General features: G+C 70.7%; 51 protein-coding genes, 7 pseudogenes and 1 riboswitch. Of the genes and pseudogenes, 27 read left to right on the top strand and 31 right to left on the bottom strand.

The window, feature by feature from the left end; all coding sequences use genetic code 11:
* Positions 1–110: 110 nt before the first annotated feature.
* On the bottom strand, positions 111–1,334 hold the full coding sequence (locus ABZV31_RS15645) for an NADP-dependent malic enzyme (protein WP_355893391.1): 1,224 nt from the start codon (positions 1,332–1,334) through the stop codon (positions 111–113).
* Between the two features lie 554 nt (positions 1,335–1,888).
* Between ABZV31_RS15645 and ABZV31_RS15640 the strand changes: the two genes are divergently transcribed.
* Genes ABZV31_RS15640 through ABZV31_RS15630 form a run of 3 tightly spaced genes read left to right on the top strand, consistent with a single transcriptional unit; the run spans position 1,889 to position 4,620 of the window.
* Positions 1,889–2,848 (top strand): ABC transporter substrate-binding protein, encoded by a 960-nt coding sequence (locus ABZV31_RS15640; protein ID WP_355893388.1) that lies wholly within the window; start codon positions 1,889–1,891, stop codon positions 2,846–2,848.
* A gap of 33 nt (positions 2,849–2,881) precedes the next feature.
* Entirely contained in the window at positions 2,882–3,817 is a 936-nt protein-coding gene (locus ABZV31_RS15635; protein ID WP_355893385.1) for an amino acid ABC transporter permease, read from the top strand.
* Positions 3,814–4,620, top strand: coding sequence for an amino acid ABC transporter ATP-binding protein (locus ABZV31_RS15630; RefSeq protein ID WP_355893382.1), 807 nt, complete (start codon positions 3,814–3,816; stop codon positions 4,618–4,620). Before ABZV31_RS15635 ends, ABZV31_RS15630 begins: the two co-directional genes overlap by 4 nt.
* 92 nt (positions 4,621–4,712) lie before the next feature.
* On the opposite strand, the gene ABZV31_RS15625 is transcribed toward ABZV31_RS15630, so the two are convergent.
* Positions 4,713–5,495 carry a class I SAM-dependent methyltransferase gene (locus ABZV31_RS15625; RefSeq protein ID WP_355893380.1) on the bottom strand — a complete coding sequence of 261 codons (783 nt, stop codon included), beginning with the start codon at positions 5,493–5,495 and terminating at the stop codon, positions 4,713–4,715.
* 100 nt (positions 5,496–5,595) lie between these two features.
* On the opposite strand from ABZV31_RS15625, the gene ABZV31_RS15620 reads away from it, so the two are divergent.
* Complete coding sequence (locus tag ABZV31_RS15620; protein ID WP_355893377.1) at positions 5,596–6,246, top strand: CGNR zinc finger domain-containing protein; 651 nt, start codon at positions 5,596–5,598, stop codon at positions 6,244–6,246.
* On the opposite strand, the gene sodX is transcribed toward ABZV31_RS15620, so the two are convergent.
* A complete protein-coding gene (sodX, locus tag ABZV31_RS15615) occupies positions 6,129–6,563 on the bottom strand; it encodes a nickel-type superoxide dismutase maturation protease (RefSeq protein ID WP_355893374.1) in 435 nt (144 codons plus the stop codon). The genes ABZV31_RS15620 and sodX overlap by 118 nt on opposite strands.
* A 145-nt stretch (positions 6,564–6,708) precedes the next feature.
* Between sodX and sodN the strand changes: the two genes are divergently transcribed.
* On the top strand, positions 6,709–7,104 hold the full coding sequence (gene sodN, locus ABZV31_RS15610; RefSeq protein WP_355893372.1) for a superoxide dismutase, Ni: 396 nt from the start codon (positions 6,709–6,711) through the stop codon (positions 7,102–7,104).
* Between the two features lie 7 nt (positions 7,105–7,111).
* On the opposite strand, the pseudogene ABZV31_RS15605 reads toward sodN, so the two are convergent.
* Positions 7,112–7,398 (bottom strand): annotated as a pseudogene (locus tag ABZV31_RS15605) (tyrosine-type recombinase/integrase); the annotation flags it as partial.
* Positions 7,392–7,526: a hypothetical protein gene (locus ABZV31_RS15600; RefSeq protein ID WP_355893369.1), complete on the bottom strand. Its 135-nt coding sequence runs from the start codon at positions 7,524–7,526 to the stop codon at positions 7,392–7,394. The pseudogene ABZV31_RS15605 and the gene ABZV31_RS15600, both read right to left, overlap by 7 nt.
* Before the next feature lie 676 nt (positions 7,527–8,202).
* On the opposite strand from ABZV31_RS15600, the gene ABZV31_RS15595 reads away from it, so the two are divergent.
* From ABZV31_RS15595 to ABZV31_RS15585, 3 genes and pseudogenes are all read left to right on the top strand, one after another.
* On the top strand, positions 8,203–8,613 hold the full coding sequence (locus ABZV31_RS15595) for a helix-turn-helix transcriptional regulator (protein ID WP_355893366.1): 411 nt from the start codon (positions 8,203–8,205) through the stop codon (positions 8,611–8,613).
* 9 nt (positions 8,614–8,622) lie between these two features.
* Entirely contained in the window at positions 8,623–9,039 is a 417-nt protein-coding gene (locus ABZV31_RS15590; protein WP_355893364.1) for a VOC family protein, read from the top strand.
* A 43-nt stretch (positions 9,040–9,082) separates the two neighbouring features.
* A pseudogene (locus ABZV31_RS15585) lies at positions 9,083–9,837 on the top strand (VOC family protein).
* A gap of 323 nt (positions 9,838–10,160) precedes the next feature.
* Here the strand turns inward: ABZV31_RS15585 and ABZV31_RS15580 are convergent.
* From ABZV31_RS15580 to ABZV31_RS15565, 4 genes and pseudogenes are all read right to left on the bottom strand, one after another.
* Positions 10,161–11,393, bottom strand: a pseudogene (locus ABZV31_RS15580) (DUF6596 domain-containing protein).
* Positions 11,390–11,803 (bottom strand): YciI family protein, encoded by a 414-nt coding sequence (locus tag ABZV31_RS15575; RefSeq protein WP_355893361.1) that lies wholly within the window; start codon positions 11,801–11,803, stop codon positions 11,390–11,392. The pseudogene ABZV31_RS15580 and the gene ABZV31_RS15575 overlap by 4 nt, the downstream one beginning before the upstream one ends.
* Positions 11,804–11,887: 84 nt before the next feature.
* Positions 11,888–12,082 (bottom strand): hypothetical protein, encoded by a 195-nt coding sequence (locus ABZV31_RS15570; RefSeq protein ID WP_355893358.1) that lies wholly within the window; start codon positions 12,080–12,082, stop codon positions 11,888–11,890.
* Between the two features lie 26 nt (positions 12,083–12,108).
* Positions 12,109–12,201: pseudogene (locus tag ABZV31_RS15565) on the bottom strand (dihydrofolate reductase); the annotation flags it as partial.
* On the opposite strand from ABZV31_RS15565, the pseudogene ABZV31_RS15560 reads away from it, so the two are divergent.
* Positions 12,202–12,450 (top strand): annotated as a pseudogene (locus ABZV31_RS15560) (TetR/AcrR family transcriptional regulator); the annotation flags it as partial.
* A gap of 10 nt (positions 12,451–12,460) precedes the next feature.
* Here ABZV31_RS15560 and ABZV31_RS15555 read toward each other — a convergent pair.
* The 3 genes and pseudogenes from ABZV31_RS15555 to ABZV31_RS15545 form a co-directional block, all read right to left on the bottom strand.
* Positions 12,461–12,688: pseudogene (locus ABZV31_RS15555) on the bottom strand (GNAT family N-acetyltransferase); the annotation flags it as partial.
* Positions 12,689–12,971: 283 nt separating this feature from the next.
* Entirely contained in the window at positions 12,972–14,138 is a 1,167-nt protein-coding gene (locus ABZV31_RS15550; RefSeq protein WP_355893355.1) for a family 2 encapsulin nanocompartment cargo protein polyprenyl transferase, read from the bottom strand.
* Positions 14,139–14,253: 115 nt separating this feature from the next.
* Positions 14,254–15,660 carry a family 2B encapsulin nanocompartment shell protein gene (locus tag ABZV31_RS15545; RefSeq protein WP_355893352.1) on the bottom strand — a complete coding sequence of 469 codons (1,407 nt, stop codon included), beginning with the start codon at positions 15,658–15,660 and terminating at the stop codon, positions 14,254–14,256.
* Between the two features lie 300 nt (positions 15,661–15,960).
* On the opposite strand from ABZV31_RS15545, the gene ABZV31_RS15540 reads away from it, so the two are divergent.
* Positions 15,961–16,878 carry a pyridoxal-phosphate dependent enzyme gene (locus tag ABZV31_RS15540; protein ID WP_355893349.1) on the top strand — a complete coding sequence of 306 codons (918 nt, stop codon included), beginning with the start codon at positions 15,961–15,963 and terminating at the stop codon, positions 16,876–16,878.
* A gap of 350 nt (positions 16,879–17,228) precedes the next feature.
* Here ABZV31_RS15540 and ABZV31_RS15535 read toward each other — a convergent pair whose 3' ends face one another.
* Positions 17,229–18,824 carry a Na+/H+ antiporter gene (locus tag ABZV31_RS15535; protein ID WP_355893346.1) on the bottom strand — a complete coding sequence of 532 codons (1,596 nt, stop codon included), beginning with the start codon at positions 18,822–18,824 and terminating at the stop codon, positions 17,229–17,231.
* Between the two features lie 77 nt (positions 18,825–18,901).
* Between ABZV31_RS15535 and ABZV31_RS15530 the strand changes: the two genes are divergently transcribed.
* From ABZV31_RS15530 to ABZV31_RS15520, 3 genes are all read left to right on the top strand, one after another.
* Positions 18,902–19,162: a UBP-type zinc finger domain-containing protein gene (locus ABZV31_RS15530; protein ID WP_355893343.1), complete on the top strand. Its 261-nt coding sequence runs from the start codon at positions 18,902–18,904 to the stop codon at positions 19,160–19,162.
* 247 nt (positions 19,163–19,409) lie between these two features.
* On the top strand, positions 19,410–19,823 hold the full coding sequence (locus tag ABZV31_RS15525) for an anti-sigma regulatory factor (protein WP_355893341.1): 414 nt from the start codon (positions 19,410–19,412) through the stop codon (positions 19,821–19,823).
* Positions 19,820–20,974 (top strand): RNA polymerase sigma factor SigF, encoded by a 1,155-nt coding sequence (locus ABZV31_RS15520; RefSeq protein ID WP_355893338.1) that lies wholly within the window; start codon positions 19,820–19,822, stop codon positions 20,972–20,974. Before ABZV31_RS15525 ends, ABZV31_RS15520 begins: the two co-directional genes overlap by 4 nt.
* A gap of 118 nt (positions 20,975–21,092) precedes the next feature.
* Here the strand turns inward: ABZV31_RS15520 and ABZV31_RS15515 are convergent, their stop codons facing one another.
* Complete coding sequence (locus ABZV31_RS15515) at positions 21,093–21,551, bottom strand: hypothetical protein (RefSeq protein WP_355893335.1); 459 nt, start codon at positions 21,549–21,551, stop codon at positions 21,093–21,095.
* Positions 21,552–21,667: 116 nt separating this feature from the next.
* On the opposite strand from ABZV31_RS15515, the gene ABZV31_RS15510 reads away from it, so the two are divergent.
* Both ABZV31_RS15510 and ABZV31_RS15505 read left to right on the top strand, forming a co-directional pair.
* On the top strand, positions 21,668–22,636 hold the full coding sequence (locus tag ABZV31_RS15510) for a diacylglycerol kinase family protein (protein ID WP_355893333.1): 969 nt from the start codon (positions 21,668–21,670) through the stop codon (positions 22,634–22,636).
* 321 nt (positions 22,637–22,957) lie between these two features.
* A complete protein-coding gene (locus ABZV31_RS15505) occupies positions 22,958–23,215 on the top strand; it encodes a WhiB family transcriptional regulator (protein ID WP_003992873.1) in 258 nt (85 codons plus the stop codon).
* Between the two features lie 171 nt (positions 23,216–23,386).
* Here ABZV31_RS15505 and ABZV31_RS15500 read toward each other — a convergent pair whose 3' ends face one another.
* From ABZV31_RS15500 to ABZV31_RS15490, 3 genes are all read right to left on the bottom strand, one after another.
* Positions 23,387–23,848 carry a hypothetical protein gene (locus ABZV31_RS15500; protein WP_355893330.1) on the bottom strand — a complete coding sequence of 154 codons (462 nt, stop codon included), beginning with the start codon at positions 23,846–23,848 and terminating at the stop codon, positions 23,387–23,389.
* Between the two features lie 22 nt (positions 23,849–23,870).
* Complete coding sequence (locus ABZV31_RS15495; protein WP_355893629.1) at positions 23,871–25,337, bottom strand: PAS domain-containing sensor histidine kinase; 1,467 nt, start codon at positions 25,335–25,337, stop codon at positions 23,871–23,873.
* Positions 25,338–25,767: 430 nt separating this feature from the next.
* Positions 25,768–26,418, bottom strand: coding sequence for a TetR/AcrR family transcriptional regulator (locus tag ABZV31_RS15490; protein WP_355893327.1), 651 nt, complete (start codon positions 26,416–26,418; stop codon positions 25,768–25,770).
* Between the two features lie 97 nt (positions 26,419–26,515).
* Here ABZV31_RS15490 and ABZV31_RS15485 point away from each other — a divergent pair.
* A pseudogene (locus ABZV31_RS15485) lies at positions 26,516–26,779 on the top strand (SDR family NAD(P)-dependent oxidoreductase); the annotation flags it as partial.
* Between the two features lie 231 nt (positions 26,780–27,010).
* Positions 27,011–27,796 carry a glucosamine-6-phosphate deaminase gene (gene nagB, locus ABZV31_RS15480; RefSeq protein WP_355893626.1) on the top strand — a complete coding sequence of 262 codons (786 nt, stop codon included), beginning with the start codon at positions 27,011–27,013 and terminating at the stop codon, positions 27,794–27,796.
* A 274-nt stretch (positions 27,797–28,070) separates the two neighbouring features.
* On the opposite strand, the gene ABZV31_RS15475 is transcribed toward nagB, so the two are convergent.
* The 4 genes from ABZV31_RS15475 to ABZV31_RS15460 form a co-directional block, all read right to left on the bottom strand.
* Positions 28,071–29,552 (bottom strand): glycoside hydrolase family 3 protein, encoded by a 1,482-nt coding sequence (locus ABZV31_RS15475; RefSeq protein ID WP_355893324.1) that lies wholly within the window; start codon positions 29,550–29,552, stop codon positions 28,071–28,073.
* A 9-nt stretch (positions 29,553–29,561) separates the two neighbouring features.
* Complete coding sequence (locus ABZV31_RS15470) at positions 29,562–30,407, bottom strand: carbohydrate ABC transporter permease (protein WP_355893321.1); 846 nt, start codon at positions 30,405–30,407, stop codon at positions 29,562–29,564.
* Entirely contained in the window at positions 30,404–31,387 is a 984-nt protein-coding gene (locus ABZV31_RS15465; protein WP_355893319.1) for a sugar ABC transporter permease, read from the bottom strand. The genes ABZV31_RS15470 and ABZV31_RS15465 overlap by 4 nt, the downstream gene beginning before the upstream one ends.
* A 73-nt stretch (positions 31,388–31,460) precedes the next feature.
* Positions 31,461–32,741: an extracellular solute-binding protein gene (locus ABZV31_RS15460; RefSeq protein WP_355893316.1), complete on the bottom strand. Its 1,281-nt coding sequence runs from the start codon at positions 32,739–32,741 to the stop codon at positions 31,461–31,463.
* A gap of 439 nt (positions 32,742–33,180) precedes the next feature.
* On the opposite strand from ABZV31_RS15460, the gene ABZV31_RS15455 reads away from it, so the two are divergent.
* The 7 genes from ABZV31_RS15455 to ABZV31_RS15425 all read left to right on the top strand — a co-directional run bounded on the left by ABZV31_RS15455 (position 33,181) and on the right by ABZV31_RS15425 (position 41,625).
* Positions 33,181–33,945 carry a GntR family transcriptional regulator gene (locus tag ABZV31_RS15455; protein ID WP_355893313.1) on the top strand — a complete coding sequence of 255 codons (765 nt, stop codon included), beginning with the start codon at positions 33,181–33,183 and terminating at the stop codon, positions 33,943–33,945.
* A 192-nt stretch (positions 33,946–34,137) separates the two neighbouring features.
* Positions 34,138–34,407, top strand: a complete 270-nt coding sequence (locus ABZV31_RS15450; protein ID WP_355893310.1) for a DUF3311 domain-containing protein — start codon at positions 34,138–34,140, stop codon at positions 34,405–34,407.
* On the top strand, positions 34,404–36,032 hold the full coding sequence (gene mctP, locus ABZV31_RS15445) for a monocarboxylate uptake permease MctP (RefSeq protein WP_355893307.1): 1,629 nt from the start codon (positions 34,404–34,406) through the stop codon (positions 36,030–36,032). The genes ABZV31_RS15450 and mctP overlap by 4 nt, the downstream gene beginning before the upstream one ends.
* Before the next feature lie 92 nt (positions 36,033–36,124).
* Positions 36,125–36,622, top strand: a complete 498-nt coding sequence (locus ABZV31_RS15440) for a GNAT family N-acetyltransferase (RefSeq protein ID WP_355893304.1) — start codon at positions 36,125–36,127, stop codon at positions 36,620–36,622.
* Between the two features lie 87 nt (positions 36,623–36,709).
* A riboswitch (cobalamin riboswitch) is annotated at positions 36,710–36,824 on the top strand.
* 144 nt (positions 36,825–36,968) lie between these two features.
* Positions 36,969–39,347, top strand: a complete 2,379-nt coding sequence (locus tag ABZV31_RS15435; protein WP_355893301.1) for a ribonucleoside-diphosphate reductase subunit alpha — start codon at positions 36,969–36,971, stop codon at positions 39,345–39,347.
* A gap of 56 nt (positions 39,348–39,403) precedes the next feature.
* Positions 39,404–40,414: a ribonucleotide-diphosphate reductase subunit beta gene (locus ABZV31_RS15430; protein WP_355893298.1), complete on the top strand. Its 1,011-nt coding sequence runs from the start codon at positions 39,404–39,406 to the stop codon at positions 40,412–40,414.
* 248 nt (positions 40,415–40,662) lie between these two features.
* Positions 40,663–41,625 carry a helix-turn-helix domain-containing protein gene (locus ABZV31_RS15425; protein WP_355893295.1) on the top strand — a complete coding sequence of 321 codons (963 nt, stop codon included), beginning with the start codon at positions 40,663–40,665 and terminating at the stop codon, positions 41,623–41,625.
* A gap of 41 nt (positions 41,626–41,666) precedes the next feature.
* Here ABZV31_RS15425 and ABZV31_RS15420 read toward each other — a convergent pair whose 3' ends face one another.
* The 10 genes from ABZV31_RS15420 to ABZV31_RS15375 all read right to left on the bottom strand — a co-directional run bounded on the left by ABZV31_RS15420 (position 41,667) and on the right by ABZV31_RS15375 (position 51,784).
* Positions 41,667–43,043 carry a cytochrome P450 gene (locus ABZV31_RS15420; RefSeq protein ID WP_355893292.1) on the bottom strand — a complete coding sequence of 459 codons (1,377 nt, stop codon included), beginning with the start codon at positions 43,041–43,043 and terminating at the stop codon, positions 41,667–41,669.
* Complete coding sequence (cyc1, locus tag ABZV31_RS15415) at positions 43,040–44,137, bottom strand: epi-isozizaene synthase (protein WP_355893289.1); 1,098 nt, start codon at positions 44,135–44,137, stop codon at positions 43,040–43,042. Before cyc1 ends, ABZV31_RS15420 begins: the two co-directional genes overlap by 4 nt.
* Positions 44,138–44,431: 294 nt before the next feature.
* Complete coding sequence (gene def, locus ABZV31_RS15410) at positions 44,432–45,082, bottom strand: peptide deformylase (protein WP_355893287.1); 651 nt, start codon at positions 45,080–45,082, stop codon at positions 44,432–44,434.
* 92 nt (positions 45,083–45,174) lie between these two features.
* Positions 45,175–46,155: a hypothetical protein gene (locus ABZV31_RS15405; protein ID WP_355893284.1), complete on the bottom strand. Its 981-nt coding sequence runs from the start codon at positions 46,153–46,155 to the stop codon at positions 45,175–45,177.
* Between the two features lie 105 nt (positions 46,156–46,260).
* Positions 46,261–47,499 (bottom strand): HD domain-containing protein, encoded by a 1,239-nt coding sequence (locus ABZV31_RS15400; RefSeq protein ID WP_355893282.1) that lies wholly within the window; start codon positions 47,497–47,499, stop codon positions 46,261–46,263.
* Positions 47,496–48,836, bottom strand: a complete 1,341-nt coding sequence (locus tag ABZV31_RS15395; RefSeq protein WP_355893279.1) for an HD-GYP domain-containing protein — start codon at positions 48,834–48,836, stop codon at positions 47,496–47,498. The genes ABZV31_RS15400 and ABZV31_RS15395 overlap by 4 nt, the downstream gene beginning before the upstream one ends.
* Before the next feature lie 128 nt (positions 48,837–48,964).
* Positions 48,965–49,276, bottom strand: coding sequence for a mycothiol system anti-sigma-R factor (gene rsrA / locus ABZV31_RS15390; RefSeq protein WP_355893276.1), 312 nt, complete (start codon positions 49,274–49,276; stop codon positions 48,965–48,967).
* Entirely contained in the window at positions 49,273–49,956 is a 684-nt protein-coding gene (gene sigR, locus ABZV31_RS15385) for an RNA polymerase sigma factor SigR (protein ID WP_355893624.1), read from the bottom strand. The genes rsrA and sigR overlap by 4 nt, the downstream gene beginning before the upstream one ends.
* Before the next feature lie 255 nt (positions 49,957–50,211).
* On the bottom strand, positions 50,212–50,943 hold the full coding sequence (locus ABZV31_RS15380) for an alpha/beta family hydrolase (RefSeq protein ID WP_355893273.1): 732 nt from the start codon (positions 50,941–50,943) through the stop codon (positions 50,212–50,214).
* A 1-nt stretch (position 50,944) separates the two neighbouring features.
* Entirely contained in the window at positions 50,945–51,784 is an 840-nt protein-coding gene (locus ABZV31_RS15375; protein WP_355893270.1) for an SOS response-associated peptidase, read from the bottom strand.
* Positions 51,785–51,889: 105 nt separating this feature from the next.
* Between ABZV31_RS15375 and ABZV31_RS15370 the strand changes: the two genes are divergently transcribed.
* From ABZV31_RS15370 to rsgA, 3 genes are all read left to right on the top strand, one after another.
* The gene (locus ABZV31_RS15370) at positions 51,890–52,612 is read left to right on the top strand and encodes a M50 family metallopeptidase (protein ID WP_355893268.1); all 723 of its coding nucleotides are present in this window, start codon (positions 51,890–51,892) and stop codon (positions 52,610–52,612) included.
* A 123-nt stretch (positions 52,613–52,735) separates the two neighbouring features.
* On the top strand, positions 52,736–54,052 hold the full coding sequence (gene aroA / locus ABZV31_RS15365; RefSeq protein WP_355893265.1) for a 3-phosphoshikimate 1-carboxyvinyltransferase: 1,317 nt from the start codon (positions 52,736–52,738) through the stop codon (positions 54,050–54,052).
* Between the two features lie 12 nt (positions 54,053–54,064).
* Complete coding sequence (gene rsgA, locus ABZV31_RS15360; protein ID WP_355893262.1) at positions 54,065–55,075, top strand: ribosome small subunit-dependent GTPase A; 1,011 nt, start codon at positions 54,065–54,067, stop codon at positions 55,073–55,075.
* Positions 55,076–55,149: the final 74 nt, after the last annotated feature.

Here is a 55,149-nt window from a genome sequence, read left to right as displayed (position 1 = left end):
GCCGCGACCGGGGGTGGGCTGCGCAGCCCGCGGCGGCCCGAAACCGCCCGAAACGGGTGATGGGTAAAGAAAATGGCCCCACCCGAACGGGCGGGGCCATTCGCGTCACGTCAGCGACGGGCAACCCCTTCAGCCCGCGCCGCCGCAGCCACCGCCGCCGTAACCGCCGGGGCGACCCGCTCGTCGAACGGCGAGGGGATGACGTAGTCGGGAGCCAGGTCGTCCCCGACGACTCCCGCCAGCGCCTCCGCCGCCGCGATCTTCATTCCCTCGGTGATCCGGGAGGCCCGCACCTGCAGCGCCCCGGCGAAGATCCCGGGGAACGCCAGCACGTTGTTGATCTGGTTCGGGAAGTCCGACCGCCCGGTCGCCACGACCGCCGCGTACTTGTGCGCGACCTCGGGGTGCACCTCGGGATTCGGGTTGGCCATCGCGAAGACGAAGGCCCCCTCGGCCATCGACGCCACCGCCGGCTCCGGCACCGTACCGCCGGAGACGCCGATGAAGACGTCGGCGCCGGCCAGCCCGTCCTCCAGCGACCCCACGAGGCCCGCCTTGTTGGTGAACCCGGCCAGCTCCCGCTTGACCAGCGTCAGGTCGTCCCGGTCGGCCGACACGATGCCCTTTCGGTCCGCGACGGCGACGTCGCCGATCCCGGCCTCCACCAGCATCTTCGCGATGGCGACACCCGCCGCGCCCGCACCGGAGATGACCGCACGCAGATCGCCGAGTGCCTTCCCGCTCAGCCGCGCAGCGTTCCGCAGCGCCGCCAGCGTGACGACCGCCGTACCGTGCTGGTCGTCGTGGAAGACCGGGATGTCCAGCCGCTCCTGCAGCTTGCGCTCGATCTCGAAGCACCGCGGCGCCGAGATGTCCTCCAGGTTCACCCCGCCGAAGGACGGGGCCAGCCGGACGACGGTCTCCACGATCTCGTCGACGTCGGTGCAGTCGAGCGCGATCGGCACCGCGTCGACGCCGCCGAACTGCTTGAAGAGGATTGCCTTCCCCTCCATCACCGGAAGGGAGGCCTGGGGGCCGATGTCCCCGAGCCCCAGCACGGCCGTACCGTCGGTCACGACCGCGACCACGGACGACTTCCACGTGTACTCGTGGACCAGCTCCGGCTGCTCCGCGATCGCGGTGCACACGCGCGCGACGCCGGGCGTGTACGCCAGGGACAGGTCGTCCTTGTCACGGACGGGCACGGTGGCCTGCACGGCCATCTTGCCGCCGCGGTGCAGCGCGAAGGCCGGATCGAAGGAATCGAGGGGCTCGGCCCCGCCGTCCTGGTCCGTACTGTCGTCGCTGCGAGGATTGACGATCTCCGCTGCCACTTGGTTTTACCCCTTAAGTGTTCATGGGTTGAGGGTTGGCCACTCCTGGTGAGGGGTGGGCGGGCACCGCGTACGGCCCTGGTCGGTTGATCGTGACGGGTACATACGCGACGGGCGCGCCGCACACGCGCCCTGAGCCCCGGATGAGGGGTGTAAAGAACCTTCTTACCGGACGGACGGCGCCGACGACGAGTCCATAACGCCAAGGTCACATGACGACGACCCGACACTTGACCCAATATGGGGACAAGTCCTCGGCACACGCTCGACAAGGCCTCAAGCACCCACATACGCCCTGTCATGACTGATCGCATCCTGGGATGCGCCGAAGATCTTCCGGCTGGAAGAAGACATTCCCGCAGATGGTCCGGCCTTGATGGACCGGCTTCGGGCGGTTCGGGGATCACCCGTTATCCGATTTTGACATGGCGAGTCCCCTGAATGGCGCAACCCGAATGGCAAGATGCGGTCAATCACACGAGGTCGCGACACCTGAGGGTGTGTGTTCTCGTCGACCCATCGGCAACTCCACCCATCCGCCGGAGGAACCCACCATGACCGCACGCTCCACCCGTCGTCCGACCGCCGCGCACTCCCGGCTAGCTGCGGTCGGTGCGATCGCGGTCGCAGGCGCCCTGATACTCACCGGCTGCGGTGACCAGACCAAGGACAAGAACAAGTCCTCCGGCAGCGCGTCCACCAGCTCCGCCCCGCTGGCCGACAAGCTCCCGGCGTCGATCCGCGACAAGGGCGTCATCCGGGTCGGCTCGGACATCGCGTACGCGCCCGTCGAGTTCAAGGACGCCTCCGGCAAGGTCGCCGGCCTGGACCCGGACCTCGCGGACGCGATGGGCAAGCAGCTCGGCGTGAAGTTCGACTTCCAGAACGGCACCTTCGACGCCCTGCTCACCGGCATCCGCTCCAACCGCTACGACATCGCCATGTCGGCGATGACGGACAACAAGAGCCGCCAGCAGGGCATCGACCCCACCACGGGCAAGAAGGTCGGCGAGGGCGTCGACTTCGTCGACTACCTGACCGCCGGTGTCTCGATCTACGCGCGCAAGGGCGACACCAAGGGCATCACCTCCTGGTCCGACCTGTGCGGCAAGAAGATCGCCCTGGAGCGCGGGACCGTCTCGGAGGACCTCGCCAAGAGCGAGGCCAAGAAGTGCCCGAGCGGCAAGAAGCTCACCATCGAGGCCTTCGACGACGACCAGCAGGCCCAGACCCGCCTGCGCTCGGGCGGCGCCGACGCGGCCTCCTCCGACTTCCCGGTCGCCGCGTACGCGGTGAAGACCTCCGGCGGCGGCAAGGACTTCCAGCTCGTCGGCGACCAGGTCGAGGCGGCCCCGTACGGCATCGCCGTCGCCAAGAGCAACACGCAGCTGCGCGACGCTCTGCAGGCCGCGATGAACGCGATCATCAAGAGCGGCGAGTACGAGAAGATCCTGGAGAAGTGGGGCGCCCAGGACGGCGCCGTGAAGGAATCCGTCATCAACGGCGGCAAGTGACCGCGCCCGAGCGGCCACTGAGAGGCAAGACCCGTGACTGCTGACATCGACAAGACGGCGGGGCCGAAGGGCACGCCCCCGACCGGCCCGGAGGCCATCAAGGCCATTCCGGTCCGGCACTACGGGAGGTACGTCTCCGCCGTCATCGCGATCGCGATCCTCGTCGCGATCATCTACGCGTTCGGCCAGGGCAAGATCAACTGGCACGCGGTTCCGGACTACTTCTTCGACGACCGGATCCTGACCGGCGTCGGCAAGACCCTGCTGCTGACGGTCCTGTCGATGCTGATCGGCATCGTGGGCGGCATCGTCCTCGCGGTGATGCGCCTGTCGAAGAACCCGGTGACCTCGTCCATCGCCTGGTTCTACATCTGGTTCTTCCGCGGCACCCCGGTCCTGGTCCAGCTGTTCCTGTGGTTCAACCTGGGCCTGGTCTTCGAGTACATCGACCTGGGTCCGATCTACAAGAACTACTGGTCGGACTTTATGACGCCGCTGCTGACGGCGCTGCTCGGCCTCGGCCTGAACGAGGCCGCGTACATGGCGGAGATCTGCCGCGCCGGCCTGCTCGCCGTCGACGAGGGCCAGACCGAGGCCGCCCACGCCCTGGGCATGAGCCATGGCAGGACGCTGCGCCGGATCATCATCCCGCAGGCCATGCGGGTGATCGTGCCGCCGACCGGCAACGAGGTCATCAACATGCTGAAGACGACCTCGCTCGTGGCGGCCGTCCAGTATCCGGAGCTGTTCCGCTACGCCCAGGACATCGGCCAGGTCTCCGGCGCACCGGTGGAGATGTACTTCCTCGCCGCCGCCTGGTACCTGATCATGACCTCGGTCCTGAGCGTGGGCCAGTACTACATCGAGCGGTACTACGCCCGCGGCTCCAGCCGCAGCCTGCCGCCGACGCCGTGGCAGAAGGTCAGGGCGCACCTGACGTCCTTCTCGAGCAGGAAGGTCACGGCATGACCGACAAGCTCACCAAGATCGACGCCGCCCCCAAGGACACGTCCGTCCCCATGGTCAAGGCCGAGGGCGTCCACAAGTCCTTCGGTCAGGTCGAGGTCCTCAAGGGCATCGACCTGGAGGTGAAGCCGGGCGAGGTGTTCTGCCTCATCGGCCCGTCCGGCTCCGGCAAGTCGACGTTCCTCAGGTGCATCAACCACCTGGAGAAGATCAACGCCGGCCGTCTGTACGTCGACGGCGAGCTGGTCGGCTACCGGCAGCACGGCGACAAGCTCTACGAGCTGCGCGACCGCGAGGTCGCCATGAAGCGCCGGGACATCGGCATGGTCTTCCAGCGCTTCAACCTGTTCCCGCACATGACCGCGCTGGAGAACGTCATCGAGGCGCCGGTGCAGGTCAAGGGCCTGAACAAGGGCCAGGCCAAGGAGCGGGCGATGCAGCTGCTGGAGCGCGTGGGCCTGGCCGACCGGGCCGGGCACTACCCCTCGCAGCTCTCCGGCGGCCAGCAGCAGCGGGTGGCGATCGCCCGGGCGCTGGCGATGGACCCGAAGCTGATGCTGTTCGACGAGCCGACCTCGGCCCTCGACCCGGAGCTGGTCGGCGACGTCCTCGACGTCATGCGCGACCTCGCCGAATCCGGCATGACGATGGTCGTCGTCACCCACGAGATGGGCTTCGCCCGCGAGGTCGGCGACAGCCTGGTCTTCATGGACGACGGCGTGGTGGTCGAGTCCGGCCATCCGCGCGACGTCCTGACGGACCCTCAGCACGAACGCACCAAGTCGTTCCTGTCGAAGGTGCTCTGACGGTGCGTAGCGTGCGCTGACGGTACCCACGAAGGGGCGGTAGGGAGATTTCGTACCGCCCCTTTCCGTTGGCCTGCTTCAGCTCCGTCGGCCTACTTCAGCGCCAGCAGCAGCGTGTCCGACGGTGAGCACCACACCGCCCGCGCCTCCGCGAACCCCTTCTCGCGCAGCACGCGCGCGTGCCACGCGGGGGACGGCATGTCGCCGTCGGCATGTTCGCCGTAGATCTCGAAGCGGCGGGCCGTGGGCTCGGCGAGGACCGGGTCCTTGGCGGCCAGCTGCCACCACTCGGTCCAGTCAAGGGCACCGTCCCGCTTGGCCTGTTCCATGCGGGCGTGCCGCCGGGCGCGCTCGGCCGCGTTGATCCGGGGCGTCGTCTCGTCGATCATGTGGTCCGCGTTCATGAAGACACCGCCGTCGCGGACGAGTGCCGCGACCTGACCGTAGAGGGCCGCGAGCGGTTCGCTGTGCAGCCAGTGCAGGGCCGTGGCGGTCAGGACGGCGTCGTAGGAGTCGTACGGCAGCTTCGCCGGCCAGTCGGGGTCCTTGAGGTCGGCGGTGACGAAGGTGACCCGGTCGTCGCCCGCGAAGGTGCCCTCGGCGATCGCGAGCAGCGCGGGGTCGAGATCGACGCCGGTGCTGGTGGCGTCGGGGAAGCGGGCGAGCAGCCGGGCGGTGATGCTGCCGGTGCCGCAGGCGAGGTCGAGCACGCGCGGCGCGGTGCCGACGAGCGCCTCGACCATGTCGAGCATGATCCGGAAGCGTTCCTCGCGGTCGGGCATGTACCACTCCTGCTGCCGGTCCCAGCTCTCCTGCCACGCCCGCCAGTCGGCCCCCGCCGCGGTGATGTCCGCACCCGTGCCCGTGTCCGTCATCGTTGCCCTCCCTCGCGTACGTCGCGTAATACCCTGGAAGCACGACCGTCTGTTACCCGACCGCATCCATGACCATAGAGCGCCTCCGTAAGGACTACAAGTGGAACTGGCCTATTACTCGGATTACGCCGTACGTCTCGTCAACACCGAGGAACCGGCCCGGGGCAAGGACAGCCTGACCTCGGTCGAGGCCGTCCGCGACCTGTTCGGCGCCAACGCGTCGGCGGCCCGGCGCGCCACCGACGCCGACGTCACGCGCTTCCGGTCAGTGCGGGCCCGGCTGCGCGCGGTCTTCGAGGCGGCCGACAAGGGCGACGAGACCCTCGCGGTGGACCTGCTGAACTCCCTGCTGCTGGAGTTCCCGGTGAGCCCGCAGATCTCCGGGCACGACTACCGCGACGAGGACGGCCGTCCGCTGTGGCACATGCACCTGGCGGACCACCCGTCCAACGCGACCGCCGGCTACGCGGCCATAGCAGCGATGGGCCTGGCCTTCCACCTCACCGAGTACGGCGTCGACCGGCTCGGCCTGTGCGAGGCAGCGCCGTGCCGCAACGCCTACCTCGACACCTCGACCAACCGCTCCCGGCGCTACTGCTCGGACCGCTGCGCGACCCGCGCCAACGTGGCGGCCTACCGCGCCCGCAAGCGCCTGGAGGCCGACCGGTCGGACAAAACGGGCCTGGCGGCCGACAGCGTCCAGCGCACCAGCGCCAGCGGCGAGCGCCGACCGGGCTTCAGCGGCCGGTAGCGGAACCACACCTTGCCCAAAACCAGGTCCTCCGGAACGGTGCCGTAGTCGGTGCTGTCGCCGCCCGCGTACGCGTTGTCCCCCAGCACCCACCAGCCGCCCTCGCGCCGCTCCGCCGCACGCTTGACCACGAGCAGGTCCTGCTGGAACGGATGGCGCAGGACGACCACGTCCCCCGGCCGGATCCGGGCCCCGTACTGCACCACGAGCCGGTCCCCGTGGTGCAGCGTGGGCACCATGGACGGCCCCGTCACCTCGGCCAGCCCGAAGGGCAGCACCGCCCCCCTGCGGTCGGTCTCCTGCGACAGTTCCGGCATCACCCGGCACCTCCCCGGTTCTTCCTCCACCAGTCCCAGTCTCACCCCGGACTTTTGTCCTAAGCCCATGGGGGCACTCGCGAAAACAGGTCTTGCAGGGAGTAATGTCCCACCTGAGAAGACGATCACGAGGAAGGAATGCTCCATGCTTTCCCGCCTGTTTGCCCCCAAGGTCAAGGTCAGCGCTCACTGCGACCTGCCCTGCGGTGTGTACGACCCGGCCCAGGCCCGCATCGAGGCGGAGTCGGTGAAGGCCATCCAGGAGAAGATGGCCGGCAACGACGACCCGCACTTCCAGGCCCGGGCCGCGACCATCAAGGAGCAGCGCGCCGAGCTGGCCAAGCACCACGTCTCGGTGCTCTGGAGCGACTACTTCAAGGCGCCGCACTTCGAGAAGTACCCGGAGCTGCACCAGCTGGTCAACGACACCCTGAAGGCGCTGTCTGCCGCCAAGGCCTCCACCGACCCGGCCACCGGCCAGAAGGCGCTGGACTACATCGCCCAGATCGACAAGATCTTCTGGGAGACGAAGAAGGCTTGATCTCGAATCATGCCCTCTGACCTGCAGATTCTTTACTTGCAGTGTCTCCCTCTCCGCACCCGGTCCGCAGGCCGCCGAGCACGGCGTCCATGACGGTCCGGGTGCGGTCTTCTTCTCCCGGCCACAGGTGGCGTGGATCCGCAGCGTGATGACGGCGGACACGTGGCGGCGGACGCGCGGCGGCGGACGCGCGGCGGCGGACGCGTGGCCGAGGACCGTCTGGACCTGCTCGACGCTCGCTCCGCCGGCGATGAGCGCGGAGGCGAAGAGGTGGCGCAGGTCGTGGGTCACCATGCCCCGACCGCAGGCCTGATCAGCGCCGCCGCCCAGCAGGTGGCCAGAAGTTCGCCGGGTTGGTCGGCGACGCCGCGCTCGCCCTCGCCCTCGGCCGCGCCGAGACCGCCGGCCACAACCTCCGCCAACTCCTGGCGGGGCCACCGCCGAACGCCGACTCGACACCGCCGTTACCAGCGCCGCCACCGGGGAGGTGCCCACCCGGGCCGCCACCAGTAGCCGGCGCCCGTCCGGCTGCCGCCAGCAGCCGCGGTGACGGCCCGTCGACCCGGCGGCCACGTGCTCGGCGACGCCGGAGCGGACCTCTGGCCCGTCCGGCACGGTGGCCGCGCGGTCCCGGCTACCGTCGGCCTCCACCCACGCGCAGCACGCCGCCGCTGACGTACGCGATCCGCTGCCCGGTCGGACCGGGCCGCGGATCGGCCACCGGCTCGGCCGTGGGCGGTCGCCGCAAAGCCGTCCGCAGGCCGGACCGTCCCCAACTGCCCGGACAGCAGCGGGCGGGTCTGGCCGGTTCGTCGCGCTGAGCTCCCCGGGAGAGGTGGCCGCCGGGCAGACGTCCGTTGCCGCACCGCGGGGCTCCCGCAAGGTGGTGAGGGGGGTGGGGTCCACGGCCTGCGACATAGTCCCAAGGTGGTTTCCCGGGGGCCTTTGCGCACACCCCCTTGACCGCGGACTTCAGTGCCGTCAGTGGGGACGGTGCAAGGGGCCCGGTCGGCTGTCCGACCGGGCCCCTTGCTGGTGCCGTGACGATGACGACTGCCACGAGGAACCTCACCCCTCCTCCCGTGCCATGCTGACGGGGTGACGCCCGAAGACCTGGTCCGGCTCCGCCGGGCCCGTGACCGCATGGACCGCGAGTACGCCGAGCCCCTTGACATGGCCGCGCTCGCGCGCAGCGCGCTGATGTCGCCGGGCCACTTCCAGCGCAGCTTCCGGGCAGCCTTCGGGGAGACGCCGTACAGCTACCTCATGACCCGCCGCATCGAGCGGGCGAAAGCGCTGCTCAGACGGGGTGACCTGAGCGTGACGGAGGTGTGCCTGGCGGTCGGCTGTACGTCGCTGGGGTCGTTCAGCTCCCGCTTCACCGAGCTCGTCGGCGAGACCCCGAGCGCCTACCGGGCGCGGTCGCACGAGGACGGCGCGGTGATCCCGGCGTGCGTGGCCCGGACCTATACGCGCCCACGCCGGGCGGGACCGCCGCCGCGGCCCTAGCGTGAGGGTATGGATCTCAAACTCCACCAGTGCTTCATCGCCGTCGACGACCACGACAAGGCACTCACCTTCTACCGGGACGTGCTGGGCCTGGAGGTCCGCAACGACGTCAGTTTCGAGGGGATGCGGTGGGTGACCGTCGGGTCGCCGCTGCAGCCGGACGTGGAGATCGTCCTGGAGCCGCCCGCCGCGAACCCGGACGCCTCGCCCGCCGACAAGGAGGCCATGGCCCGGCTGCTGGCCAAGGGCATGCTGCGCGGGGTCATCTTCACCACCGCCGACTGCGACGCCCTCTTCAGGCGGGTCCAGGAGCACGACGCCGACGTCGTCCAGGAGCCGATGGACCAGCCGTACGGGGTGCGTGACTGCGCGTTCCGGGATCCGGCCGGGAATTTGCTGCGGTTCATGGAGCGGTCCGACGGCTGAAAACCGGTCGGGGAGCGGAAGTTCGCCGCCCTACGACCACGCCATGAGCATCCGCTGGACGTACGCCTGTCGACCGGCCCCGCCGCCGGTTTCGCGCGGACCCAGGATTTCTGGACGGCCGTCACGGACACCCGGCCGTCCGAACCCCGGGGCGAGCACGACGAGTTCGTGACTGCCGGACGGCGCGGACGCCTGCGTCAAGGCCCAGGCCGTCACCTCGGGCGACGGCGGTGCGCATCTCGACCTCGCCGTGGAGGACGTGGCGGGGTTCGTCACGACGGCGCTGCGGCTCGGCGCCGAGGCCGTCGCGGAGTACGAGGGCTGGGCCGTCCTGCGGTCGCCGGCCGGGCTGCTGTTCTGTGCGGTGCCCTGGCACGGGGAGTCGCTGCGCCCACCCGCCCGTGCTGCGGGGCAGCCGACTGGACCAGGTGTGCCTCGACGTCGCGCCCTCGGCCCACGACGCCGAAGTCGCCTTCTTCAGCGGGCTCCTGGACGGCTGGGAATGCCTGCCCGGCGCCCTCCCCGAGTTCCACGTCCTCAAGCCGCCGCCCGGCCTGCCGACCCCGCGTCCTGCTGCAACGGCTGGTCGAGGAACGGCCCGCCTCCGCCCACCTGGACCTGGCCTGCGCGGACATCGCCGCGACCCGGTCCCGGCACGAGACACTCGGCGCGGCCTTCGTCGCCGGCCACGACCGCTGGACGGTGATGCGCGACCCGGCGGGCGGCCTGTACTGCCTGACGGGGCGGGACCCGGAGACGGGCGGGCTGCCGCGGCCGGCGTCGGCTGGTCGTCCTTGACCAGACACACGACGACGACCCGCCCGTCCCCCGTCACCGTGGGGCTCGGGCACCGGGTGCTCCGGTGCTCGTCGGACAGGGGCGTCGGCGTGGGATCACTCGGCTCGACCTGCCGCCAGACGTACGGCTCCCGCGGCTCTGCCGCGTCCTGCAGCCACAGGGTGAGACCCGGCGGCCACCGTGACCGCCCAGACCGTCACGGCTCACCGCCACGCCGTACGGCGCCGCCGTGCCCCCGCCTCCGTCATGCCCGCCCCTCCCCCATCTCCCTCATCGGTCCGTATCCCGGCCAACGCCACGGCCTGGTCACCCCCGTACGCCCGTCACGTCCCGGCCCTCAACCATGCCGCCCGCCCGTGCAGGTACCGCTGTTCCGGCAGGCTCAGGGTCTTGCCGGCCGCCGACTCGTAGGCGGCTCGGGCGGCGTCGAGTTCGCCCGCGCGCTCCAGGAGGTGGCCCCGTACGGCGTCCAGGCGGTGTCCGATCCTCAACTCCCCTTCCAGCGAGTCCAGTTCGGCCAGTCCCGCGCGCAAGCCGTGGACCATGGCGAGGGCGACGGCCCGTTTGAGGCGCTCGACGGGACCGGGCACAAGGCGGACCGGCACGTCGTACAGGCCGAGGATCTCGCGCCAGTCCGTGGCCTGGGCCGAAGGCGCCTCGTCGTGGACGGCGGCGATGGCCGCGCGCAGTTGGTAGGGGCCCGCCCGGCCCTTCGACAGCGCCCGGGTGACCAGGGCGACGCCCTCCTCGACCGCGGCCTTGTCCCAGCGGTCGCGGTCCTGTTCGTCGAGGGGAACCAGCTCGCCGTGCGGTCCGGTGCGCGCTTCGCGGCGGGCGTCGGTGAGCAGCATCAGGGCGAGCAGGCCGGCCACCTCGCAGTCCTCGGGCAGGAGCCGGTGCACGGTGCGGGTCAGCCGAATCGCCTCCCCGGCCAGCTCGCGCCGCTGGAGGCTCGCGCCCGACGTCGCCGTGTAGCCCTCGTTGAAGATCAGGTAGAGGATGTGCAGGACGGCCGGCAGTCGCTCCTCCCAGTTGTCCGGCCGCCCGAAACGCACGCCCCGCACCTTCTGCTTGGCCCGGCTGATCCGCTGGGCCATGGTCGCCTCGGGGACCAGGTGGGCGCGGGCGATCTCGGCGGTCGTCAGGCCGCCGACGGCCCGCAGGGTCAGCGCGATCCGCGCGGGCGGGGTCAGGTCCGGGTGGCAGCACAGGAACAGCAGCGAGAGGGTGTCGTCCTCGCGCGGAGCGCGATCCGCTCCGGGCGGCGGGGTGATGAAGGTGTCGCGCGGGGCAAGGGCCGCCGCCTTCACCTCCCGCTGCCACCGCGCGTCCTCGGCACGCAGAGCGTCCGTGAGCCGTCGCGCGGCGACCTTGATGAGCTACCCGCGCGGGTTGTCGGGCACGCCGGCCGCCGGCCACTTCCCGGCCGCCGCGAGCAGCGCCTCCTGTACGGCGTCCTCGGCGGCGTCGAAGTGCCCGTACCGTCTGACGAGCGCGCCGAGGACCTGCGGCGCGTGGCGGCGCAGCAGGTCCTCGACCTCGTTCGTACGGCTCACAGGTCTCCGGAGCCGTCCAGGATGGGCCGGATCACCACCGGGTAGGTCATCGCCCCCTGGGGCCCGGGGCAGCGAACGACGCGTTCGGCGATCTCGGTGACGCGCTCCAGGCTCTCGCACTCCAGGACCCAGTAGCCGGCGAGCACCTCCTTGGTCTCGCCGTACGGCCCGTCGGTGATCACCATCCGGCCGTCCTCGCCGAGACCCACCAGACGGGTCTGCGCGGGCTCCGCCAGGCCCTGCCCGTCGACCAGCTCGCCGGTCTCGGAGAGGTCGTCGTTGATGGCGCCCATGTAGGCGTACATGGCCTGCAGCTCCTGCTCGCTCCAGGCCGGGGCGTGGGCGGAGGCCTTGCCGCGCATCCCCTCGTAGTCCGCCTGGGTGCCCTGCACCATGACCAGGTACTTCACAGTCCGCTCCTTCGGCTCTCACCGCCCTGCCGGGCGGCTCTCACGGGGAACGTCGGAGCCGGACCGGGATTCTCGACACGGGTTTCAGGATTTCTTCGCGGCGGAGGCGCCGGGTTCGTCACGGGTTGCGGTGCCCTCCTTGCCGTACGCCTCGCACTCGGGGTTCCGGCAGGGGCCGGGCACCCACACCGGGACCCAGGCGCCCAGCGTCTTGTGGCGTCGGATGACCGTTTCGACGGGCTGTCCGCAGACGGGACAGACGTGTTCTTCGCTGCCCATGTCCTCAGGGTAGGGCGGCCGCGGGCTCAGCGCTCCCTGCGGTACGTCCGGACCAGCACGCCGTTGGTGAAGGCGCGCACCGACTCCAGGGTGAAGTCGGTGACGGCGAAGCCGGTGCCCGGCGCCCCGATCTGCGCGCCTCCTACACCAGGTCGGTGCGCGGGGGCCTGGAGGAGGCCATGGAGTTCCACCGTGCGGCCGGGTTGCCCGGCGGCGACGAGACCGTGACGGTGCTTCACCTCGCGGTGCTCGGGCTGATCCTGGAGCACCTGACGCTGCCGGGCGTCCTCGACGGCGTCCTGCCCAGGGTGAGCGTGCCGGACGGGCTGGTGGAACGGATCGTGGCGACGATCGTGCCGGAGACCTAGCCATACACCCCTAGCGGGTGCGGGGCTCGCGCCACATCGGCCACATCTGCGGGCCGTCGGGCAGGTCGAGGGTGCGGCCGGTGGAGGCGAAGCCGAGGCGCTCGTACAGCTTGGTGCTACGGGCGCTGCTGGCCTCCAGGTAGGCGGGCAGGCCGTCGCGGTCGCAGCGGTCGAGGACGTGCTGGATGAGCGCGGTGCTCAGGCCCTCGCCCTGGCGGGCCGGTGTGACGCCGATCATCACGGGTGCAGGAGCGGCGGGTGAGAGGGCGGGCCCCGCACACCGTGGGGCAGTGCGGGACCCGCCGGACCGGAGCCCCCGGCGGCCGTATGGGGTCAGGAGCCGTACGGACCTGGTGACTCCGGCGTCTTCGGGGCTGTCGCCCGGTGACCGACTCGGCCGAGGGCCGCGAACCGACCTACGGTGTCGCGCCGGTGACCGACCCGGTCGGAGCGGTCGGGGCTGGACCGGGCCCCGGTGCTGTGGCCCCCGGCGGGACCGGCCCGGTGCTGTCTGACGGCCCTCAGCTGGTGCGCCTGGTCACGAACTCGGCCAGGGCGAGCAGGCCGCCGGCAGCGGCCGGGTCCGGGACGGCGCGGGCCAGTTCGTGCAGGGCCCGGGCCATCCGGTCGGCCGCCTCCGCCTGAACCCAGTCCCGGCCACCGGCCCGCTCCACGGCCAGCACCGTGCGCTCCGCTTCTCCTTCCTCGTAGGGCCTGGCGTACAACTCGGCGAGTTCGGTGGCGGCCGGCGTGCCGGAGGTGAGCGCGGCGACCACCGGCAGGGACTTCTTGCGGGCGACCAGGTCGGCGCCGGCCGGCTTGCCGGTGCGGCCCGGGTCGCCCCATATGCCGATGACGTCGTCGATGAGCTGGAAGGCGAGCCCCGCCTCACGGCCGAACGCGTCCATCGCTTCGACGTCCTCCTCGGCCGCCCCCGCGTACAGCGCGCCGACAGCGCAGGCGCAGCCGAGCAGCGCGCCGGTCTTGGCCTCGGCCATGGCGAGCACCTCGTCGAGGGTGACCTCGGCGGGTGCGCGCCGCTCCAGGGCCATGTCCGCCTGCTGGCCCGCGCACAGCTCGACGACGCAGGCCGCGAGCCGGGCGGTGGCCGCAGGGGACGCCGGGTGCGGGTCCTCGGCGAGCAGCCGCAGGGCCAGTGCCTGCAGCGCGTTCCCGGCGAGGATCGCGTCGGCGTCGCCGAACACCGTCCACGCGGTGGGACGGTGCCGGCGGGTGGGATCCCGGTCCATCACGTCGTCGTGCAACAGCGTGAAGTTGTGGACCAGCTCCACTGCCGCGGCGGCCCGCGCCGCCCCCGCCCGCGCCTGCGGCCCGCCGAGCGCGGCGGCCGCGGCGAGGACGAGCGCCGGGCGTATGGCCTTGCCCCCGTGCCCCGCCGCCGGAGTGCCGTCCGGCTGCTCCCACCCGAGGTGGTAGCGCGCGATCCGGCGCATCGAGCCGGGCAACGCTGCGACGGCAGCCCGCAGTTCGGGGTCCACGGATGCCCGGGCACGGTCCAGGATCACCTCCGCGTCCTGCCCGTCGAGGGCCCCTGCCGGGCCGTTCGTGCGGCTTCCGACGAGCCGCCGTGGGAGTGGCTCTGCGGGCGGTGCCGCCTCTCCCGGACACGCCGTCACGGCCGGCTGCCCGGTGTGACCCTGTGTCGTCTCCGTCATGAACTCGGCCATGGGATCCCCCTCGGAGAGTCCGCGGACGGTGGCACTTCCGCTGCCGGTACTGGGCGCGTACCCCCGGGGTGTACCCGCCGGAGGGGGCGGGGACACCGCGCGCGGGCGGGAGGTGTCAGCGCCAACGGCCGACCTCGACGTTCTCCAGGACGCCGAGCGCGTCCGGCACCAGGACCGCCGCCGAGTAGTAGGCCGTCACCAGGTACTTGATGATCGCCTGTTCGTTGATGCCCATGAACCGCACGGACAGGCTGGGTTCGATCTCGTCCGGGATGCCGGTCGCCCTCAGTCCGATGACACCCTGGTCCTCCTCGCCGGTACGCATGGCGATGATCGAGCTCGTACGAGCCGCGGTGACCGGGATCTTGTTGCACGGGAAGATCGGCACACCGCGCCAGGTGGGGATCCGGTTGCCGCCGATGTCGATGGTTTCCGGGACCAGTCCCCGTTTGTTCAGCTCGCGGCCGAACGCGGCGATCGCGCGCGGGTGGGCGAGGAACAGCTTGGTGCTGCGCCGCCGGCTGAGCAGTTCGTCCATGTCGTCGGGGCTCGGCGCGCCGTTGTGCGGCTGGAGCCGCTGGTCGTACTCGCAGTTGTGGAGCAGGCCGAACTCCCGGTTGTTGATGAGCTCGTGCTCCTGGCGCTCCTTCAACGCCTCTACGGTGAGCCGGAGTTGCTGCTCCGTCTGGTTCATCGGCTGGTTGTAGAGGTCGGCCACGCGCGTGTGCATGCGCAGGACGGTCTGGGCGACGCTCAGTTCGTACTCGCGGGGCCTTGGCTCGTAGTCGACGAAGGTGTGTGGAATGTCCGGCTCACCGCTGTGGCCGGCGGCGAGATCGACCGCCTTCTCACCGTACTTGTTGGTGCGCTGGGCGGGGATCGAGCGCTGCCGCTGGAGGTGGTCGCGCAGGGAGTCGGCGCGCTCCGCCACCTGCTCGAGGTCCCGGCGGGACAGGATGAGCACCGTGCATGCGGTGTCCGCGCGGGCCGTGTACTCCCAGATGGCGTCCGGGTCGAGCAGCGCCTGTTCGCCGAAGTACGCCCCGTCGGCGAGGACGCCGAGGACCTGGTCGTCGCCGTAGGGGCCGGTGCCGACCTTCTCGACCCTGCCGTGCGCCAGCAGGTACACCTCGTCGGCCTGGTTGCCGAACGAGGCGATCACCTGGCCCGCGCCGATCTCCCGCTGCCGGCAGCGCTGGGCGAGTTCGGAGAGCACCCCCTCGTCCTCGTACGCCCGCAGCGCCGGCAGTTCGCCCAGTTCCGCGGGGATGACCTCGACGCGGTCGCCGGTCTTCACGAAGGTGATACGGCCGTCGCCGACGGCGTAGGCAAGCCGCCGGTTCACCCGGTACGTGCCGCCCTGCACATCGACCCACGACAGCATGCGCAGCAGCCAGCGCGAGCTGATCTCCTGCATCTGGGGAACGGACTTGGTGGTGGTGGCCAGGTTCCGCGCGGCCGCGGTGCCGAGGCTCTGCTGCGGCCGGTCCTGCTCCGAGGGGACCTCTTCGCCTACCGACATAGAAATTTGCCCTCCCGTTCGTGCCCGGCACGGTCGACACCGGGCATCGATCTGCGTGCGCCAGCCTTCCATCACGGAGCGTGTCCGTGCCATTACCCGAAAGAGCGGGAATGGATCATCTCCGTCCCGGGCACACATGGGGGTCCGTCCCGCGGCGTCCGGCAGCAGCACGTCGGTGCACGGGGACGGGTCGCGCCACCCGGCGCCGACTGGGCACCACCCCCAGGCTCTTCAAGCAGGGGGTGCCACCGGTGCCGTCCTGCGGCACGACTGCCGCGGCTGGACGGTGACAATGGCTGGGTGACCAGCCGCGCCGCCGCCGATCTCGCCGCCCTGCACCCCCGGCTTCCGTCACCCCTGCAGGAGATCCCCGACGAACGCTTCACCCGCCATGGCCTCCGTCTCCTCCTCAAGCGCGACGACCTGATCCACCCGGAGCTGATCGGCAACAAGTGGCGCAAACTCGCGCCGAACCTGGAGGCCGCGGCCGGCCGGACGATCGTCACCTTCGGTGGCGCGTACTCCAACCACCTGCGCGCCACCGCCGCCGCGGGCCGGCTCCTCGGCCTGCCCACGGTCGGCGTGGTCCGCGGCCAGGAGCTGGCCGACCGTCCCCTCAACCCCTCCCTCGCCCGGTGCGCGGCCGACGGGATGCGGCTGCACTTCGTCGACAGGTCGACGTACCGCCGCAAGACCGAGCCGGAGACCCTCGCCGCGATCCTGCGCGCGGTCGCCGCGGACGACGCGCACGTCGTCCCCGAGGGCGGCAGCAACAGCCTCGCCGTGCGCGGCTGCCGCGCCCTCGGCGAGGAGCTCCGCGGTCACGCCGACGTCGTCGCCGTGGCCTGCGGCACGGGCGGCACCCTCGCCGGACTGGCCGCCGGGCTGGACCCCGGCCAGCGTGCCCTGGGCATACCGGTCCTCAGGGGAGGCTTCCTGAGCGCCGACACACAGGCGCTGCAGGAGCAGGCCTTCGGCGCCCGTCGGGGCACCTGGTCGCTCGACGACCGCTTCCACTTCGGTGGCTACGCCCGCAGCACCCCGGAACTCGACGCCTTCGCGGAGGACTTCGCCCACCGCCACGGCGTCCCCGTCGAGCGTCTCTACGTCGCCAAGCTGCTGTACGGACTCGTCGCCCTGGCCGACGAAGGCACCTTCCCGCGCGGAACGACAATCGCAGCGATCATCACCGGCCGCCCTTTCCCCACCCGCCCCTGACCCCTCCCGGCCCTTCCCCCGCCCGCCGGCCCGCGCCGCCCTTCACGCCCTTCCCTGCCGCCGTCCTTCTCGCCCTTCCCTACCGCCGTCCTCCCGCCCTCCCTACGCGGCCCTGACCCGCGCAGTCCTGACCTGCTCGGGCTCAGAGACCCCACGGCCCCTGCCCGCGCGGCCCCGCACAACGAAGTCCTGCCCCTGGGCCGCCGCATCCCCCACGCTTCCGCCCCCTCCGGGCCCCCGGATCCCCGCCACCTCCGGGGCCCGGTTCCCCGCCCCGTCCCCGCACCCTGCCCCACAGCCCTGCCCCGGACTCAGGTCCCCCCGAACCCGTCCCCACCTCCCCAGTACCCTTACGCGGCCTCCCGATAGGCCGCCGCCTCCTCCAGGTCCAGCCTGCGCAGCAGTGTGCGCAGCATCTCGTCGTCGATGTAGCGGCCGTCGCGCAGGCGTACGAAGATCGCGCGCTCGGCGCTGATCACCTCGCGGGACAGGCGGCGGTAGGTGTAGTCGACCGATTCGCCGGTGACGGGGTTGACCTGGCCGAGCCGCTCCCAGACAGCGTTGCGCCGACGTTCCAGCACCGTGCGGAGCCGGTCGGCGAGCGGCGGGGGCAGGGCGTTGCGCTCGTCGGAGAGGAGTTCCTCCAGGCGCCGCTCGGCGGCCCGGGACGCCTGCGCCTGGGCGTTGGCCTCCGCGAGTGTCGCGGCCTGCGGATCGTGGCCGGGGAACTTCAGCAGCCGGATCAGCGGCGGCAGCGTCAGGCCCTGCACCACCAGCGTCCCGATGACCGTCGTGAAGGTCAGGAACAGGAGCAGGTTGCGCTGCGGGAAGGGGGCACCGTTGTGCATCCTGACCGGGATCGAGAAGGCGATGGCCAGCGACACCACGCCCCGCATCCCCGCCCACGCGGTGACCATCGCGCCCCTCCAGGTGGGGCTCTCCTCCCGCTCCCGGACGCGCCGGGACAGCAGGCGTGGCAGGAACGCCGCCGGATACACCCACACGAACCGGGTGACGACCACCACCAGGAAAACGGCGACCGTGTACCAGGCGGCCTCGGTGCCCTCGTACGCCCCAAGTCCCCTCAGGACGATCGGCAGTTGCAGCCCGATGAGCGCGAACACCGCCGACTCCAGGATGAACGCGACCATCTTCCACACCGCCTCCTCCTGGAGCCGGGTGGCGAAGTCGACCTCCCACGCGCGGTGCCCGAGGTAGAGGGCGACCGTGACGACCGCGAGGACGCCGGAGGCGTGCAGCTGCTCGGCGACGCCGTAGGCGACGAACGGGATCAGCAGGGAGAGCGTGTTCTGCAGCAGCGCCTCCTTCAGGTGCGTGCGCAGCCAGTGGAGCGGCGCCATCAGCACCAGCCCGACCCCGACGCCGCCGACCGCCGCGATCAGGAACTTCTCCACTCCCCCGGCCCAGGTCGCGCCCTCGCCGACGGCGGCGGCGAGCGCGACCTTGTAGGCGGTGATCGCGGTGGCGTCATTGAGCAGGGACTCGCCCTGCAGGATCGTGGTGATCCGCGAGGGCAGCCCGACCCGGCGGGCGACCGCCGTCGCCGCGACCGCGTCCGGCGGCGCCACCACCGCGCCCAGCACCAGCGCCGCCGTCAGCGGCAGCCCCGGCACGATCAGGTACGCGGCCCAGCCGACCACGAAGGTCGCGAACAGCACGTACCCGACCGAGAGCAGCGCCACGGGCCGCAGTTGCGCGCGCAGGTCGAGGTAGGAGCTGTCGACGGCCGACGTGTACAGCAGCGGCGGCAGCAGCAGCGGCAGCACCACGTTGGGGTCGAGGGTGTAGTCGGGTACCCCGGGGACGTACGAGACCGCCAGCCCGGCGGCGACCAGCAGCAGCGGTGCCGACACGGGGGTGCGCCGGGCGGCCCCGGCCACCGCGGCGCTGCCCGCCACCAGCAACAGCAGCGGCATCACGTCCATCGTTCTCGCCCACCCATCGTCCTCGCCCGCCCTCTTTTCCGCGCGGCCACCCGCACGCCCGTCGTAACCTGGCAATCATGAAACAGTGCACGCACGCCGGCACGCTGCCGCATCCGGAGCCCGGACCCCAGAGCGAGACGTGTCCGGAGTGTCTGGCGGACGGCACGCATCCGGTGCAGCTGCGGCTGTGCCTGACCTGTGGCCGCGTCGGATGCTGCGACTCCTCGCCGGGGCAGCATGCGACGAAGCACCACAAGGACACCGGGCACCCGGTGATGCGGACCTTCGAGCCCGGTGAGGACTGGCATTGGTGCTTCGTGGACCACGTGCTCGTGTGACCAGCTCCGGACGGTTCGACCGTCTGACGTCTGGGTACGTCAATCCGGCGCGCGCTGTTCCCATTTGGGCCCGCAGACCCCTAGCCACGGAGCGTATCCGTAGTTTTACTATAAGTGACAGCAAGGGGTTGGGGTCCCGGGACAGGAAAGTCGATAGCGCGATAGCGTCACCGCTGAACCACGTACCGCGTTACCCCGGGGGGCGACCCTCGGCCCTGAGAAAGCTTGTACCACCTTGGAGGTGAGGGTGTCCCAGATCGCTGGCGAGCCCGCGACCCAGGACTTCGTGGAAGTCCGGCTGCCGGCTGCGGGTGCCTACCTGTCGGTGCTGCGTACGGCCACGGCCGGCCTCGCGGCCCGTTTGGACTTCACCCTCGACGAGATCGAGGACCTGCGCATCGCGGTGGACGAGGCCTGCGCGATCCTGCTCCAGCAGGCCGTGCCCGGCTCGGTGCTCAGCTGTGTCTTCCGGCTCGTCGACGACTCGCTCGAGGTCACCGTCTCGGCCCCGACCACGGACGGTCACGCCCCCTCGCGGGACACCTTCGCCTGGACCGTCCTGTCCGCCCTGGCGGGCAAGGTCTCCTCCGCCGTGGACAAGGACAAAACCGTTTCGATCAGCCTCTACAAACAACGCGGCGCGGGACCCGGGTCGGCGTGAGGGACGGGGACGGGCCGGTGCGGGACGAAGAGCGCGGCACACGGAAGCTGCCGGCCGAGGACGGGATCTCGCCCCGCTCGAGCGCGGCCGGGGGCCTGGGAGAGGGCGGCCCGAGCGGGTCGGTCGGGTCTCGGCGCACGGCGGGCGGCATCGACGGCATCCCCGAGCAGGCCAGGCAGCATCCGGAGGGCGCCTCCTTGGAGGTCGGCTTCCCGGGTGGCGGGCAGCGGGATCAGGACAGTGCCGTGCAGGGCGCGCCTCCACAAGGGCGGAGCGGGGTCTCTCCTGCCCGAGCGGAGACGAGCGCTCGGGGAAGGGCAACGGGCGGGACGATGAGCGAGCACGAGCGAGATGACGAGCCGGGCGTGCCGAACGTGCACGGCACGCAGCACGGCCCTCAGGACCGCAGTGGCGCACGCGCGATGTTCGTCGAGCTGCGCACCCTGAAGGAGGGCAGCCCGGAGTACGCGGAGCTGCGCAACCAGCTGGTCCGCATGCACCTGCCGCTCGTCGAGCACCTCGCACGCCGCTTCCGCAACCGCGGCGAGCCGCTGGACGACCTCACCCAGGTCGCCACCATCGGCCTGATCAAGTCGGTCGACCGGTTCGACCCGGACCGCGGCGTCGAGTTCTCGACGTATGCGACCCCGACGGTCGTCGGCGAGATCAAGCGGCACTTCCGGGACAAGGGCTGGGCGGTCCGCGTCCCGCGCCGCCTGCAGGAGCTGCGTCTCTCGCTCACCACGGCGACGGCCGAGCTGTCCCAGCTGCACGGCCGCTCCCCCACGGTGCACGAGCTCGCCGAGAAGCTCGCCATCTCCGAGGAGGAGGTCCTGGAGGGCCTGGAGTCCGCCAACGCCTACTCCACGCTGTCCCTGGACGTCCCCGACACGGACGACGAGTCCCCCGCGGTCGCGGACACCCTCGGCGCGGAGGACGAGGCGCTGGAGGGCGTGGAGTACCGCGAGTCGCTGAAGCCGCTGCTCGAGGACCTTCCGCCGCGCGAGAAGCGGATCCTGCTGCTGCGGTTCTTCGGCAACATGACCCAGTCGCAGATCGCGCAGGAGGTCGGGATCTCGCAGATGCACGTCTCCCGACTGCTGGCACGGACGCTGGCCCAGCTGCGGGAAAAGCTGCTGGTGGAGGAGTAGAGGAAGGAAGAGCGGCAGTCGTACGGCTACTGCTGCGGCCCACGATGCATGCGGTACTGCTGCGGCCCACGAGCTGCGTGCGGCTACTGCTGCTTGGGTTCCTCCGCGCCGCGTACGACTACTGCTGCTTGGGTTCCTGCGCGCGCCCCGGCCCCTTGATGCCGAGGGCCTGGGTCGTCGCCGGGTTCACGAGGAGCACCAGCGCGGCCACCGCCACGACCGCGAGAGCGATGCCGGCCGGGATGGCCACGCTGTCGGCCTGAAGCAGGTTGTAGGCGACGGGCAGCGCCATGATCTGTGTGATGACTGCGGGCCCCCGGCTCCAGCTGCGCCGCATCAGCAGACCGCGGGCCGCGAGCAGCGGCAGCAGCGCGAGCACGATCAAGGTGATCCCGCCGGTCACGGCCTGCTGGCGGCCGCTCGAGTCGCCCGTCACACCGAGGACGAGCATCCAGACCCCGCCGACGACCAGTGCGAGCCCCTCCAGGGCCGCCAGTGCGGCCGCGTAGGTCAGCCGCCGAGGGCGCGGTCCGGCGGCGTCCGAGGTCTCGGGGGTGGGGTTCTGCTCACTGCTCACCCCTGAAGGGTAGCCCTCGCCGCACCCGCCCCCGTGTCCAGGCTCACGCCCGGATCTCTTACCGGATCCCTACCTCGGTCTGGGCCGAGTACCGCCCAGTAGGTACGCTGCACCCCATGCGTGCACTTCTCGTGGTCAATCCGGCGGCTACCACCACAAGCGCACGTACGCGCGACGTCCTGATCCACGCGCTCGCCAGCGAGATGAAGCTGGAGGCGGTCACCACCGAGTACCGCGGCCACGCACGCGACCTGGGCCGGCAGGCCGCGGAGAGCGAGGACGTCGAGCTGATCGTGGCCCTCGGCGGCGACGGTACTGTCAACGAGGTCGTGAACGGCCTGCTGCACCGGGGCCCCGATCCGGAGCGTCTGCCCCGCCTCGCCGTGGTCCCCGGCGGCTCCACCAACGTCTTCGCCCGCGCCCTGGGCCTGCCGAACGACGCCGTGGAGGCCACCGGCGCCCTCCTGGACGCCCTGCGCGACGGCAGCGAGCGCACCGTCGGCCTGGGTCTGACCTCCGGGACGCCGGGGACCGAGGACGAGGCGGTCCCGGCACGCTGGTTCACCTTCAACGCGGGGCTCGGCTTCGACGCGGGCGTGGTCGGGCGCGTCGAACAGCAGCGGGAGCGTGGCAAGAAGTCCACGCACGCCCTGTACGTGCGCCAGGTGTTCCGCCAGTTCCTCGGCGAGCCGAACCGCCGGCACGGGACGATCACGCTGGAGCGGCCCGGCGAGGCTTCGGTCACCGACCTGGTGGTGGCCATAGTCTCGAACACCTCGCCTTGGACGTATCTGGGCAATCGCCCGATGTACACCTCACCCAAGGCCTCGTTCGACACAGGCCTCGACGTGCTCGGTCTCAGCCGTCTTTCCACCGCCGCGGTTGCCCGGTATGGCACCCAGTTGCTCACTTCGTCCCCGGAGCGCGGACCCCACGGCAGGCACGCCGTCTCGCTGCACGACCTGAGCGAGTTCACCTTGCATTCGAAGGTGCCACTGCCCCTCCAGATGGACGGTGACCACCTGGGGCTGCGAACGAGCGTGACGTTCACAGGCGTACGCCGTGCACTGCGTGTGATTGTGTGAGCGGAAGGGGCTAAAGTCCTTTCACTCGAACGTTTAGGCCAGGATCCACCCCATGGAAGTACGGCTGTGACCTAGTCGACACCGAGGAATCAAAAAAAACTTTCCGGAAGGGGTTGTATCCGCCGCTGAGGTTTGCGAGTCTCTACGTGGCGATCGGGGCGGCCCGTCACACTGGGCCCCAGAGATCACCGGAACCCCTCTTCAATCCCAAGGACCACGCCAGGGAAACCTGACGGTCGGCCCTTCACTTGTTGAGGGATTCGTGAAAGCGTTCACATTCACAAGCAACCCTGCACGAAATACCAAGGAGAGGTAGCAGCCATGGACTGGCGTCACAACGCCGTTTGCCGCGAGGAAGACCCCGAGCTCTTCTTCCCCATCGGCAACACCGGTCCTGCGCTGCTGCAGATCGAGGAAGCCAAGGCCGTCTGCCGTCGCTGCCCGGTTATCGAGCAGTGCCTGCAGTGGGCGCTCGAGTCCGGCCAGGACTCCGGCGTCTGGGGTGGTCTCAGCGAGGACGAGCGCCGCGCCATGAAGCGCCGCGCCGCCCGCAACCGGGCCCGTCAGGCCTCCGCCTGACACAACCCACCCCGCTGACAGCCTGAGCTTGGCGGCGCGTACAGCGAGTACGCATCTCCCGCCCCCGAGCCGCAGCGCGCAGTATCCCCCGATGCGCTTAGCAAACGAGCAGCAGCGAGCACTGGCCTCGGACCGAACAAGGTCCGGGGCTCTTTGCTGTGCGGGGAGTCTTCAGAGGCGGTGCCCAGCCAGGCTCACCGCCCGCTCGACCAGGCGTGGGATCCGCTGCGGCACGGGGTGGAGCTCTTCGTGGACCAGCGTCATGGGGGCGACCCGACGCGGGAATTGGTCACTGCCGACGAACTCGACGACGGGGGTCCAGCCCTCCGGAGCGGAGGCGTCCGGTACCGCCTTCCACACTCCCCCGTAGACTCCCCCGTAGACTCCCCCGTAGCTCTGGACGAGCACCTCCGCGCTGAACGCCGCCAACTGCGCGTGGATCCAGGCCCAGTCGTCCTGTTCGAACTCCTGCCACGGCAACCGGGCCACGAACTCGTCGAGGACCGGTGCGGCCGTCAGCGGATCGCGGTCGAAGGCCGCCAGGTCACCGCCGAGGTTCCCGACCATGGCTCGGATGGCCGGACGCGCCCCGCTCGCCCACTCCTCGATGTCGACGCCCACGTCGCCACTCATCCGAAGTCCCCCCTGAAGTGCGCTACTTGTGCGCCCGTACCGGAATGTCGAGTATCACGCGCGTGCCGCGCCCCGGGGCCGGGACCATGTCGAAGGTGCCGCCCAACTCGCCCTCGACCAGGGTCCGCACGATCTGCAGGCCGAGGTTGCCGGAGCGGTGCGGGTCGAAGCCCTCGGGGAGCCCGACGCCGTCGTCCTGGACGGTGACGAGCAGGCGGGACTCGCGCGAGGTGCCGCCGCGGACCGCGGAGACCTCCACCGTGCCGGTCTCGCCCTCGCGGAAGCCGTGCTCCAGGGCGTTCTGCAGGATCTCGGTCAGCACCATCGACAGCGGGGTCGCGACCTCGGCGTCCAGGATCCCGAACCGGCCGCTGCGCCGGCCGGTGACCCTGCCCGGCGAGATCTCGGCGACCATCGCCAGCACCCGGTCGGCGATCTCGTCGAACTCCACGCGCTCGTCGAGGTTCTGGGAGAGCGTCTCGTGCACGATCGCGATGGACCCGACCCGCCGTACCGCCTCTTCGAGGGCTTCCCGGCCGCGTGCGGAATCGATACGCCGGGCCTGGAGCCTGAGCAGGGCCGCGACCGTCTGGAGGTTGTTCTTGACCCGGTGGTGGATCTCCCGGATCGTCGCGTCCTTTGTTATCAACTCCCGTTCGCGGCGGCGCAGTTCGGTGACGTCCCGGAGCAGCACCAGCGAACCGATGCGCGTGCCCTTGGGCTTGAGCGGGATCGCCCGGAACTGGATTACCCCGTCGTTGGCCTCGATCTCGAACTCGCGGGGCGCCCAGCCGCTGGCCACCTTGACGAGCGCCTCGTCCACCGGCGCCCGGGACGGGGCGAGTTCGGCGGTGGTCTGGCCGAGGTGGTGGCCGACGAGGTCGGCGGCGAGGCCGAGGCGGTGGTAGGCCGACAGCGCGTTCGGTGAGGCGTACTGGACGATGCCGTCCGCGTCCAGCCGGATCAGGCCGTCGCCGACGCGCGGCGAGGCGTCCATGTCGACCTGCTGGTCCGGGAACGGGAAGGCGCCGGCCGCAATCATCTGCGCCAGGTCCGAGGCGCTCTGCAGATAGGTCAGCTCGAGCCGGCTCGGGGTGCGCACGGTCAGCAGGTTGGTGTTGCGCGCGATGACGCCGAGGACGCGCCCCTCCCGTCGTACCGGGATGGACTCGACACGGACCGGGACCTCCTCGCGCCACTCGGGGTCGCCCTCCCGCACGATCCGGCCCTCGTCCAGCGCGGCGTCCAGCATGGGGCGGCGGCCGCGCGGGACGAGGTGGCCGACCATGTCGTCCTGGTACGAGGTCGGGCCCGTGTTGGGCCGCATCTGGGCGACGGAGACGTAGCGGGTGCCGTCGCGGGTGGGGACCCACAGAACCAGGTCGGCGAAGGAGAGGTCGGAGAGCAGCTGCCACTCCGAGACCAGCAGGTGGAGCCACTCGAGGTCGGAGTCGTCGAGCGCGGTGTGCTGGCGTACGAGTTCGTTCATGGAGGGCACGTCTGCGAGCGTACCTGGGCGTTTGTACCTGCCCGAAAAACACCCGCGGGCCGCGGCGCCTGGGAGGGACCCTCAACCCTCCCGGCACCGCAGCCCGGAGCAATATCGGCCGTGGGGTGTGCGGTCCCGGTCGGCCGAGGATGAGGAGCCGGGGCAGTCAGGGCAGAGAGCTCCGGTTCCTCGGTCCGTCTTCCTGTGCGGGGAAGACGGAGGCTCGTGCGTTCACATCTTGTGCGCGGACGGTGCCGCGGCGTGCGCTGTTCGAGACTTCTCACGGCATTCTGGACTAGACCACTCGCGCCTGTCCATGTGCGGGGAGACGTTGTTGTTGTTTCTTCACCGATCGGCTGCACCGGCATGAGACGGCTCGGCCAAGTGGTCGGACGTCCCAGTATCCACCCCGCAGCCTAGCCCGCTCGGCTCAACTGCGGGGCCAGACGGCCATGGCAATTTCCGCAACCGCCTCGAGTTCCTCGCGGCTCGCGCCGTCGCGCGCCTGCTGGGACATGCCCTGGACGATTGCGCCGACGTACCGGGCGAGTGCGCCGGCGTCGGTGTCCGCGGGCAGCTCCCCGGCGGCGACACCCTCTTTTATACGACTCTCGAAGGCAGCGATGTTGGCGTTGCGCCGCTCGCGCAGGGACTCCTCGATCTCCGGGGTCGTGCAGTTGGTCGCCGCGTGGATGACGAGACAGCCGCGCGGGTGACCGGGGGCGGTGTACTCGACGGCGGCCTCCCGCAGCATCCGCTCGACGGCGGCCCGGGCGGTGGGCTCCTCGGCGAGGGCGCGGTCGCCGAAGGAGCCGTACCGCGCGCCGTACTCGCACACGACCTCCGCAAAGAGGGACTGCTTGTCGCCGAAGGCCGCGTACAGGCTCGGGGCGCCGATACCCATGACTCGGGTGAGGTCGGAGACAGAGGTGGCCTCGTAGCCGTGCTCCCAGAAGGCGAGGATCGCCTTCTCCAGCGCGGTCGCGCGGTCGAAGGAGCGGGGGCGGCCGCGGCGCTTGGACGCCGGCCCGGCCTGGGCTTCCGCCCCTTCCTGTTGCCTGGTCTCCTCACTGCTCACCATGGGGTGCATTTTATAGCGGGCGCTAGGGAAATGTCAGCGGTCTGTTGTACGGTCTTTTCTGTAGCGAACGCTAGGGAAATACGGAGGGAGCGTGGACATGGGCGTGCTCACGGGCAGGACGGCGCTGGTCACGGGCGCGAGCCGGGGCATCGGGCGGAATATCCCAAGCGGCTGGCGCGGGACCGGGGGCACGGGTCGCCGTGCACTACGGCAGGAGCGAGGCGGCGGCGAAGGAGACGGTCACCGCGATCGAGGCGGCGGGCGGCTCGGCGCTCGCGATCGGCGTCGAGTTGGGGCGAGGCGATGCGAGGCGCTGTGGGCGGGGTTCGACCGGCACGCGGACCGGCTGGACATCCTGGTGCCACAGAGAGGAGGGCGGATCGGCACATCGGAGCCTCCGAGTGGAGGGCGGATCGGCACATCGGAGCCTCGGAACGGAGGGCGGATCGGGGTGTCCCAGGCGCGACACCGGCTCATGTCCGCCCGTCGCGTCGACCCTCCGCCACACCGGCCCACTCTGTTAGATTGGTCTAAACCACACGGCCCCTCGTTACCGGGTCCAGTCCCCTCTCCTCAGATCGGCAGGCCCAGCGTGGAAGTTGTCATCGTTCCGGACGCCAAGGCGGGCGGCGAGCTCATCGCCGAGGCCATGGCGCAGCTGCTCAGGCGCAAGCCCGACGCTCTGCTCGGCGTGGCGACGGGCTCGACGCCGCTGCCCATCTACGAGGCGCTGGCGGCCAAGGTGCGCTCCGGCGCCGTGGACACCTCGCGCGCGCGGATCGCCCAGCTCGACGAGTACGTGGGGCTGCCGTCCCACCACCCGGAGTCCTACCGCTCCGTCCTGAGGCGGGAGGTGCTGGAGCCGCTCGGGATCGGAATGGAGGCGTTCCTGGGTCCCGACGGCACCGCCGAGGACGTACAGGCGGCGTGCGAGGCGTACGAGAGGGCGCTGGCCGAGGCCGGCGGGGTGGACCTCCAGCTGCTCGGGATCGGGACCGACGGGCACATCGGGTTCAACGAGCCGTGCTCGTCGCTGGCCTCGCGGACGCGGATCAAGACGCTGACCGAGCAGACCCGGATCGACAACGCGCGCTTCTTCGACGGCGACGTCGACCAGGTGCCGCACCACGTCATCACGCAGGGCATCGGGACGATCCTGGAGGCACGGCACCTGGTGCTGCTCGCCACGGGTGAGGGCAAGGCGGACGCGGTCACCGCGACCGTCGAAGGACCGGTCGCCGCGATCTGCCCCGCCTCGGCCCTGCAACTCCACCCGCATGCCACGGTCGTCGTCGACGAGGCCGCCGCCTCCAAGCTGAAGCTGGCCGACTACTTCCGGCACACCTACGCCAACAAGCCCGACTGGCAGGGTATTTAGGCCCTCGGAAGGCATGAAGGCGCCGGTTGCCCGGAGCTGAAGTCCTGAAGCCGCGCCCTGCGGCAGGCCTCGCGGCGCCGCCCCACACGTCACTGCGTGCGAACGGCATCCCCGTGACGTACGAATCACCCGATGACGGCTTCGCGGCACAGCGGGCACGAACGGCGAAGGTGCCGGCCGCCGCTGGGGAAGGGGGGAGGGTGACCGGCACCTTCGCCGTCGGGGCGGGGGTCCGGAGGGCGTGAGCAGGGGCCCGGCACCTTCGTCGTACCGGCTACGCCCCCGCGATGACCTCCGCCGCCGCCCGGCCGCAGACACGGGCCGCACCGTGGGTGGCGATGTGGAGGGCGCCTCGCGGGGCTGCCTGGGGTACGCCCATTTCGACGACGATCGTGTCGGGGCAGGCCGCCAGCAGGGTGTCGAGGGCCGCCGCCATCCAGGGGTGGCGGTGTTCGTCGCGGACGACGGCCACCACGCGCCGGCCGCCGGCCGCCTCCAGGGCCGCGTGCCCCGCGTCCTCTCCGGCGAAGCTGCCCGTCTCCGTGCCGGGGAGGAGACGGAAGAGTTCCGCGGCCACGCCCCACGGGGTCTCGTCGCCGACCGCGATGTTGGCGACGGGGGTGAGCGCGGCGACGTAGGGCGGTTCGGTGAGCGGGGTGAAGGACTCCCCGCCGGTGACCTTCAGCGCGCGCCGGGCCGCCCGCAGGCCGACCTCGGTGTCGACGGCACCCCTCGCTCCGTCCGCCGTGGCCGTCCAGCGGGCGAGCCCGCGCACCCGTTCCGCCGCGTCCGCCAGCCGTTCCTCGGGCAGTTCGCCGGTGCGGACCGCCGCGACGAGGGCGTCCCGCAGGCGCCGTACCGTCTCGTCGTCCGCCAGGCCGCCACCCACGCAGATCGCGTCGGCGCCGGCGGCGATCGCGAGGACGCTGCCCCGCTCGATGCCGTAGGTGCCGGCGATGGCCTGCATCTCCATGCCGTCGGTGACGATCAGGCCGTCGTAGCCCAGGTCCCCGCGCAGCAGGTCCGTCAGCACCCCGTGGGACAGGGTCGCCGGGCGGTCCGGGTCCAGGGCGGGGACCAGGATGTGCGCGCTCATCACGGCCTTCGTGCCGGCGGCGATCGCCGCGCGGAACGGGGCCAGTTCGCGCGCCTGGAGCACCGACGCGTCCGCGTCGATGCGCGGCAGCGCGTGGTGGGAGTCGACCGCCGTGTCGCCGTGCCCGGGGAAGTGCTTGGTGCAGGCGGCGACGCCCGCGGTCTGCAGGCCGGTGACGTAGGCGGCGGTGTGCCGGGCGACGAGGTCGGTGTCGGCGCCGAAGGAGCGGACGCCGATGACCGGGTTGGCGGGGTTGGAGTTGACGTCGGCGGAGGGGGCCCAGTTGAGGTTCACCCCGCAGGCCGCGAGGCGGCGGCCGAGCTCGAGGGCCACCTGCCGGGTCAGCTCCACGTCGTCCACCGCGCCCAGGGCATGGTTGCCCGGGAAGGAGGAACCGGTCCGCGCCTCCAGGCGGGTGACATCACCCCCCTCCTCGTCGATCGCGACCAGGACGTCGTCGCGTTCGGCGCGCAACTGGGCGGTCAGCGCGGCCAGTTGCTCGGGCGAGGCGATGTTGCGGCCGAACAGTCCGACCGAGGCCAGGCCCTCGCCCAGGCGGCGCAGCAGCCAGTCGGGGGCGGTGGTCCCGGTGAAGCCGGGCTGGAGGACCGTCAGCGCGTCGCGCGTGAGGGTGTCGGTGCCGCTGGCGAATGTCGTCATCGGGTGGCGTTATCCCTTCACGGCGCCCGCGGTCAGGCCCGCGGCCATCTTGCGCTGGACGAGGAGGAACAGGACGACGATCGGCACGGCCATCATCGTGGCTCCGGCCATCATCGGGGCGTACTCGGTGCCGTGCTTGGTGGTGAAGTTGCCGAGCCAGACGGTCGCGGTCTGGTGTTCCTGGCTGAGCAGCATGAGGGCGTACAGGTATTCGTTCCAGGCCTGGATGAAGCCGTAGACGGAGGTGGCGACCATGCCGGGGGCCAGCAGCGGGAAGACGACCCGGATGAAGGCGCCCGTGCGGGAGCAGCCGTCGACCATGGCGGCCTCCTCCAGCTCCCGGGGGATGTTGACGATGAAGCCGCGCAGCGTCCACACCGTGAAGGGGAGGATGAAGGTCAGGTAGGTGATGATCAGACCGGTGAGCTTGTCGTACTGCTTCAGGTCGTTCAGCAGCAGGAAGACGGGGATGATCATGGCGACCAGCGGGACCATCTGCACCGCCAGGATGCCCACGATCACGATCTTGCGGCCGCGGAAGGCGAACCGGGAGATGGCGAGCGCGGCCAGCATGCCGACGACCATGCCGATCACCACCACCGTCAGGGACACGACCAGGCTGCGCCCGACCGGGCCCCAGAAGTCGGCGATGTCCAGCGCCCGGCGGAAGTTGGCGAGCGTGAGGCCGTTGGGCAGCAGGCTCGGGTCCGGGTCGATGGCGTCCTTGGCCGGCTTGAACGCCGTGTTGAGCATCCAGTAGAGGGGGAAGCCGGCGGTGACGAAGACGAGGAGGCCGAGGAGATTCCAGCCGAGCCTCGACGTCCGGCGCCGCCCGGGAGTCGCGACGGTGCTCATTCGACCTCTCCGATCTTCAGCATCTGGCGCATGTAGACGGCGACCACGCCGAGCAGCAGCAGCACGGTGATCAGGGCGATCGCCGAGCCCTGCGCGTAGTCGTTGACCACGAAGGCGCGGTCGTAGGAGTAGGTGTTGAGGACCTGGAACTCCGCCTCGGGGTGGCCGCCCCGCATCACGAACACCTGCGGGAAGACACCCATGTCCCAGATCACCGACAGGGTCGTGAGCATGACGATGATCGGCTTGAGGATGGGCAGGGTGACGTGGCGGAAGACGCCCCACGAACCCGCGCCGTCCAGCCGCGCGGCCTCCTCCAGCTCCCTGGGCACCTGGGTCAGTCCCGCGCTGAGCGTGATGACGACGAAGGGCAGGGCACCCCACACCACCAGCAGCATGATCACGGCCAGGCCTTCCGGCCCGCTCGCGAACCAGTTGTGGCCGATCATCTCGACCCCGGGCAGCTTGCTGAGCAGCGCGTTGAAGACGCCGTAGTCCGAGTCGAAGAGCCACTTGAAGACGGTGGTGGCCACGATGACGGGCATGCCCCAGCTCGCCACCAGCACGATGTTGATCAGCGTCTTCAGCCAGCCGGAGACCCGCTGCAGCAGCAGCGCGAGAGCCATGCCCGCGACCATCGTGAAGACGACGGAGCCGGCCGCGAAGACGACCGTCCGAAGGACGACGGCCCAGAACTCGCCGTCGCCGAGCACGTGGGAGAAGTTGGCGAAGCCGACCGATTCGGCCGGCTGGAAGCCCCACAGCTGGGACTGCCCGAACTTCTGGAAGGACAGCGTGACCAGGCGGACCAGCGGATAGCCCATGACGAGGGCGAGGATCAGCAGGCAGGGGGCGAGCAGCAGCCAGGGGACCGCTGCCCCGCTCGACGTCCGCTTTCTGCGGGGCGTTTCCGGGAGGCCCGGTGACGGCGCCTGCCGCGGCGGCACCTTGGCGGGGGTGGTCGTGTCTGCGGCACTCATCGCGCGCTCCTCAGCGGTCCCTCAGGTCGTACGAGAAGCAGGGCCCTGCCGACGGCAGAGCCCTGCGCTCAGGTCACTTGGTGTTGATGACCTTGTCGATCGCGGCGTCCGCCTCCTTGGCGGCGGCCTCGACCGACTTCTTGTCGGTGCCGATGTTCTGCAGCATGGTCTGCAGGACCTGGGCCTTCTCGACCTGGCCCCAGCCCGGGGCCATCGGGACGAACCAGTTGGCCTCGGCCGCGGTGGCCGGGACCGCCGTCGCGGGGTCGTTCTTCAGCGTCGCGAGGTCGGTCTTGTTGTTGGGCAGGTTGCCCTTGGCGATCAGGCCCTTCTGGCCGGAGGGACCGGTGAAGGCGTTGATCCACTCGGCGGCGAGGGCCTGCGCCTTGGACTTCACCGGGACGGCGAGGTCGGAACCGCCGAGGAAGACCGGCATGTTCTTGCCGGACGGGCCGGGCATCACGAAGTTCTCGAGGTTGTCCTTGAGCTTGCCGGTCTTGTCGTTCTTCGGGTCGGCCGAGGTCGCGCCCTCCCAGGCGGCACCGAAGATCATGCCGGACTTGCCCTGGCCGTAGACGATGTAGCGGTCGGACTCGTCCTTGGTCTTGTCGCCGTGCATGTAGGTGTCGACGACCTTCTTGAACTCCTTGAGCCCCTTGACCGACTCGGGCGAGGAGAGGGTGGCCTTCCACTGGCCGCCCTCCTGCTTCGCGATGGAGCCGCCGGCGTCGTAGACGAAGGACATGGCCGCGTACCAGTCGCGGGTCGGCTGGTACCAGGCGCTGAACTTGTCTCCCTCCTTCTTCTGGACCTTGTCGAGGGCGGCGGTGAGCTCCTGGTAGGTCTTCGGCGCGGACTTCACGCCCACCGAGGCGAACACGTCCTTGCGCCAGTTGGCGACGCGGCCGCCCGCGTAGTAGGGGACGCCGTAGGTCCTGCCCTCGTACGTCACCGAGGCCTTGAGGCCGTCCAGCCAGGCGGAGGAGTTGTCGAACTTCGCCGGGTCGACGGGGGCGAAGGCGCCCTTGACCATGTAGCCGAGCATCTCGGTGTTGCCCATCTCGACCACGTCGGGGGCCTTGTCGGTGGCGAGGACGGCGTCCAGCTTGGTGTTCTTGTCCGGCCAGCCGTAGTACTCGTGCTTGATCTTGAGGCCGGGGTGCTTCTTCTGCACCGCCGCGTCGGCGGCCTTCACCAGCTCGGGCCAGTTGTTCTGCGCGTCCACGGTGAGCCAGACGGTCAGCTCCTTGGCGTCCGCACCACCCTTGCCCGAGCCCTTGCTGTCGTTCCCGCACGCCGCGATGGAGACCATCAGGCCCGCGATACCGATCGCGGCTATCACCTTGCGCTTCACGCCACCCTCCTCAGGGATGCCACAAACCCCCCTGCCTCCCCGCGGTTGAGCTGGGGCCTGCCCGCGCATACCGCCCATGGGGCCGGGACCTGGACCAATGGTGTAGACCAGTACGGGGAGCTTGGCCCAGACCAATAGGGCTGTCAAGGGTGTGCAGGCGCGCTCCAGACGTCCGTTACGGGACCGCGATATGCAGGGACCTTTCATTGCTCATCCGGCAGAACGGACGGCTCCGCTCCCCTGAACCACCGGTGTCCGTCCGCGTGGACCACTCACCCCGGAGCCGCGCGATGGACTAGACCAACCGGAGTCACGACGGTATACAGAGGAGATCACGGAGCGTGCGGGTGACCACCTGACACACGAAGCCGTGCCACGATGTGAGCCGTGGCCGATGGGGATGTCGGTCGCTTCGGCACTGGAGCCGGGAAGGCAGAGCATGAGCACCGACGTCAGCAGTGCGGAGAACGAGGGTGGGGCGACCGTCCGTACCGCGCGCGTGCCCAAGTACTACCGCCTGAAGAAGCACCTGCTCGACATGACGGAGACGCTGCCGCCCGGCACGCCGGTCCCGCCCGAGCGCACGCTGGCGGCGGAGTTCGACACCTCGCGCACGACCGTGCGCCAGGCCCTGCAGGAGCTGGTCGTCGAGGGCCGGCTGGAGCGCATCCAGGGCAAGGGCACCTTCGTCGCCAAGCCGAAGGTCTCGCAGGCGCTGCAACTGACCTCCTACACCGAGGACATGCGTGCCCAGGGGCTGGAGCCGACCTCACAGCTGCTGGACATCGGCTACATCACCGCCGACGACCGGCTCGCCGAGCTGCTCGACATCACGCCCGGCGGGCGCGTGTTGCGCATCGAGCGGCTGCGCATGGCCAACGGCGAGCCCATGGCCATCGAGACCACACACCTGTCGGCGAAGCGCTTCCCGGCACTCCGCCGCAGTCTCGTGAAGTACACCTCCCTCTACACCGCCCTGGCCGAGGTCTACGACGTCCACCTCGCCGAGGCCGAGGAGACCATCGAGACCTCGCTGGCCACCCCGCGCGAGGCGGGCCTGCTCGGCACCGACGTGGGCCTGCCGATGCTGATGCTCTCCCGGCACTCGCTGGACCGGGAGGGGCAACCGGTGGAGTGGGTCCGGTCGGTCTACCGAGGGGATCGCTACAAGTTCGTGGCGAGGCTCAAGCGCCCTCAGGAGTAGCGCACGCGGTGTGGCGCAACTCCCGCTCCTGCTCTACGTTCCTCCCGTCGCCGCTCGGACGGGGAGGGCCAGGGGCGGGGTTCCGCTGCTGCTGACGATCGTTATGCGGACGAGGGGTTCCGTTTCCTGGGCACCGTGACCTAGATTGCCTGCGCATTGCACAGGTGATCAGTGAGGGGACGGAGCCGCCAGATGTCGAATGCCCCGGATATCAACAGAGCGCCAGTGACGCCCGTACGGGTCGTCATAGCCCTCTGCCTCGTCGCGCCCTTCGTGGCGCTGTTGTGGGTGGGGTCCTATGCGAAAGTGGACCCGACCTTCATCGGCATCCCGTTCTTCTACTGGTACCAGATGCTGTGGGTGATCGTCTCCACCGCCCTGACAATGATCGCGTACCGGTTGTGGCAGCGTGACCAGCACGCCCGTACCACCCGCGCACAGGACGGGGGTGCGTCGAAGTGAAGGACGGCGTCAACGGCGTCGCGCTCGGCGTGTGCGTCTTCTTCTTCCTGCTCGTCACCGTCATGGGCTTCCTGGCCGCGCGCTGGCGCCGGGCCGAGAACGAGCACAGCCTCGACGAATGGGGCCTGGGCGGGCGTTCGTTCGGCACGTGGATCACGTGGTTCCTGCTCGGCGGCGACCTGTACACCGCGTACACCTTCGTGGCCGTGCCGGCGGCGATCTACGCGACGGGCGCGGCGGGATTCTTCGCGGTGCCGTACACGATCCTGGTCTACCCGCTGATCTTCACGTTCCTGCCGCGCCTGTGGTCGGTGTCCCACCGGCACGGATACGTGACGACCTCGGACTTCGTGCGCGGCCGGTTCGGCTCCAAGGGCCTGTCGCTCGCCGTGGCGCTCACCGGCATCCTCGCGACGATGCCGTACATCGCGCTGCAACTCGTCGGCATCCAGGCCGTGCTGGACGTCATGGGCGTCGGCGGCGGCGACAACACCAACTGGTTCGTGAAGGACCTGCCGCTGCTGATCGCCTTCGGCGTGCTGGCGGCGTACACCTACTCGTCGGGTCTGCGCGCGCCCGCGCTGATCGCGTTCGTGAAGGACGCGCTGATCTACATCGTCATCGCGGTGGCGATCATCTACATCCCGATCAAGCTGGGCGGGTTCAACGACATCTTCGCCAAGGCGGGCCAGGCGTTCGCGCAGACCAACCCGGCGACGGGGAAGCCGCGGGGCGCGCTGGCTCCCCCGGAGGCGGGCCAGTGGACGTACGCCACGCTGGCGCTGGGCTCCGCGCTCGCGCTCTTCATGTACCCGCACTCGATCACCGCGACGCTGTCCTCGCGCAGCCGTGAGGTGATCCGCCGCAACACCACGATCCTGCCGCTGTACTCGCTGATGCTGGGTCTGCTGGCGCTGCTGGGCTTCATGGCGATCGCGGCGGGCGTGAAGGTGCAGAACGGGCAGCTGGCCATCCCGCAGCTGTTCGAGAACATGTTCCCGGACTGGTTCGCGGGGGTCGCCTTCGCGGCGATCGGCATCGGCGCGCTGGTGCCGGCGGCCATCATGTCGATCGCGGCCGCGAACCTGTTCACCCGCAACATCTACAAGGACTTCATCAAGCCGGACGCCACGCCGAAGGAAGAGACCCGGGTCTCCAAGATCGTGTCGCTGCTGGTGAAGGTCGGTGCGCTGGTCTTCGTCCTGACCATGGACAAGACGGTGGCGATCAACTTCCAGCTGCTCGGCGGCATCTGGATCCTGCAGACCTTCCCGGCCCTGGTCGGCGGCCTGTTCACCCGCTGGTTCCACCGCTGGGCCCTGCTCGCGGGCTGGGCGGTCGGCATGGTCTACGGCACGGTCGCCGCGTACGGGGTCGCCTCCCCGACGCAGAAGCACTTCGGCGGCTCGGCGAAGGAGATCCCTGGCATCGGCGAGATCGGCTACATCGGCCTGACGGCGTTCGTGCTCAACGTGGTGGTCACGGTGGTCCTCACCTTCGTCCTGAAGGCGCTGAAGGCGCCGGAGGGCGTCGACGAGACCAAGCCGGACGACTACACGGTGGACGCGGGCGACCCGGATGTGCAGGTGGAGCTTCCGCCGGCCACGGCGGGCACCGCGCACTGAGTCGTACGGAGACACTGAGTCGTACGGAGACAACGGGCCGTCGGAGAAAATCCGGCGGCCCGTTGTCGTACCCGTCCGGCAGACTCGGGCGCATGGACATCGTGATCCGGCAGGCGGAACCCGGCGAGTACGACACCCTCGGTGAGATCACTGCCCAGGCCTACCTCCAGGACGGACTCCTCGACTTCGGGGAGAGCGACGAGTACCTCGGCGAGCTGAAGGACGTGGCCAAGCGGGCGGCCGCCGCGGAGGTACTGGTGGCTGTTGCGGACAGCAAGGTACTCGGCGGAGTCACCTTCGTGCCGTCCGGCGGGCCCATGGCCGACATCGCCGGGCCCGGAGAGGCTGAGATACGCATGCTGGCGGTGGCGCGGGCGGCCCGCGGCCGGGGCGCCGGGGAGGCCCTCGTCCGGGCCTGCGTCGACCGGGCGCGGGCCACGGACGGCTGTGTCCGCATCGTCCTGTCGACCCAGCGCAGCATGCACGCCGCGCACCGCATCTACGAGCGCCTGGGCTTCGTCCGCACCCCCGAGCGCGACTGGAACCCGATCCCGCACATCACGCTGCTCACCTACGAGTTGACGCTCTGACACGCTCCGGAGTCGCCGCGACACAACATATGGGGATGCTCCCGGAGTCCGGCACAAGATGTATGCTCATGCTCGCTGTCGCCGCAGGGGAATCCGGTGCGAATCCGGAACTGTCCCGCAACGGTGTACTCCTACGCGTATGCCCGCATGCCGTCACTGCCGTCATGCCCGCATGCCGCGTACGAGCGTCAGTCCGAGGACCTGCCGACAGTGCGCCCGGCCGTCCGGTCCGGGTGCCCTGACGTCCGGGCCTCGTGGAATGGGCCGGTGGACGCGACGCCGCGTGCGCTCGTGAGCCGCCCCCTGCCCTCGGCGAGGCCCCGTGCCGAGCGAGGGAGAGCCCCACGTGACCATCGCGCCAGCCGATCCGGCTTCAGCGGCGACCCAGGTGTCCGACGACGGTCCCGGTGCCGCGCTGCTGCGGACCCTGACCGAGCTGACCGCCGACCTCCCCGACGCCGACCCCGGCCGGGTCGCCGCCGCCGCGCTGCGCGGCCGGTCGGCGCACGCGGACGAGACCGAGCTGCGCGAGCTGGCCACGGAGGCGGCCGCCGGCCTCATCTCCGAGGACCCGGCCTACTCGAAGCTGGCCGCCCGCCTGCTGACCCTCGGCATCCGCGCCGAGGCCGCCTCCCAGGGCGTCACGTCCTTCACCGAGTCCGTCGCCGTCGGCCACCGGGAGGGGCTCATCGCCGACCGGACCGCGGAGTTCGTGCGTATCCACGCCGAGCGCCTCGACGCCCTGATCGACCCGGACGCCGACGACCGCTTCGGCTACTTCGGCCTGCGCACCCTGCACAGCCGCTACCTGCTCCGGCACCCGATCACCCGCAAGGTCATCGAGACGCCCCAGCACTTCATGCTGCGCGTCGCCGCCGGACTGGCGGAGGACGACACCAGCCGGTCGGTGGACGAAGTCGCGGCGCTCTACGGGCTCATGAGCCGCCTCGACTACCTCCCCTCCTCCCCCACGCTCTTCAACTCCGGCACGCGGCACCCCCAGATGTCGTCCTGCTACCTGCTCGACTCCCCCAAGGACGAACTGGACTCCATCTACGAGCGCTACCACCAGGTCGCCCGCCTCTCCAAGCACGCCGGCGGCATCGGCATCGCCTACTCCCGCATCCGCTCCCGCGGCTCCCTCATCCGCGGCACCAACGGGCACTCCAACGGCATCGTCCCGTTCCTGAAGACCCTCGACGCCTCGGTCGCCGCCGTGAACCAGGGCGGTCGGCGCAAGGGCGCGGCCGCGGTCTACCTGGAGACCTGGCACTCCGACATCGAGGAGTTCCTGGAGCTGCGCGACAACACGGGCGAGGACGCCCGACGCACGCACAACCTGAACCTCGCGCACTGGATCCCGGACGAGTTCATGCGCCGGGTCAACGCCGACGAGCAGTGGTCGCTGTTCTCCCCCTCCGACGTGCCGGAGCTGGTCGACCTGTGGGGCGAGGAGTTCGACGCCGCGTACCGCAAGGCGGAAGCCGCGGGCCTGGCGAAGAAGACGATCCCCGCCCGGGACCTGTACGGCCGCATGATGCGCACCCTCGCGCAGACCGGCAACGGCTGGATGACCTTCAAGGACGCCGCCAACCGCACCGCCAACCAGACGGCCGAACCGGGCCACGTCATCCACTCCTCCAACCTCTGCACGGAGATCCTGGAGGTCACGGACGACGGGGAGACGGCGGTCTGCAACCTGGGGTCCGTCAACCTGGGTGCGTTCGTGGTCGGCGACGGCATCGACTGGGAGCGGCTGGACGAGACGGTCCGCACGGCCGTCACCTTCCTCGACCGCGTCGTCGACATCAACTTCTACCCGACGGAGCAGGCGGGCCGGTCCAACGCCAAGTGGCGCCCGGTCGGCCTCGGCGTCATGGGCCTGCAGGACGTCTTCTTCAAGCTGCGCCTGCCCTTCGACTCCCCCGAGGCCAAGGCCCTCTCCACCCGCATCGCCGAGCGCATCATGCTCGCCGCCTACGAGGCTTCCGCCGACCTCGCCGAGCGCAGCGGTCCGCTCCCGGCCTGGGAGAAGACCCGTGCCGCCCGGGGCGTTCTCCACCCCGACCACTACGACGTCGAGCTGACCTGGCCGGAGCGCTGGGCGGCCCTGCGGGAGCGCATCGCCGCCGTCGGCCTGCGCAACTCGCTGCTGCTCGCCATCGCGCCCACCGCCACCATCGCGTCGATCGCGGGCGCGTACGAGTGCATCGAGCCGCAGGTCTCCAACCTGTTCAAGCGCGAGACGCTCTCCGGCGAGTTCCTCCAGGTCAACTCCTACCTGGTGCAGGACCTGAAGGAGCTGGGCGTGTGGGACGCCCGCACCCGCGAGGCGCTGCGCGACGCGAACGGATCGGTGCAGGACTTCGCCTGGATCCCCGAGGACGTGCGGAAGCTGTACCGCACGGCGTGGGAGATCCCGCAGCGCGGCCTGATCGACATGGCCGCCGCCCGCACGCCGTTCCTGGACCAGTCCCAGTCCCTGAACCTGTTCATGGAGACGCCGACCATCGGCAAGCTCTCCTCGATGTACGCGTACGCCTGGAAGTCGGGTCTGAAAACGACGTACTACCTGCGCTCGCGCCCGGCGACCCGGATCGCCCGCGCCGCCCGGGCACAGGCGCAGACCCAAGCCCCCGTCCCCGTCCCGGTCCAGCAGGTCGCCGACCCCGACGCCGTCGCCTGCTCCCTGGAGAACCCCGAGTCCTGCGAAGCCTGCCAGTAATTCCCGCCCGCCACCCGACGACCACCCCTGGAGGACGGCGCTTCGCGCCGACAGCAATGATTCGTCACGCCAATCTCCTCGACCCCGGCTTCGAGCTGACTCTCCGCCCGATGCGCTACCCCGACTTCTACGAGCGCTACCGGGACGCCATCAAGAACACCTGGACCGTGGAGGAGGTCGACCTCCACTCGGACGTCGCCGACCTCGTGAAGCTCACGCCGGGCGAGCAGCACCTGATCGGCCGCCTGGTCGCCTTCTTCGCGACGGGCGACTCGATCGTCGCGAACAACCTGGTGCTGACGCTGTACAAGCACATCAACTCCCCCGAGGCGCGCCTGTACTTGAGCCGCCAGCTCTTCGAGGAGGCCGTCCACGTCCAGTTCTACCTGACCCTGCTGGACACCTACCTCCCCGATCCGGACGACCGTGCCGCGGCCTTCGCCGCCGTCGAGAACATCCCCTCCATCCGCGAGAAGGCCGAGTTCTGCTTCAAGTGGATGGACTCGGTGGAGCAGATCGACCGGCTGGAGACGAAGGCCGACCGCCGCCGCTTCCTTCTCAACCTCATCTGCTTCGCCGCGTGCATCGAGGGCCTGTTCTTCTACGGCGCCTTCGCGTACGTCTACTGGTTCCGCAGCCGGGGCCTGCTGCACGGCCTGGCGACCGGCACCAACTGGGTGTTCCGCGACGAGACGATGCACATGTCGTTCGCCTTCGACGTCGTGGACACCGTCCGCAAGGAGGAGCCGGACCTCTTCGACGACGAGCTCCAGCAGCAGGTCACCGACATGCTGAGGGAGGCCGTCGAGGCCGAGCTGCAGTTCGCGCGCGACCTGTGCGGTGACGGCCTCCCGGGCATGAACACCGACTCGATGCGGCAGTACCTGGAGTGCGTCGCCGACCAGCGCCTGACGCGCCTCGGCTTCGCTCCGGTGTACGGCTCCGAGAACCCCTTCTCCTTCATGGAGCTCCAGGGCGTTCAGGAGCTGACCAACTTCTTCGAGCGGCGTCCGTCGGCGTACCAGGTGGCGGTGGAGGGCACCGTCGACCTGGATGAGGACTTCTGATCCGCAACCTCCTTCCGCGCCTCCTGGGTCTCCCGGATCCGGCGGTCGACGCGCCGGTCGTGCGCGATGCCGATCGCTGACGGGAGGACCAGGAGGACCAGGATCCCGAGGACGGTGAGCATTCCGATCAGGCCTTGCAGATGTGTCGTATCCATGGACACCACTGTTGCGCCGAATGCTCCTTACCGTGAGTGGCAGGACTGTCGTCCACCCTCGAATTACTGCCACTTCCGTGGCACACTGGCAGCATGCTGAAGAACGTGGCCGCCGTCCTGCTCGACGGCGTGCACCCCTTCGAGTTGGGTGTCGTGTGCGAAGTGTTCGGCATCGACCGCAGCGACGAGGGACTGCCGGTGTACGACTTCGCGGTCGCCTCGGCCGAGGGGCCCACGCTGGGCACCCACTGCGGGTTCACGGTGTCGACGCCGTACGGCCTGGAGCGGCTCGAGGAGGCCGATCTGATCGCCGTACCGGCCGGTAACACGTACGAGACCCGCGAGTACCCGCCCGAGCTGCTCGACGCGCTGCGCCGGGCCGCCGAGCGGGGCACCCGGGTGCTCAGCGTCTGCTCGGGCGTCTTCGTGCTGGGCGCCGCCGGGCTGCTGGACGGGCGGCGTTGCACGGTGCACTGGCGGCACGCGGACGAGCTCGCCCGGCGCTTCCCACGCGCGGTCGTCGAGCCGGACGTGCTGTACGTCGACCAGGACCCGGTGATCACCTCGGCCGGTACCGCCGCCGGCATCGACGCCTGTCTGCACATCGTGCGCAAGGAGCAGGGCCCGGAGGTCGCCAACAAGATCGCCCGGCGCATGGTGGTGCCGCCGCACCGGGACGGCGGGCAGGCGCAGTACATCGAGCGGCCGCTGCCGAAGTCCGCGTGCGACACCGTCAGCGAGGTCCTGGTCTGGATGGAGGAGCACCTCGACGAGGAGGTCACCGTCGAGCAGCTCGCCGCCCGGGCGCACATGGCGCCGCGCACCTTCGCCCGCCGCTTCCAGCAGGAGACGGGCACGACTCCCTACCGCTGGATCCTGCGCCAGCGCGTGCTGCTGGCGCAAAAGTTGCTGGAGGCGACGGACGAGACGATGGACGCGATCGCGGCCCGGACCGGGTTCGGCACGGCGGCCGCGCTGCGCCATCACTTCGTACGGGCGCTGGGCACCACCCCGAACGCCTACCGGCGCGCGTTCAGGGGCCCTCAGGCCGCCTGACCGCGCGCCGGCCGCGTCACCGCGCAGGCGGTGTCACCGCGTCACCTCGGCTCCGGCTTCAGCAGCAGCTTGTGCGGGCGCAGCGTGATGCCCACGCGGGTCGCGTCGTTCGACCCGGCCACCTGCCGCAGGCGGAACTTCGTCGCCACCGCCGCCGTGACGAGGGTCAGTTGCGCCATCGAGAAGTGGTCGCTGGGGCACTTGCGATTGCCCACGCTGAACGGGCTCATGGCGTATTTCGGTACGTCCTTGGCACGTTCCGGAAGCCACCGGTCGGGGTCGAACTCCAGGTTGTCCGCGTACGAGTGCCCATCGCGCTGGATCGCGTACGGGCTGTACACGAGGTCCGCCCCGGCCGGAATGCGATAGCCACCGAGTTCGGTGTCCGTGACCGCCCGCCGCGTCAATATCCATACGGCGGGCCGCAAACGCATCGCCTCCACGACGACATTGTTGGTGTGTGTGAGCTTGCGGACGTCCTCGAATCCGACGGGCCGGCCACCGGTCACGGATTCGACTTCGGCGCACACCCGGTCCGCGTGTTCCGGGTGTTCTGCGAGCACCTGGAGCAGCCACATGATCGTGGAGGCCACGGTTTCGCTGCCGGGGGTGAGTATCGCGACGACCTGGTCGTGGATCTCCCGCTCCCCGATGGGCTCGCCATTGTCGTCCTTCGCCTCCAGCAATGCCGTCAGCAAATCGTCAGGCTTTTGACCGGATGCGCGGCGCTCGGCGACGATCTCGTCGACGAGGAGATGCAAATCGGCCAGCGCACGGTTGAATTCGCGGTTGGCCGGCAGCGGCAGCCGGTACAGCGGCCCGAGCGGGACGACCATCCGCCGGTACATGCCGCGGAAGACGGTGGCGAGTGCGACGCACAGCCGCTCGGCCCGCTCGTCCATGTACTGGCCGCGCAGCAGGCAGCGGGCCGCGATGCGCACGGCGATCCGGAAGGACTCCGAGGTGCAGTCGATCGTCTCCCCGGGCTGCCAGCGCTCGGTCAGGGCGTGCGCCTCCTCCTCCATGATCGGCCCGTACGCGGGGATGGCGTCGAGCCGGAAGGCGGGCTGGATGGTGCGCCGCTGGCGTCGGTGCTGGGGGCCGTTGGCCGTGGCCACCCCCTCCTTGCCGAGCAGGCCCTCCAGGGACTCCCACAGCGGGCCGGCGATGATGTAGTCGGGGCTCAGCGCCAGCGCCCCGGTGAGGGTCGGCGTGGTGACGGCGTACACCGTCTTGGGGCCGAGCCTGAGGCGGACGACGTCGCCGTGGTCGCGCAGCTGGGACATGAAGGCCAGCGGGTCGCGGACCAGCTTCAGGCCATGGCCGAGGACCGGGACCGCGCCGCCGGCGAGGGGCGGCTCACGCAGCTCCGAAGCCGCGATCGGCTGGGCTTCGGGCTTCACTGACTCGACGGTCATTTCTCACCTGCCGCTTCGTTGTTGACGTACGGGGGCGTGGACCGGTCGTCCCAACTGTCGACCATGTAACGGCCGGACTCGTGGTGGAACCAGTAGACGGAACTGAACCAGTTCCGCATATTGTCGAGGCAGACCCGTACGGCGGCACTCAGTTCCTTTCCCCGCACCGTGCCGTCCGCGAGGTCGTCGGCGAAGCGTAAGCCCTCTCGTTCCGCGACAAGGAATTCGGATATGCATTCCTCGACCCGTCGTCGGACTTCCGCGATCGCCTCCTCCAGGGTCAGCCCCTCGTATTTGATGAGGCTAATTCCGAGGTTGTGCACCTCGTTGCCCGCGATTTCCTTGGGCAGCGAGCACAGGTCGTTGTACCAGGCGGCGAATTCCTGACTGAGCAGTGCCGGACGCCGGTATGCGGGGTGTTCCCGCACGGCGTCCGGGAGTTCGCAGCCCGCGCTCGGCTCCAGCAGGTCGGTCCAGATCCAGTGTGCGAAGGTGAGCCGGCGCAGCGCGAGGTATTCCTCGACCGTGGGCACGACGCCCTCGGTGCGATTGTGGAACTCCCGGTCATAGGCTTCGATCACCGCATGGAAGTGCCGGGCGAAGCGGGCGTTCCACGACCCCGGCAGGAACGAGTACAGTCGCGCCACACTGTCCGCGAACCCCGCGACCAGGGGATCCTGGTGGTGCAGGTGCTCCTGGGGGGAGTCGAGGGCCGTGTGCAGCGCGAACCGGAGCCGCCGCCAGGCGACCGGCCGGCCGTGGACGATGTCGCGGTCGTGGCGGTCGTCCCAGACGAAGAACCACGCGCTGTAGTCCGCTATCGCCTGGAGGACCTTGTCGGAGGCACCGATGTAGTACCCCGCCATGAGGTCGGTGTAGCACAGGCCGTCGGCATGTTCCTCCACCTTGTCCGCCGACATGAGCCGCTTTTCGAGCAGCCAGCAGCGGGTCTTCTCCTGGAGTTTGGGCCAATACGGGTGCAGTTGCCTGGGAAACGCGGCCTCGATCACCGGGAGAGCGAGCGACGGTGGGACTGCGACCGCCGTCGATGTCGATGTCGATGTCGATGTGGTGCTGTATGGGAAAGCTGGCACGAACAAACCCCTCTCAGCCGCCAGTGGCACGCACCCCCCCTGCTGTGCCGGGCGCGCGCCGTCGCATATCCCCGCACCTCCATTCAGCACCACAACCGACCGGTCTGGGAACGCATTTGCTTCACTCACCACTCCGGCATGCCGAGAATCTCCCCTTGTGTGACTGATTACGAATCGCTTGAGGCGCACAAGGGATCGAATGTGCGAAGAACATACGAACGGCGCCTGGTCGGTTCCCTTCCGACCAGGCGCCGTGTCGATGGGGCACTCGCGCCCCAACTGCCCAGGTGAGTCTCAGTCGTTGGCGACCACGGGGTAGCGCGGTTCGTTCTCGGCCATCTGCCGCAGCGCGTCCTTGCGCTCACGCTTGGAGAGCCGGTCGATGTACAGGTAGCCGTACAGGTGGTCGGTCTCGTGCTGCAGACACCGCGCGAAGTAGCCGGTGCCGCGCACCTTGATCGGGTTGCCCTTCTCGTCCTGCCCGGTCACCTCGGCGTAGTCGGGACGGGCCAGCGGCGCGTATGCGGTCGGCACGGACAGACAGCCCTCGTTGCCGTCGTCCAGGCGGCGCCTGTCGGCGGGCAGCTCGACGAGCTTCGGGTTGCAGACCACGCCGACGTGCCGGACACCCTCGTCGTCCGGGCAGTCGTAGACGAAGACCTTCAGGTCGACGCCGATCTGGTTGGCGGCCAGGCCCACGCCCTCGGCGGTGCGCTGGCTGGCGAACATGTCCGCGACCAGCTGCTGGAGCTCCTCGCCGAACTCGGTGACGTCCTTGCACTCCTTGTGCAGCACCGGGTTGCCGACAACCGTGATCGGCCGCGAGGTGCCGCGCTCACGCCAGGCCGTCTCGCGCTCCTCGCAGTCCTCCGTGTCGATGACGAAGCCCTCGTCGTCGACCGGGAGCACGCCCGCGTTCTGCTGATCGGTGTCCTGCTGCGCCATGACCGACGTACGCCTTCCTGCAAGCCTGGGAAAATCTGCGAGTACAGCCTAAAGGGGACCGCCAGGTGCCCGGACCTCAGCAGACTTCTGCCCTAACACACCTCTTCCAGGTCCCGCCAGTCCCGCGAGTCCGGGCTGTCCGCCACCCAGCCGTCCAGCAGGCCCCGCACCAGCGCGGCGGGCGCCGCGATGCCACACTCCCGCTCCGGCACCCACAGCTGCCCGTCGGTGCGGTGGCCGAGCGGCCCGGGGCGCCCCGGCTCGCTGTGGTCGTGCGGGTCGAGGTGCACGCCGTCGCCCACGTCGGACGGCATCCGCGACTCCGAGCACATCCGGCACAGCAGCCGCACGGACGACGACCAGTCCTCGGCGGCGAAGCCGGCGTCGGCGGCGAGCTGCTCCAGGGCGTCCCGGTCGGCCTCGGTGGCGGCCTCCAGCAGCACCACCCAGGTGGGCACGGGCGAAGGTGCCCACAGCTCGATCTCGTCGAAGACCGGGTAGGTGTGCCCGGTGGCGGTGGTCCGCTCCCCGTGGGGCACGCCGTCGTGGAGCACGACCTCGCCCCAGCGCCGCCCGGAGGACGGCAGCGGGATGGACAGCACCTCGATCCGGGCCGGGTCCAGCCTGCGCCCCCACACGACCTCGGCCTCGCCCTCGGGCGACAGCCGTACGGCCGCGCTGCCCAGCTCCATGCCCACCGGCTCCCCGGAGGCGGCCGCGCCCCCGGGCACCCTCAGGCCGTACGCCTGCCAGGCGCGCCGGGCCAGCGGCCAGTCCTGCAGGGCGGTGGCGGCGATGCCGACGTTCCACCAGTCGGGCGCCCCGGTCTCCCGGTCGAGCAGGGCGACGGCCCTGAGACCCGCCGCCCGGGCCTGCTCCCAGTCGTGCCGGAACTTGTGCAGCAGGGCGAGGTTGAACCAGGACTCCGACAGCCAGGGCTCCAGGTCGGCGGCACGTGTCAACAGCGCGCCCGCGTCCTCGTACCGGCCGTCGCCGATCAGGGTGAACGCGCGGTCGGTGGCCTGCCGCCAGGAGGCGGAGGGCCGGTGCCGTCCCTTGCCGAAGATCCTCACGATTCCCGCCTGCCAGTTCCGTTCAGTGCGCTGGCTTGTGCCCCCGGACACCCTCTCATCCGCATCCAACCACGTACGGCTGGAGGGACGCTCATTACCCATGGGTTACCCCGTCGCGGGCAGGGTCAGACAGTCCCGGGAGAGCACCCGGGCCAGTGATTCGACCACCTCGGGGGCGTACTCCCCGGCGGTGGCCAGCCGCAGCTCCTCCAGCGCCTTCAGCGGCCCGCCGGGCCCGGCGTCCCGCGCCTTCTCCTCGTAGGCGTTCACGGCCCGCACGATCCGCGCGGACAGTGGCTGTTCCCGGTAGCAGTCGGCCTGCCGCTCCACCACCACCGCGACCGCCGCGTCGACCCCGGTCTGCCGTACGACGGCCCCCCCGAGCAGCGCGATGCGCCGCTGCTCCTCGGGGGGCAGCCCGGCGGTGGCGCCCGCGGGGACCGGGTCGACCAGGCTGAGCTGGCCGATGTCGTGCATGAGGGCCGCGTACTCCAGCACGGTCAGCTCGGGCTCGGACAGCCCCAGATCCCGCCCCACGGCCCGGCTGAGCGCGGCGACGCGCCGGGCGTGCCCGGCCGGGGTGTACCCGGCGACCTCGGTGGCCCGGGCCAGGGAGGCGATGGTCTGCCGGTACGTGGTCCGCACGGCGGCGTACCGCCGGTAGGACAGCTGGGTGAGCAACAGCGGCAGCGAGAACACGGGCAGCGCCCAGAGTCCGGCCACGGCGACCGCGAGGGCCATCACCGCGCCCGTCGCGCACACCGCGGACCCGATCCCGAGCAGGCCCCGCAGCTTTTCCCGCAGCAGCGGGCCGAACGGCCAGCGGGTGCGGCAGTGCGCCAGCGCGGCGGCGAGCACGGCGTCGCACAGGGCGGTGAGCACGAGGAGCGCGAGCAGCAGCAGGGCGTACGCGGGTCCGCCCCACGTCCCGAACGCCCCTCGGCCGTAGAGCGGTTGGAAGCACACGGCCGCGAAGGAGACGGTGAGCATCCGCCGCGCCAGGTGGTCGAGCGTCGGGGTCTGCCCGCGCGCGATGTGCGGCACGCTGCCGAGGAGGGAGGCGGCGAGCACGACGGTGACGACCTGGAAGGCGCCGTGGTGGGTGGGCCGGCCGGCGTCCTCTCCCAGCAGGGCGTACGACAACGCCCCGGCGGCCCCGAGCGGCGCGGCCTCCCTGACGTCGGCCCCCGTCCACCGGGTGAGCTCACCGACGAGCACGAGCACCCCGAAGGCGAGGGCGGCCCCACGCCCTTCGAGACCGGTTCGGAGCGTGACGGCGAGGGAGAGGAGGGCGAGGAGGAGGGCGCAGGCGCGGATGAGGACCATCAGGGGCGGCCGGCTCATCGGCGCGCTTCCTGGCGCTCGGAAGCGGGCGGCGCCGGTGGGACGACCCGCGATTCGTCCTCCGCCGTGACGGCCGGATGCCAGCCGTACCTGCCGAGCGCCCGCACCAGCGCGGCGACCATCCGCGGGTCGAACTGCGCCCCCGCGCACCGCTGCAGTTCCTCCACGGCGGCCCCGACCGGCCGGGCCCTGCGGTAGGACCGCGTGGACGTCATCGCGTCGAACGCGTCGGCGACGGCCACCACCCGTGCGCACTCCGGAATCTGGCTTCCCATCAGCCCGTACGGATAGCCGCTCCCGTCCAGCCGCTCGTGATGGTGCAGAATCGCCGCCCGTGCCTCCCCGAGGAAGGAGATGCCCCGCACCATCTCGTGCCCGTACTCGGGATGCAGCTCGATCACCCGCCGCTCCTCGGGAGTCAGCGGTCCGTCCTTGCGCAGCAACCGTGTGGGGACGCCCAGCTTGCCCACGTCGTGCAGGATCCCGGCGAACCGGAGCACCTCGACGCGCTCGTCCTCCATGCCGAGCTCGCGCGCGATCATCATGGAGGCCTGCCCGACCCGCTCGCTGTGCCCGCGCGTGTACCCGTCCTTGATGTCGACGGCCTGCACCAGCGCACGGATGGTCGCCCGGTGGGCGGCCCGTTCCTGGTGGGACTGCGCGTACACCCACCACGACACGTACATCGGCAGCAGCACGAGCAGCGCGGCGACCGGCCCGTACGGACTGCGCCACAGCACGGCCATCATCAGTCCCGCGAGCCCGTGCACGCCGATCGGCGCCAGCGACCGCAGGAACAGCCCCCGCCACGCCCGGCGTACCGGCCCCCTCCCCCGCTGCCTCGACGGCGCGGGCGGTCCCCCCACGGCCAGCGCGCGAATCCCGCCGTCCAGCGCCGTCAGCACCAGGCAGAACACCGGCACGGCGGCCCCGGCGGGGACGAGGGCGTAGGGGAAGTCGGACCCCACGACGGCGTCCCGCCCGCCCAGCGCCCAGTGCACCCGGGCGGCCGCCCACACGGCGAGGGTGAGCTGGGCCGCCCGCCAGATCCGCCGCAACCCCTCGGGCCGCTGCTCCGCCCGGGCGAGCACGGCACCCGGCAGCGGGACGAGCGCGGCGGCGGCCGGCGGCAGCAGGAAGGCCGCGGCGAGCAGTACGGGGTAGAAGGTACCGGCGAAGCGCCGCCGGGCGAGCTGCTCGCCGCCGGCGTACACCACGGCGAGCAGGGCGACCGCCCACCAGGGCGTCCGCAGGATCGGCAGCGGCAGCAGACAGAGCAGGGCGCCGAGGGCGACGCAGGCGACGTACACACGGGCCCGTGGCGGAACCGCCTCCATGACGCCCCTCCCCGGTCACGCCTGTCCAGGGCTCCGGAGCCTAGGGCGGGCAGGGGAGTCCGCGGGCCGATAGCACGCGGATTAGCACGTTCGGGTGACGGATGGACGGCAGTCCGGACGCGTGCCGGTCAGGACTCCTGCGGCGTCACCGGAACCGCGGTCACGTCGTGCTCGGGCACGATCTGGCCGGAGCGGATCAGCTCGATCCGTCCCATGACCTTGGCGCGGAGGTCGGCGGGCACGTCGTCATGGCCGCAGCACCGCTTGACCAGCTTCTTCACGGCCTGCTCCAGGCCGTACTTCTCGAGGCACGGCGAGCACTCCTCGAAGTGGTGCTCGAACTTGGTGCGATCGACTTCCGGCATCTCACGGTCGAGGAACTCGTACAAGTGACCGAGTACCTCACTGCAGTCCGTCTCATGCGGCTCTCCGCAGCTCATGAGCCCGAGCCTTTCGCTTCGTTCGACTCTCCGGCGCCGGCCGGGACCAGCCCGCGATCGCGGGCGTAATCCTCGAGCATGCCGCGCAGTTGACGGCGGCCCCGGTGCAGCCGGGACATCACCGTACCGATGGGTGTCCCCATGATGTCCGCGATCTCCTTGTACGCAAAGCCCTCCACGTCCGCGAGATAGACGGCGATGCGGAATTCCTCGGGGATCGCCTGCAGCGCTTCCTTGACGTCCGAGTCGGGCAGGTGGTCGAGCGCCTGCGACTCGGCGGAGCGCAGACCTGTCGACATGTGCGACTCGGCACGCGCGAGCTGCCAGTCCTCAATCTCCTCGGCCGCGCTGCGCTGGGGTTCGCGCTGCTTCTTGCGGTACGAGTTGATGAAGGTGTTCGTGAGGATCCGGTACAGCCACGCCTTGAGGTTGGTGCCCTCGCGGAACTGGTGGAAGGACCCGTACGCCTTGGCATACGTCTCCTGCACCAGGTCCTCGGCATCGGCCGGATTGCGCGTCATGCGCAGCGCGGCCGAGTACATCTGGTCGAGGAATTCGAGCGCGTCCCGCTCGAAGCGCGCACTGCGCTGCGCGGTCGACTCCGCGCCCGTGCCCCGGCCCTCGGGCTGCTCCGCCTGGCCGTTCTCGGTCCCTGCGCCGGTACCGGTGACCGGACCCACCTCCTCAAGACTTTGGGCGAGACCGAGTCCAGTCCCACCAGAATCGGAGGATAGACGACGATCCGGCCCGTCCGCCGCCCCAATGGGGGCGGTCACGGCCGCGTGCAGCACCGTCCAGTCCAGGTCAGTGCGGCTGCTGCGGCTCGGGCAGATGGTCGAACCCATGCGGCGGACTTCCTCTCCTACGACGTCGGTGCTGCCGACCAGCACGTCTGTCCGCCTCAACAGTGGCCGGGGGCTCGGCATTCCCGGACGTCAGCCGAGTACCCCGAGTGACCCGATCCACTGGGAAACACCCTCCGCGATGATCTCCAGGGCCCGGTCCTGCGTGATGTCCGCCCGCTTGGGCACGGCGAAGCCGTGATCACCGAAGGGCACCTCGATCAGCTCGTACGCCCACCCGTCTCCCACCACCGCCGTTGCGCCGACGCTCCCCCGGTCCTGAACGCCCGGGGGGACCCCCGGCGCGCGGCCCCTTCCCATCCCGGGGAATTCCCCGGGCTTGCCGAACGGATCGTTTCCCCCCTGGACGACGAGGGTGGGCACCCCGGCCCCGAGCAGCTCCTCGGCCCGTGACTTCTCCGGCCTGCCCGGCGGGTGCAGCGGGAAACCGAGCGCGAGGACGGCGTGGGCGCCCAGCTCGGTCGCGGTGCGACACGCCACCCTGGCCCCCGCACTCCGCCCACCGGAGATCACCGGCAGACCGGGCCCGCCGAGCGTCGGCCACACCCCGCGCCAGCCGACGTCGAGGGTCCTGGGCGCGGGCGCCACCTTCTTCCCGGCCACCCGCCAGGGCTGCTCGACCAGCGCCACGCTGACCCCGTGCCCGGGCAGCGCCCGCGCCAGCGCCTGCAGGTCGCGCGCCTCGATGCCGCCCCCGGCGCCATGGCTCAGGGCCAGGACGAGGCGTGCGTTCCCCGCCCTGTGCCAGGTGACGCGGGCGGTCCCCGCGTCCGTCTCGACGTTCTCGGTGGTTACGTGCGTCACGTCAGAAGAGTGTGCCCTCTTCGGGCGCCGCCAGCTCCTTCAGCAGCTCCGGTCCGTTGTTGCGGACGTTGCTGACGGCCGTGGTGACGGGGTAGGCGCGCATCAGGCCGGGGGCCGGCGGGGCGAGGAGCGCGCGCAGGTCGTCGACGTCCGTCCGCGCCGGATCCAGCCAGGCGTCCCAGCGGTCCGGCGTCAGCATCAGCGGCATCCGGGGGTGGATGTCCGCCAGGGACCGCGGCCCCTCGGCCGGGGCGACTGCCAGCGGGGTCTTCTCCGCCTCCGTCGTGATCACCGAGCAGGTCACCCACCAGGCCTGCGGGTGGTCGTCGGGCAGCGTCCGGTCCCGCCAGAACTCGTAGAGCCCCGCCATCGCGAACACGGACCCGTCCGCGGGGGTGACGAAGTAGGGCTGCTTGCGCGGCCGCTTCTTCCTGCCCTCGACCTCCAGCTCCCGCTCCTGCTCGCCGGTGACCCACTCGTAGTAGCCGTCCGCGGGCAGGATGCAGCGCCGGGCGGCGAAGGCGCGGCGGTACGACGGCTTCTCGTGCACCGTCTCCGCGCGCGCGTTGATCATCCGGGCGCCGCCCTCGGGAGACTTGGCCCAGGACGGCACCAGCCCCCACTTCAGCTTCCGCAGCTGCCGGAGCGGGCGCCCCGTGCCGGAGGAACTGGTGGATGCAGCGTCCGCGTCCTTCAGAGGGCGGTCCAGGACGGCGTAGACCTCCTTGGTCGGAGCCACGTTGTAGTCGGGCTCCAGGGTCTCCTCCGGCTCCCACTTCTCGATCTCAAAGATTCCTGCGAGATCCTCGGGTCTGCGACTCGCTGCATACCGTCCGCACATGCGTGCAACCCTGCCAGGTCCACCCGTCATCCGACGACCACCCCCAACGACGGCGCCACGCGCCGGCACCTGTTGGACTCGACCCGAGGGAGTCACCCGACAAACATGGACAGCACCGCATCCACCGCGCTGCCCGACCTCTGGGACCGCCTGATCGGCACCCAGCCCGACCCCGACCTGTGGGTGGTACTCGCCACCATGGTCGCCGCACTCGCCGTCGTCATCCCGCACACCCTGTGGCGCATCTCCCGCAACGCCATCACCATCGCCCACGAGGGCGGCCACGGCCTGGTGGCGCTGCTCACCGGCCGCACCCTCACCGGGATACGCCTGCACTCCGACACCAGTGGCCTCACCGTCAGCCGCGGCAAGCCGTACGGCATCGGCATGATCCTCACCGCGGCCGCCGGCTACACCGCTCCCCCGCTCCTCGGCCTGGGCGGAGCGGCCCTGCTCGCCGCCGGGCACATCACGCTGCTGCTGTGGCTGGCCACGGCGCTGCTGGTCACGATGCTGGTGATGATCCGCAATGCCTACGGGGCCCTGACCGTGATCCTCACGGGCGGGGCGTTCCTGCTGGTGTCGTGGCTGGCCGGGCCCCAGGTGCAGGCGGCGTTCGCCTACGCGGTGGTGTGGTTCCTGCTGCTCGGCGGGGTGCGCCCGGCCTTCGAACTGCAGACCAAGCGGGCCCGCGGGGGCGCCGGGGATTCGGACGCGGACCAGTTGTCGCGGCTGACGCATGTACCCGCGGGGCTGTGGCTGTTCCTGTTTCACGCGGTGTCGCTGTGCTCGCTGATGGGCGGCGGGCGCTGGCTGCTGGAGAGGTGACAACGCGTGGATGTGCTGCGAGGCGGCGCATATATGTCCGGCATTTCCCATGCCGCTGTTTCGCTCGGGTTTCGCCGTTTTTGATCAAGATTTCGGGTCGCCGCGAACCACTAAAGTGGGGCCATGACCGTTAACCCCGCACACACCGCCCTCTGGCCCGCCCCGCACGCGAGCGGAGCCGTCGACGCGACGGTCCACGTGCCCGGGTCCAAGTCGGTCACCAACCGCGCCCTGGTGCTCGCCGCCCTCGCCTCCGAGCCGGGCTGGCTGCGCCGCCCGCTGCGCTCCCGCGACACGCTGCTCATGGCCAGAGCCCTGCGGGCGATGGGCGTCGGCATCGACGAAGGGGTCGGCCCGGACGGCACCGGCGAGGCCTGGCGGGTGATCCCCGCGGGCCTGCACGGCCCGGCCACGGTCGACGTCGGCAACGCCGGCACGGTGATGCGCTTCCTGCCGCCGGTCGCGGCGCTGGCCGACGGTCCCATCCGCTTCGACGGCGACCCGAGGTCCTACGAGCGTCCCCTGCACGGCGTCATCGACGCCCTGCGCGTCCTCGGTGCCCGCATCGACGACGACGGCCGCGGCGCGCTGCCGATGACCGTGCACGGCGGCGGCGCCCTGGACGGCGGCGTGGTCGAGATCGACGCCTCCTCGTCGTCCCAGTTCGTCAGCGCCCTGCTGCTGTCCGGCCCGCGCTTCAACCAGGGCGTCGAGGTCCGCCACATCGGCTCGACGCTGCCGTCCCTGCCGCACATCCGCATGACCGTCGACATGCTGCGCGCGGTCGGCGCCCAGGTGGACACCCCGGAGTCGGGCGGCGAGCCGAACGTCTGGCGGGTCACGCCGGGCGCCCTGCTCGGCCGCGACCTGACCGTCGAGCCGGACCTGTCCAACGCCCAGCCGTTCCTGGCGGCGGCCCTGGTCACCGGCGGCAAGGTGGTCGTCCCGGACTGGCCGGCCCGGACGACCCAGCCGGGTGACCGGCTGCGGCAGATCTTCACCGAGATGGGCGGTTCCTGCAAACTGACCGAGTACGGCCTGGAGTTCACCGGCTCGGGGTCCATCCACGGCATCGATGTCGACCTGAGCGAGGTCGGCGAGCTGACCCCGGGCATCGCGGCCGTCGCCGCCCTCGCGGACTCGCCCTCCACGCTGCGGGGCGTGGCCCACCTGCGGCTGCACGAGACGGACCGTCTGGCCGCGCTGACCAAGGAGATCAACGAACTGGGCGGTGACGTGACCGAGACGGCCGACGGCCTGCACATCCGCCCGCGCCGGCTGCACGGCGGGATCTTCCGCACCTACGAGGACCACCGCATGGCGACGGCCGGCGCGATCATCGGCCTCGCGGTCGAGGGCGTGCAGATCGAGAACGTGGCGACGACGGCGAAGACCCTGCCGGAGTTCCCCGAACTGTGGACCGGGATGCTCGGGGCGTAGGGACTCATCGCCATGCGCCGCTACGGCAAGCACACCGACGAGGACGACATCCGCTCCCGCCCCAACCGCCGGGGCAACCGGCCCCGCACCCACATCCGCCCCAAGCACGAGGACGCGGCCGAGGGCATGGTGCTCACCGTCGACCGGGGCCGCCTGACCTGCCTCGTCGACGGCCGTACGGTCATGGCGATGAAGGCCCGCGAACTGGGCCGCAAGGCCGCGGTCGTGGGCGACCGGGTCGCCCTCGTCGGTGACCTGTCCGGCAAGAAGGACACCCTCGCCCGCATCGTCCGCATCGAGGAGCGGAAGTCGGTGCTGCGCCGCACGGCGGACGACGACGACCCGTACGAGCGCGTGGTCGTCGCCAACGCCGACCAACTGGCCATCGTCACCGCCCTCGCCGACCCCGAGCCGCGTCCGCGCCTGATCGACCGCTGCCTCGTGGCGGCGTACGACGGCGGGCTGGACCCGCTGCTGGTGCTGACGAAGTCGGACCTGGCCCCGCCGGACAAACTCCTGGAGCTGTACGGGGCGTTGGACATCCCGCACGTGGTCACCAGCCGCGAGGAGCTGGAGAGCGGCGATGCGGCGGACCGTGTGCGCGAGCAGCTCAAGGGGAAGATCACGGCGTTTGTCGGCCACTCCGGCGTCGGCAAGACGACCCTGGTCAACGCGCTGGTGTCGGAGGACCGGCGCCGCACGACCGGGCATGTGAACGCGGTGACGGGCCGCGGCCGGCACACCACGACCTCGGCGCTCGCGCTGCCGTTGGCCGGCGCGGACGGATGGGTCGTCGACACCCCCGGCGTACGGTCCTTCGGCCTGGCGTACATCGACCCGTCCCGCGTCATCCACGCCTTCCCCGACCTGAAACCGGGGACGGAGGGCTGCCCGCGCGCATGCACTCACGACGAGCCGGACTGCGCGCTGGACGAGTGGGTCGCCGAGGGACACGCGGACCCAGCCCGCCTGTACTCGCTGCGCCGGCTGCTGGCCACGCGGGAGCGGAAGGAAGGCGACTGACCGCCCGAGTACAGAAGGCGACTGACCGCCCGAGTACAGAAGGCGACTGACCGCCCCGGCCCGGAAGACAACAG

The organism is Streptomyces sp. NPDC005202 (genome assembly GCF_040608235.1).
In the GTDB taxonomy this organism is placed as follows: domain Bacteria; phylum Actinomycetota; class Actinomycetes; order Streptomycetales; family Streptomycetaceae; genus Streptomyces.
The sequence above is the reverse complement of the archived record's forward strand: the minus strand, read 5'-3'. Positions and strand labels throughout refer to the sequence as shown.

Coding starts and splice junctions, on each gene's coding strand:
- rsgA (WP_355893262.1), top strand. CDS start 54,065: ATGCGCCGCTACGGCAAGCACACCGACGAGGACGACATCCGCTCCCGC.
- ABZV31_RS15535 (WP_355893346.1), bottom strand. CDS start 18,824: ATGGACGTGATGCCGCTGCTGTTGCTGGTGGCGGGCAGCGCCGCGGTG.
- ABZV31_RS15630 (WP_355893382.1), top strand. CDS start 3,814: ATGACCGACAAGCTCACCAAGATCGACGCCGCCCCCAAGGACACGTCC.
- ABZV31_RS15505 (WP_003992873.1), top strand. CDS start 22,958: ATGGACTGGCGTCACAACGCCGTTTGCCGCGAGGAAGACCCCGAGCTC.
- ABZV31_RS15625 (WP_355893380.1), bottom strand. CDS start 5,495: ATGACGGACACGGGCACGGGTGCGGACATCACCGCGGCGGGGGCCGAC.
- ABZV31_RS15545 (WP_355893352.1), bottom strand. CDS start 15,660: ATGTCGGTAGGCGAAGAGGTCCCCTCGGAGCAGGACCGGCCGCAGCAG.
- ABZV31_RS15440 (WP_355893304.1), top strand. CDS start 36,125: ATGGACATCGTGATCCGGCAGGCGGAACCCGGCGAGTACGACACCCTC.
- rsrA (WP_355893276.1), bottom strand. CDS start 49,276: ATGAGCTGCGGAGAGCCGCATGAGACGGACTGCAGTGAGGTACTCGGT.
- ABZV31_RS15475 (WP_355893324.1), bottom strand. CDS start 29,552: ATGACGACATTCGCCAGCGGCACCGACACCCTCACGCGCGACGCGCTG.
- aroA (WP_355893265.1), top strand. CDS start 52,736: ATGACCGTTAACCCCGCACACACCGCCCTCTGGCCCGCCCCGCACGCG.
- ABZV31_RS15530 (WP_355893343.1), top strand. CDS start 18,902: ATGAAACAGTGCACGCACGCCGGCACGCTGCCGCATCCGGAGCCCGGA.
- ABZV31_RS15640 (WP_355893388.1), top strand. CDS start 1,889: ATGACCGCACGCTCCACCCGTCGTCCGACCGCCGCGCACTCCCGGCTA.
- ABZV31_RS15395 (WP_355893279.1), bottom strand. CDS start 48,836: ATGGAGGCGGTTCCGCCACGGGCCCGTGTGTACGTCGCCTGCGTCGCC.
- ABZV31_RS15400 (WP_355893282.1), bottom strand. CDS start 47,499: ATGAGCCGGCCGCCCCTGATGGTCCTCATCCGCGCCTGCGCCCTCCTC.
- ABZV31_RS15490 (WP_355893327.1), bottom strand. CDS start 26,418: ATGGTGAGCAGTGAGGAGACCAGGCAACAGGAAGGGGCGGAAGCCCAG.
- ABZV31_RS15420 (WP_355893292.1), bottom strand. CDS start 43,043: ATGACCGTCGAGTCAGTGAAGCCCGAAGCCCAGCCGATCGCGGCTTCG.
- ABZV31_RS15450 (WP_355893310.1), top strand. CDS start 34,138: ATGTCGAATGCCCCGGATATCAACAGAGCGCCAGTGACGCCCGTACGG.
- ABZV31_RS15570 (WP_355893358.1), bottom strand. CDS start 12,082: ATGGGCAGCGAAGAACACGTCTGTCCCGTCTGCGGACAGCCCGTCGAA.
- ABZV31_RS15550 (WP_355893355.1), bottom strand. CDS start 14,138: ATGGCCGAGTTCATGACGGAGACGACACAGGGTCACACCGGGCAGCCG.
- ABZV31_RS15510 (WP_355893333.1), top strand. CDS start 21,668: ATGCGTGCACTTCTCGTGGTCAATCCGGCGGCTACCACCACAAGCGCA.
- ABZV31_RS15465 (WP_355893319.1), bottom strand. CDS start 31,387: ATGAGTGCCGCAGACACGACCACCCCCGCCAAGGTGCCGCCGCGGCAG.
- ABZV31_RS15495 (WP_355893629.1), bottom strand. CDS start 25,337: ATGAACGAACTCGTACGCCAGCACACCGCGCTCGACGACTCCGACCTC.
- ABZV31_RS15375 (WP_355893270.1), bottom strand. CDS start 51,784: ATGTGCGGACGGTATGCAGCGAGTCGCAGACCCGAGGATCTCGCAGGA.
- ABZV31_RS15370 (WP_355893268.1), top strand. CDS start 51,890: ATGGACAGCACCGCATCCACCGCGCTGCCCGACCTCTGGGACCGCCTG.
- ABZV31_RS15425 (WP_355893295.1), top strand. CDS start 40,663: ATGCTGAAGAACGTGGCCGCCGTCCTGCTCGACGGCGTGCACCCCTTC.
- sodN (WP_355893372.1), top strand. CDS start 6,709: ATGCTTTCCCGCCTGTTTGCCCCCAAGGTCAAGGTCAGCGCTCACTGC.
- ABZV31_RS15470 (WP_355893321.1), bottom strand. CDS start 30,407: ATGAGCACCGTCGCGACTCCCGGGCGGCGCCGGACGTCGAGGCTCGGC.
- ABZV31_RS15590 (WP_355893364.1), top strand. CDS start 8,623: ATGGATCTCAAACTCCACCAGTGCTTCATCGCCGTCGACGACCACGAC.
- def (WP_355893287.1), bottom strand. CDS start 45,082: ATGGCGCAGCAGGACACCGATCAGCAGAACGCGGGCGTGCTCCCGGTC.
- ABZV31_RS15430 (WP_355893298.1), top strand. CDS start 39,404: ATGATTCGTCACGCCAATCTCCTCGACCCCGGCTTCGAGCTGACTCTC.
- ABZV31_RS15500 (WP_355893330.1), bottom strand. CDS start 23,848: ATGAGTGGCGACGTGGGCGTCGACATCGAGGAGTGGGCGAGCGGGGCG.
- ABZV31_RS15455 (WP_355893313.1), top strand. CDS start 33,181: ATGAGCACCGACGTCAGCAGTGCGGAGAACGAGGGTGGGGCGACCGTC.
- sodX (WP_355893374.1), bottom strand. CDS start 6,563: ATGCCGGAACTGTCGCAGGAGACCGACCGCAGGGGGGCGGTGCTGCCC.